At 52.7% G+C, this 44,008-nt stretch carries 44 protein-coding genes and 1 other RNA gene; 42 read left to right on the top strand and 3 right to left on the bottom strand.

Annotated elements, in window-relative coordinates:
- Nucleotides 1-100 precede the first annotated feature (100 nt).
- The 3 genes from FD23_RS02245 (at nt 101) to FD23_RS02235 (ending at nt 2,870) form a co-directional block, all read left to right on the top strand.
- The gene (locus tag FD23_RS02245) at nt 101-373 is read left to right on the top strand and encodes an HU family DNA-binding protein (RefSeq protein WP_025895526.1); all 273 of its coding nucleotides are present in this window, start codon (nt 101-103) and stop codon (nt 371-373) included.
- 157 nt (nt 374-530) lie between these two features.
- On the top strand, nt 531-1,652 hold the full coding sequence (locus FD23_RS02240; protein WP_025895525.1) for a serine hydrolase domain-containing protein: 1,122 nt from the start codon (nt 531-533) through the stop codon (nt 1,650-1,652).
- Nucleotides 1,653-1,751: 99 nt separating this feature from the next.
- A complete protein-coding gene (locus tag FD23_RS02235) occupies nt 1,752-2,870 on the top strand; it encodes a serine hydrolase domain-containing protein (protein ID WP_025895524.1) in 1,119 nt (372 codons plus the stop codon).
- Nucleotides 2,871-2,999: 129 nt separating this feature from the next.
- Here FD23_RS02235 and FD23_RS02230 read toward each other — a convergent pair whose 3' ends face one another.
- Nucleotides 3,000-3,947 (bottom strand): glycoside hydrolase family 3 N-terminal domain-containing protein, encoded by a 948-nt coding sequence (locus FD23_RS02230; RefSeq protein ID WP_025895523.1) that lies wholly within the window; start codon nt 3,945-3,947, stop codon nt 3,000-3,002.
- Between FD23_RS02230 and FD23_RS02225 the strand changes: the two genes are divergently transcribed.
- Entirely contained in the window at nt 3,946-4,137 is a 192-nt protein-coding gene (locus FD23_RS02225; RefSeq protein WP_025895522.1) for a hypothetical protein, read from the top strand. The two genes, FD23_RS02230 and FD23_RS02225, sit on opposite strands and share 2 nt — an antisense overlap.
- A 317-nt stretch (nt 4,138-4,454) precedes the next feature.
- Here FD23_RS02225 and FD23_RS02220 read toward each other — a convergent pair whose 3' ends face one another.
- A complete protein-coding gene (locus FD23_RS02220) occupies nt 4,455-4,790 on the bottom strand; it encodes an SLAP domain-containing protein (RefSeq protein WP_025895521.1) in 336 nt (111 codons plus the stop codon).
- 475 nt (nt 4,791-5,265) lie between these two features.
- Between FD23_RS02220 and FD23_RS02215 the strand changes: the two genes are divergently transcribed.
- From FD23_RS02215 to tsaD, 20 genes are all read left to right on the top strand, one after another.
- A complete protein-coding gene (locus tag FD23_RS02215; RefSeq protein WP_003611058.1) occupies nt 5,266-5,544 on the top strand; it encodes a hypothetical protein in 279 nt (92 codons plus the stop codon).
- A 56-nt stretch (nt 5,545-5,600) separates the two neighbouring features.
- Nucleotides 5,601-8,468 (top strand): hypothetical protein, encoded by a 2,868-nt coding sequence (locus tag FD23_RS02210; protein ID WP_052933732.1) that lies wholly within the window; start codon nt 5,601-5,603, stop codon nt 8,466-8,468.
- 91 nt (nt 8,469-8,559) lie between these two features.
- On the top strand, nt 8,560-9,090 hold the full coding sequence (gene pyrR, locus FD23_RS02205; RefSeq protein ID WP_025895519.1) for a bifunctional pyr operon transcriptional regulator/uracil phosphoribosyltransferase PyrR: 531 nt from the start codon (nt 8,560-8,562) through the stop codon (nt 9,088-9,090).
- A gap of 1 nt (nt 9,091) precedes the next feature.
- Nucleotides 9,092-9,694, top strand: a complete 603-nt coding sequence (locus FD23_RS02200) for a class I SAM-dependent methyltransferase (RefSeq protein ID WP_002876534.1) — start codon at nt 9,092-9,094, stop codon at nt 9,692-9,694.
- Complete coding sequence (gene tadA, locus FD23_RS02195; RefSeq protein WP_013439987.1) at nt 9,694-10,203, top strand: tRNA adenosine(34) deaminase TadA; 510 nt, start codon at nt 9,694-9,696, stop codon at nt 10,201-10,203. The genes FD23_RS02200 and tadA overlap by 1 nt, the downstream gene beginning before the upstream one ends.
- Nucleotides 10,204-10,212: 9 nt before the next feature.
- Nucleotides 10,213-10,309: signal recognition particle sRNA small type (ffs, locus tag FD23_RS09105), an RNA gene on the top strand.
- Between the two features lie 53 nt (nt 10,310-10,362).
- Complete coding sequence (dnaX, locus tag FD23_RS02190; RefSeq protein WP_025895518.1) at nt 10,363-12,186, top strand: DNA polymerase III subunit gamma/tau; 1,824 nt, start codon at nt 10,363-10,365, stop codon at nt 12,184-12,186.
- 71 nt (nt 12,187-12,257) lie between these two features.
- Nucleotides 12,258-12,587: a YbaB/EbfC family nucleoid-associated protein gene (locus FD23_RS02185; protein WP_002876537.1), complete on the top strand. Its 330-nt coding sequence runs from the start codon at nt 12,258-12,260 to the stop codon at nt 12,585-12,587.
- Between the two features lies 1 nt (nt 12,588).
- Nucleotides 12,589-13,188, top strand: coding sequence for a recombination mediator RecR (recR, locus tag FD23_RS02180; protein WP_025895517.1), 600 nt, complete (start codon nt 12,589-12,591; stop codon nt 13,186-13,188).
- Between the two features lies 1 nt (nt 13,189).
- A complete protein-coding gene (locus FD23_RS02175; protein ID WP_025895516.1) occupies nt 13,190-13,426 on the top strand; it encodes a YaaL family protein in 237 nt (78 codons plus the stop codon).
- Nucleotides 13,427-13,555: 129 nt separating this feature from the next.
- Nucleotides 13,556-14,194: a dTMP kinase gene (tmk, locus tag FD23_RS02170; RefSeq protein ID WP_025895515.1), complete on the top strand. Its 639-nt coding sequence runs from the start codon at nt 13,556-13,558 to the stop codon at nt 14,192-14,194.
- Between the two features lie 11 nt (nt 14,195-14,205).
- A complete protein-coding gene (locus FD23_RS02165) occupies nt 14,206-14,532 on the top strand; it encodes a cyclic-di-AMP receptor (protein ID WP_002876541.1) in 327 nt (108 codons plus the stop codon).
- Nucleotides 14,532-15,404 carry a DNA polymerase III subunit delta gene (locus FD23_RS02160; protein WP_025895514.1) on the top strand — a complete coding sequence of 291 codons (873 nt, stop codon included), beginning with the start codon at nt 14,532-14,534 and terminating at the stop codon, nt 15,402-15,404. The genes FD23_RS02165 and FD23_RS02160 overlap by 1 nt, the downstream gene beginning before the upstream one ends.
- 14 nt (nt 15,405-15,418) lie before the next feature.
- Nucleotides 15,419-15,751 carry a DNA replication initiation control protein YabA gene (gene yabA, locus FD23_RS02155; RefSeq protein ID WP_002876544.1) on the top strand — a complete coding sequence of 111 codons (333 nt, stop codon included), beginning with the start codon at nt 15,419-15,421 and terminating at the stop codon, nt 15,749-15,751.
- Nucleotides 15,751-16,614, top strand: coding sequence for a 16S rRNA (cytidine(1402)-2'-O)-methyltransferase (gene rsmI / locus FD23_RS02150; RefSeq protein ID WP_025895513.1), 864 nt, complete (start codon nt 15,751-15,753; stop codon nt 16,612-16,614). The genes yabA and rsmI overlap by 1 nt, the downstream gene beginning before the upstream one ends.
- Nucleotides 16,611-17,360, top strand: coding sequence for an acyl-[acyl-carrier-protein] thioesterase (locus tag FD23_RS02145; RefSeq protein ID WP_052933731.1), 750 nt, complete (start codon nt 16,611-16,613; stop codon nt 17,358-17,360). The genes rsmI and FD23_RS02145 overlap by 4 nt, the downstream gene beginning before the upstream one ends.
- A gap of 41 nt (nt 17,361-17,401) precedes the next feature.
- Nucleotides 17,402-17,932, top strand: coding sequence for a folate family ECF transporter S component (locus tag FD23_RS02140; protein WP_025895511.1), 531 nt, complete (start codon nt 17,402-17,404; stop codon nt 17,930-17,932).
- Between the two features lie 17 nt (nt 17,933-17,949).
- Nucleotides 17,950-18,672 carry a tRNA (adenosine(37)-N6)-threonylcarbamoyltransferase complex dimerization subunit type 1 TsaB gene (gene tsaB / locus FD23_RS02135; RefSeq protein WP_002876548.1) on the top strand — a complete coding sequence of 241 codons (723 nt, stop codon included), beginning with the start codon at nt 17,950-17,952 and terminating at the stop codon, nt 18,670-18,672.
- Nucleotides 18,673-18,676: 4 nt separating this feature from the next.
- Entirely contained in the window at nt 18,677-19,207 is a 531-nt protein-coding gene (rimI, locus tag FD23_RS02130) for a ribosomal protein S18-alanine N-acetyltransferase (RefSeq protein WP_025895510.1), read from the top strand.
- A gap of 2 nt (nt 19,208-19,209) precedes the next feature.
- Nucleotides 19,210-20,250 (top strand): tRNA (adenosine(37)-N6)-threonylcarbamoyltransferase complex transferase subunit TsaD, encoded by a 1,041-nt coding sequence (tsaD, locus tag FD23_RS02125; RefSeq protein WP_025895509.1) that lies wholly within the window; start codon nt 19,210-19,212, stop codon nt 20,248-20,250.
- A gap of 66 nt (nt 20,251-20,316) precedes the next feature.
- On the opposite strand, the gene FD23_RS02120 is transcribed toward tsaD, so the two are convergent.
- Nucleotides 20,317-22,233: an ABC-F family ATP-binding cassette domain-containing protein gene (locus FD23_RS02120; protein ID WP_025895508.1), complete on the bottom strand. Its 1,917-nt coding sequence runs from the start codon at nt 22,231-22,233 to the stop codon at nt 20,317-20,319.
- A 290-nt stretch (nt 22,234-22,523) separates the two neighbouring features.
- Here FD23_RS02120 and FD23_RS02115 point away from each other — a divergent pair, with 290 nt between their 5' ends.
- The 18 genes from FD23_RS02115 (at nt 22,524) to trxA (ending at nt 43,890) form a co-directional block, all read left to right on the top strand.
- Complete coding sequence (locus FD23_RS02115; RefSeq protein WP_025895507.1) at nt 22,524-23,210, top strand: redox-sensing transcriptional repressor Rex; 687 nt, start codon at nt 22,524-22,526, stop codon at nt 23,208-23,210.
- Nucleotides 23,211-23,365: 155 nt separating this feature from the next.
- Nucleotides 23,366-23,650 (top strand): co-chaperone GroES, encoded by a 285-nt coding sequence (gene groES / locus FD23_RS02110; RefSeq protein ID WP_002876557.1) that lies wholly within the window; start codon nt 23,366-23,368, stop codon nt 23,648-23,650.
- 22 nt (nt 23,651-23,672) lie between these two features.
- Nucleotides 23,673-25,286: a chaperonin GroEL gene (gene groL / locus FD23_RS02105; RefSeq protein WP_025895506.1), complete on the top strand. Its 1,614-nt coding sequence runs from the start codon at nt 23,673-23,675 to the stop codon at nt 25,284-25,286.
- A 138-nt stretch (nt 25,287-25,424) separates the two neighbouring features.
- Nucleotides 25,425-27,995 (top strand): DNA mismatch repair protein MutS, encoded by a 2,571-nt coding sequence (gene mutS / locus FD23_RS02100; RefSeq protein ID WP_025895505.1) that lies wholly within the window; start codon nt 25,425-25,427, stop codon nt 27,993-27,995.
- Nucleotides 27,995-29,965, top strand: a complete 1,971-nt coding sequence (mutL, locus tag FD23_RS02095) for a DNA mismatch repair endonuclease MutL (protein WP_025895504.1) — start codon at nt 27,995-27,997, stop codon at nt 29,963-29,965. The genes mutS and mutL overlap by 1 nt, the downstream gene beginning before the upstream one ends.
- 9 nt (nt 29,966-29,974) lie before the next feature.
- A complete protein-coding gene (gene ruvA, locus FD23_RS02090) occupies nt 29,975-30,568 on the top strand; it encodes a Holliday junction branch migration protein RuvA (protein WP_025895503.1) in 594 nt (197 codons plus the stop codon).
- Between the two features lie 14 nt (nt 30,569-30,582).
- Nucleotides 30,583-31,593 carry a Holliday junction branch migration DNA helicase RuvB gene (ruvB, locus tag FD23_RS02085; protein ID WP_025895502.1) on the top strand — a complete coding sequence of 337 codons (1,011 nt, stop codon included), beginning with the start codon at nt 30,583-30,585 and terminating at the stop codon, nt 31,591-31,593.
- An 88-nt stretch (nt 31,594-31,681) separates the two neighbouring features.
- Nucleotides 31,682-32,077: a preprotein translocase subunit YajC gene (gene yajC, locus FD23_RS02080; RefSeq protein ID WP_025895501.1), complete on the top strand. Its 396-nt coding sequence runs from the start codon at nt 31,682-31,684 to the stop codon at nt 32,075-32,077.
- Between the two features lie 92 nt (nt 32,078-32,169).
- The gene (zwf, locus tag FD23_RS02075; protein ID WP_025895500.1) at nt 32,170-33,618 is read left to right on the top strand and encodes a glucose-6-phosphate dehydrogenase; all 1,449 of its coding nucleotides are present in this window, start codon (nt 32,170-32,172) and stop codon (nt 33,616-33,618) included.
- Nucleotides 33,618-34,733: a DNA polymerase IV gene (gene dinB / locus FD23_RS02070; protein ID WP_052933730.1), complete on the top strand. Its 1,116-nt coding sequence runs from the start codon at nt 33,618-33,620 to the stop codon at nt 34,731-34,733. The genes zwf and dinB overlap by 1 nt, the downstream gene beginning before the upstream one ends.
- Nucleotides 34,734-34,795: 62 nt before the next feature.
- Nucleotides 34,796-35,755 (top strand): DHH family phosphoesterase, encoded by a 960-nt coding sequence (locus FD23_RS02065; RefSeq protein ID WP_052933729.1) that lies wholly within the window; start codon nt 34,796-34,798, stop codon nt 35,753-35,755.
- Nucleotides 35,748-37,109, top strand: coding sequence for a DEAD/DEAH box helicase (locus FD23_RS02060; protein WP_025895499.1), 1,362 nt, complete (start codon nt 35,748-35,750; stop codon nt 37,107-37,109). The genes FD23_RS02065 and FD23_RS02060 overlap by 8 nt, the downstream gene beginning before the upstream one ends.
- 238 nt (nt 37,110-37,347) lie before the next feature.
- A complete protein-coding gene (gene alaS, locus FD23_RS02055) occupies nt 37,348-39,981 on the top strand; it encodes an alanine--tRNA ligase (protein ID WP_025895498.1) in 2,634 nt (877 codons plus the stop codon).
- A 65-nt stretch (nt 39,982-40,046) separates the two neighbouring features.
- The gene (locus FD23_RS02050) at nt 40,047-40,304 is read left to right on the top strand and encodes an IreB family regulatory phosphoprotein (RefSeq protein ID WP_003615719.1); all 258 of its coding nucleotides are present in this window, start codon (nt 40,047-40,049) and stop codon (nt 40,302-40,304) included.
- On the top strand, nt 40,304-40,732 hold the full coding sequence (gene ruvX / locus FD23_RS02045) for a Holliday junction resolvase RuvX (protein ID WP_002876575.1): 429 nt from the start codon (nt 40,304-40,306) through the stop codon (nt 40,730-40,732). The genes FD23_RS02050 and ruvX overlap by 1 nt, the downstream gene beginning before the upstream one ends.
- Before the next feature lie 2 nt (nt 40,733-40,734).
- A complete protein-coding gene (locus FD23_RS02040) occupies nt 40,735-41,058 on the top strand; it encodes a DUF1292 domain-containing protein (RefSeq protein WP_016396732.1) in 324 nt (107 codons plus the stop codon).
- Between the two features lie 66 nt (nt 41,059-41,124).
- A complete protein-coding gene (locus FD23_RS02035) occupies nt 41,125-43,485 on the top strand; it encodes an endonuclease MutS2 (RefSeq protein ID WP_025895497.1) in 2,361 nt (786 codons plus the stop codon).
- A gap of 93 nt (nt 43,486-43,578) precedes the next feature.
- Nucleotides 43,579-43,890 carry a thioredoxin gene (trxA, locus tag FD23_RS02030; protein WP_025895496.1) on the top strand — a complete coding sequence of 104 codons (312 nt, stop codon included), beginning with the start codon at nt 43,579-43,581 and terminating at the stop codon, nt 43,888-43,890.
- The last annotated feature ends 118 nt before the right edge of the window (nt 43,891-44,008 follow it).

Here is a 44,008-nt window from a genome sequence, read left to right as displayed (position 1 = left end):
TTGACCGCATTTACCGGCGTAGATAGTCAAAATCTACCAGATGTTATGGTAAGTGTTCAATTTATTCTTGCAATTGGCGATAGAAAGATGAGGAAACAAGATGAACAAGACTGAACTTGTCTCAGTTGTAAGTGAAAAGACTGAATTCAGCAAGAAGGAATCTGCTCAAATCGTTGACGCTTTGTTTGCATCAATCGAAGAAGCACTTGCTAAGGGCGAAAAGGTACAATTGATCGGCTTTGGGACTTTTGAAGTTCGTGAACGCGCTGCTCGGAAGGGCCGCAACCCGCAAACTTGCGCTGAAATCGAAATCCCTGCAAGCAAGTTTCCAGCCTTCAAGCCAGGCAAGGCCCTGAAGGATGCCGTTAAGTAAGCTTGACCACTCCTAAATGACCATCGGTTGATTCCGGTGGTCTTTTTTTGCGGAAAAATCCTGTAATTAAAATGTAACACAGCTTCCCTTGTTTTTAATAAATATTAGGGCTAACATAATTCGTAGTTATGCGTATGATGAGAAAGAGAAGAGCAAATTGAATTTTAAAGATTTCTTTTTGAAAAAATCCGCGAAAACTGCCGGCAAGCTGGCTTTAGCTGCCAGCCTCCTGCTTTCAGCTTTGGCGCCAGCTACGGTCAAGGCGGAAGCGACCAAAAGCGACGTCAACCGGGTAATGAGGGACAACCACCTGGCCGGGTCAGTTCTTTTAGTCCAAAACGGCAGCGTCAAGACCGTCAACTACGGCTATGCCTGGTTTGGCCGGCGGATGAAGAACGGGTCTTATAACGTGACTTATCCGGCTGCTTCTCTGCAAAAGGTGGTAACCGGAGCCATGCTGGTACAGATTATGAACGAAAAGAATCATACCAAGCAGCAATTCAGCCAGTACACCAAGATCTCCCGCTGGTACCCCAAGCTGAAGAATGCCCGCTACGTGACGGTCGGCAACCTCTTGACTCACACTAGCGGCTACCGGGAGGTTGGCTCAGAAAGCAACCAGAATCTGTCGGAAGATAAGGCCATCAACTGGGTGACCCAGAAGATCAACGGCAGCTGGCAGTACCAGATTGGCAGCTTCAACTACAGCGACACTAACTACATCTTGCTGGTCGGCATCATCCGCAAATTGACCGACCACTCCTACGCCTACAACTTTAAGCACCGGATCGTCCAGCCGCTGGGTTTAACCAGCACCAGCCTCAGACATGACATCCCTTGGACCCGGAGCCAGGCGGTATCCTACGCTTATCTTTGGCAGAGAAAGTACCAAAGACCGGTTTCTCTGCCTAAGTCCGTGGCTTCCCAGATCCCAGGTGCTGGCAATATGTGCACCACGCCAATTGAATATTATGAGATCATGCTGGCCTTGCAGAACGGGGCAATTTTGAACCAAAGCGACTTTAAATACCTGACCCACCTCAAGGCCAGAAAGACCACCTATAGCGGCGGCATGTACATGAAGCGGGGCGGCAAGGTCAAGTCTGCCTTTGGCACGATTGGGGATGAGCACTACGGGAATTACGTCCAGCTGACGGCGGACAACAGAAACGGGATCATCATGTTCGTCAATGAGCGCAGCCAGACTGAACAGCAGCTCAAGGGCCTGGCCTTCGGCCTCTTGCAGAAGATCCAGCTGGGAACCTTCAGTTTGAATTAGTGAGTATTTTTTTAATTCTTTAAATTTATAATAACTTTTCCCTTTTCCCTGGAAAAGGACTTATAATGTTTATATGTATTCTAGGAGGGAAAAGCAGACTTGTTCAAAAAAGGTAAGAAATTAATCGTTGCCCTGCTTGTCTTAGTGGCCGCTTTGGCGTTTTGGCCAGAAGAAACCGCCCCTGATCTGGTAACGGCGGCCGATATGCATGTTTTTGTCGAGAAGCTTTTTAAGAAGAAGCATGTGACCGGCAGCGTGGCTATAGTGCAAAACGGGCATGTCCAGGTCGTTAACTACGGCTTGGCTAATGCTAAGCAGAAGGTCAAGAACGGGGCCAGCCAGGTCGTCTACCCGGCCGCTTCCATGCAAAAGGAAGTAACCGGGGCCATGATCATGCAGCTGATGGAAGAAAAGAAGGGGAGTTCAAGTGCTTTTAGCCAAAACACGAAGATCTCCCGCTGGTACCCGGCCTTGCGGAATGCCAAGAAAATCAGCGTGGGCAACTTGCTTTCCCACACTTCAGGCTTGCAGATTCCGGAAGTCGAAGCCGACCGCCATATCAACTACAGTGAAGACCAGGCAGTAAACTGGATTGTGAACCGGGCCAACCAATTGCCGCAGGACAAGGTGGGGAGCTACCACTACAGCGACGTCAATTATGTTTTGCTGGCAGGCATCATCAAGAAGGTGAGCCATAAGTCATACGCCTGGAACTTTAAGAAGCGGGTGGTCCAGCGGCTGGGCCTCAAGTCAACTTATGTAAGCAGCCAGCTGCCTAAGAATAAGATGCTGGCTGTATCTTACGCCTATAAGCATGGCAAGAACTACCAGCAGGCGGCAACTTTGGAAAAGACACGGTTGTCTCAGCTGGTTGGGGCCGGGAACATGCTGACGACAGCCAGCGACTACTATCTTATCCAAGAAGCTTTGGGGACAGGGCAGTTCCTGTCGCCGAGCGCCTTTCACAAGCTGACCCACCTCAAGAGCAAGATCAACCAATATAGCGGCGGGGTTTACCTCAAGAAGGGGGAAAAGGTCAAGCTGGCCTACGGGGCAATTGGCAGCGCCCACTATGCTGCTTACTTTCAGCTGACAGCTGACAACAAGAACGGGATTATCCTGCTTCTCAACCAGCGCAGCTTTGGTGAAGACAAGGTCAAGGATGTTGGCTACCAGATCTTGAAAAAGATCAGGTTTGCTACTTTCTCTAAGAATTAAGCAAAGTAACAAAGAAACAAAGTAAGAAATAGACAATAAATTGCAAGATAAAAAGGCAGATCTCCGGATCTGCCTTTTTTGTCGTTAATTGCTGGTTAATTCTGAAATGTTACAGAGCTTTTTAAAAGCTTAGAGAGAATAATCGTCCTGCAGGGTCTGGACCCGGACCAGGGCGTCTTTGATCCGCTCTTTTGGCAATTCACCGCTCTCTGCGGCTGCTTCCAAAATTGGCAAGTTTTCCAATTTGCCGCCTAAAAGGAGGTCGGCTCCGGCCTTTAGGGCCAAAAGTTCCGGGCAGCTGCTCTCTCTCGCCGCCGCCATAGCTAAGTCGTCGGTGATGGCCACGCCGAAATAATGAAGGTCCTCCTTGAGCAGGCGGTAGATTTCCGGGGAGAGGGAAGCAGGGCCAGGGCTATAGCAGGCAACTTCCAAGTGAGCTACCATGATAGTCGGCACGCCCGCCGCGATCGCAGCTTTAAAAGGTAAAAGATCCAGCTGGGCTTCCTTAAGGCTTCTAAGGTCTTTAGCCGGAGCCTGGTGGGTGTCGCCGGCATCCCCGTAGCCAGGAAAATGCTTGGCGCAGGAGGCGACTCCCAGCTGCCGGTAGAGCTTGATAAAGGCCGCGATTGCCGGCCCGGTTTCCTCAGCTCCTGCTTGCAGGGTCCGGCTGTAGATGAAACTGGCCGGATCAAGCGAAAGATCAGCCACCGGAGCAAAGTTCAAGTTGATGCCTAAATCTTTTAATTCCAGGGCCGTCTTTTGGTTTTCTGCTAAGAAAAAGTCAGCCCCCTTTTTCAAAAGTTCAGCCTGACTGGGGTAAGACCGGTTTGGGTGAAGAGCGGACAAGCGGCTGACTAAGCCGCCTTCCTGGTCAATGGCGAGCAGCAAACCTGGCCGGGCCTGCCGGTAAATCGCCAGCCGCTCTTTAACAGCCTTTTCGCTTAGGCCCGCCAGGTCTTTGGCAAAGAGTAGGAGGCCGGCTGGCTGGTACTGCTCCAAAAGTCGGAGGTTTTCAATAAAATCGCCAGTGCTGTCGATTAGGAAAAGGCTGGCCAGTTTTTGACTAAGTGAAGGCATGATGCACCTGCTTTCTAAAGTTAAAACAAAATGGATATTTTGTGGGTTTTACAAAGTCTCTATAAATGATATTATTGGCTCTTTTTTACCCGCAAGCAAGGCAAAAGGGTTAAAAATATGCAAAAAAGCCCTGGCGATTGCCAGTGCTTCTTGCCATCGAGATGGAGGTTTGTGTGTTGTGAAAAAATAAGAAATTTAATGCAATGTAATGCTGGCTAAAGCGGTAGACCAGCAATTAGATAGAATTCAAATTCAAGGAAAAAAGGGAAGTCACGAATTCTTAATTGTGCCGCTGGTGGGCAGGAACTACTGCCAGTTGGCGGCGGGGCCGTCTGTAGCGGTTAAAGGCAAACAGGGCCAATGAAATCGTGAGTAATTTGGTAAACAGTTTCAGCATAGTTTTTGCCTCCTTTGCTTAGTCGCAAGTTCTTCTGAACTTGTACTGTAAGGATAACCAGCAAGCGTGGCTATTTGATGAACTGCTTGCTAAAAAAGACTGTGGAAAAGCTAAAGAAAAACTAAAATGCAGGTCCGCAAAGGACCTGCATTTCTTACTGCGATCAACTTGTTTGCATTTTGCTTGAAGTCAGACTTGGTCACGTACTTGCCAACACCGATAATGTAGTACTTCTTGCCCTTGATCGATACGGCGCTGCCGTAAGTCTGCTTCAAGGTCCGGGTCATCCCGTCAACGTTGGAAGCAGAGATGAAGGAGTTGTAGTCAGTTTGGTAGTACTTCTTATTCTTTATCGTCGTCCGGCCAAAAGTCAGGATCTTCTTGCCTTCAGCCACAGAATAAGTGGTCTTCTTCAAGTTCTTGCTGTAAACGGCTGAACTGTGCATGACCGTGATGTAGCGGCCGTCGACGTCGGCAGACTAAACATGTTAGCGGTCTTGGAGATCTTGTAGTACTTGACGCTGCCCCGGGCTGCTGTATGTGCTAATGGTCTTATTGCCGTTCCTGTTGTAAACAGCCGCGGTCCGCTTGACGACTTTCTTTGCTGTTTCTGAAGCTTCAGTAACCGTCTCATAGGCTGAACTTGGCAAGTCACCGAAAGTGATATTGCAGTATGACGGATCACCGCTGATATTAATGCTTGCGTTTTGCAGACCGTTCTTGTAGACAGAGTCGTCGAAAGTTTATTATCATCCTTATTTAATTAAAAAACAATAGAGCGCTTACTGAAATCTTGGTAAAAAGTGGCTATTAATTGAGCAGGCAGGCGAATGGTGATAAAATCAAGCTAGAAAGTGAATATTGACATAAGGAATCAGTGATCTGCTGTTTTACTTCTGAAGAAAGTAAGGGGGCATGGCAATGACGAAGAGCAAAGCCAGTAAGGCTTACCGGCGCGCCCGCCGCAGCCGTCTGCTGGCTTGTCCCAGCGGCAAGCGGGCCTTTAAGACGAAGTTTGATGCCGACTTGTTTCTTTACCAGGAAGAGGTGACCGTTCACCTGCGTGAAATCAACCATGAGCACTGGCGGCAGATGCCGATTCGGGCTTACCGGTGTCCTTATTGCAAGAATTATCATGTAACCTCAATGTCGCTGGAGCGCTATGAGCAGCTGCACGGCAGGACAAGGGAGCGGACCTGATGGCCCGCTTTTTTCTTGCTTTTTGCTAAAATGTAAGTAAACGACTGGAGGAAAAAATGAGCCGACTCAATTCTTATTTCTACGATATCGAATCTTTGACCAACGCCTTTACCTTGTCCTGCTACCGGCCAGACGACCAGCGGGTTGACATCTATTACCTAGTTGATGATCCGGCCTTAAATGACAAAGACAGCCTGGACTTTAAGAAGTCTGCTGCCCGGCGGATCCGGGAGAAGAACCAGAACTTTAAAGGGGAGATCTACTACTACAATCTCTGCTCAAGTGCAGCTTCCGCCCGTCTGGCCCAGACCTTTGGGGTTTCAGATGCCCAATACGTCAATGATCCCCAAGCCCCGTCCTCTTTCCCTGGCCAGTTCCGCCCGGTCTGCGACACTGACGCCGGCTACCAGGAAGAAGAAGCGCCCTACCTGATGGGCTACAATTCCAGCAACTACGACTTGACCATGCTGGCCTACTACTTTACTAGAGCCTGGCAGCCTGGCGAAAGCGGCAAGCGGGACCGCTTTTCAGCCGTGACGGCCAGGGAGATGCGGGACTTTAACGATGAGCTCTTCAGCCGCTATATGGGCAACATGCGCCTGCGCCTTTGGCAGGACAAGACCATGGGTTTAGTTGCCAAAAACTTCCAGATGTCCGGCCGCCATATCGACGTGGCCCAGCTCAATGAGCGGCAAAGACGGGTTGGCCTCAAGCGCCTTTTGGGGATGCTGGGCTGGCAGATTCTGGAAAGTGACAAATTAAAGCCTGGCCAGGACTATTTGACCAGTCCTGAAGAACTGGCAGATCTCATCGCCTACAACGTTTCTGACGTGGTCAATTTAAAGGAGCTTTTCTGCCATCCTTACTACCAGGGCCAGTTTATTTTGAAAAAGGGCCTCTTGGGCCAGTACCCGGACTTGATCTATCAAGAAGACGGGGACAGCTACCAGGCGAAAATCGGCCCGGCCTTTGTCAGAAAAGACCGCTTGACCATCGATTCTTCTTCTGCTAATTTTGCCCGCCGGACCATCTGCCCATACGGCCGCTTAAAAGACGACCGGGCTGTTTCCTTCTTGTACCCGGCGGCCAGCGTGGCGGAAAAAACGGGCGAAAAGCAGAGAGACATCCTGGAAGAAAGCCGGGACTTTTTCTACAAGCTCTTTGAGGACGAAAACTTACGCAAGAAGTTCGACCGGGTTTATGACTACTACAAGCAGTTTGCCGGCAAGAACTTCAATCCTTCAAAAGAATACCGGGAAGATTACGGCGACCAGGCCCTGCCGGTCAGCGACTTAAGTGATGTCGAAAACGAAGATACCAACCTTTTCTACTACCAAAAGGACGGCCAGCCATCGACTTGCTACATTACTTTTTCCGTCGGCGGCCTGCATGGGTCAGAATATAACCGTGACCTTTATTTAAAAGACCATGCCCTTTGGGAGAAAAAGCAGGCTGACCTGGCTTATGTGCAAAAGCTTTATCCAGACCCTTTGGACTTGCGTAAGGCCAGGGAAGTTACCCTGCCAGACGGCCGGGTGGAAAAGTACCAGACTTTTCTGACTGCCAAAGCAACGATCAAGCTGATGGAGCAGACGGATCCAGCCGACCGGGGGCAGTTTTGGCGGGACTTCAGTCAAGATGAACCAACCGTTTTCAAAAAGCAGGGGAGCCGGGTCCGACTGGATGACCGCTATGCCTTTACTTCAAGCGACCTGACCAACCACGAGGACTTTACTTCCTACTATCCAAACATGCTCCGGCGCTTGAATGCTTTTTACAATGACCGCTTAGGTGAAGACCGGTATACGGCGATCTTTGAAAGAAAGCAGGAATTGGACAAAAAGCGGACTGATCCCCAATACAGCGACGAAGAGCGGCGGATGTTCAACATTGAAAGAGAAGGGACCAAGCTGATCTTAAACTCAGCTACCGGGGCTGCTGACCCAAGAGAGGGGCAAGTGCCGTCCTCTATTAGAATGAACAACCGGATCCGGTCCATGCGGATCATCGGACAGCTCTTCACTTATATGATCGGCCAGGCCCAGACCTATGCCGGAGCCCGGATCGTGTCAACCAACACTGATGGCCTTTACTCAGTTTTGGACGCGGACTTAAACCGGAAGATCTTGGCTAAAGAAGCTGCTGAAATCGGGGTGGAAATCGTCCCGGAAGAACTCTACCTGGTTTCAAAAGACTCCAACAACCGCCTGGAAGCCAGCCCGGACTTGACCAAGATCCTGTCTGCCTCAGGCAGCCTGGCCTGCCGGAAGGACACCAGCCCGACCAAGTCCCTGGCCCACCCGGCCATCATCGACTGGGCCCTAAGCCGCTACCTGCTGGAAAAAAGAACAGACCTGGCAGCGCCTTTTGACCGGGATCTGGGCCGGCAGATTCTGGCGGAAGCTGAGGAAGCCTTCCCAGACCCGGCCCACCGGCTCAGAATGTTCCAAAACGTCCTCTCAGCCAACCACAGCAAGGAGCGGGCTAACTGCATTTTCGGCCGGGGGGATGCCGGCCAGCTCTTAATCTTGCAGCGCTACAACCGGGTCTTTATCTATCAAGACGGCCTGCCGAAGACGGTTCACCTTTATTCCGCCGCGGCTAAAAAGCTGACCCCGGCCATGCTGAACAAGCGCAAGAAAAGCGGGGAGGCCGTGATCCAGCATGACCAAGAAGCCTTGTCCGTCCTTAAGGCTAACGGCCTGGGCAACTTGGCAAAAGGCCGGGAGGCTACGGTCCAGAAAATTCCTAATCTGTCACCTGACTGGTTCATGCACGTGGAAAACCGGGCCGTCAACTTACTTCAAGCTGAAGAGCAGGAAGCAATTTTGCATTCGCTTGACTATGACAAGTACCTGGACCTGGTGGCCAGCGCTTATGAAAATAACTGGCGGAATTTGACTACAACCGGGCCAGTCTTATAAAATGGTTAGCGATGCTTTTTTACCAGAATAAAAAATAGAAACAGAAAAGAACAATAGAATAGAAAAAGACTACCATACGGAGAGAAGAAAAATGAGCAAACAAATCATGGATGAAGCGGGGATCCGCCGGGCTCTGACCAGAATGAGCTACGAAATCGTGGAAAGAAACCAGGGGACGGAAAACCTGGTCTTAATCGGGATCAAGACCCGGGGCTGGTACCTGGCCAAGAGAATCGGTGATCGCCTGGCCAAGATTGAAGACAGCCAGCTGCCAGTCTTGTCTTTAGACATCTCCGCCTACCGGGACGACCTCAGCCAGGAGGAAAAGGCCAAGGCCATTGCCAGCTTTGACACTTCCTTTGACTTGACTGGCAAGACGGTCATCCTGGTTGACGACGTCCTTTACACTGGCCGGACCATCCGGGCAGCTCTTGACGCCATCATGGACCAGGGCCGGCCAGACAAGATCGCTCTGGCGGTCTTGATCGACCGGGGCCACCGGGAACTGCCGATCCGGCCGGACTTTATCGGTAAGAACATCCCAACCGCGGCCAGCGAGGACGTCCAGGTCCAGGTCAGCGAAATCGACGGTACTGACGCCGTAAAGATCAGCGAGGCATAAGATGGCTGAACAATACTTTACTGAAAATCCCACGGTTGACCATGATGAGCACCATGTCAACTACCACCTTAATGGCATTAACTTAAACCTGACCACGGACGCCGGCGTTTTTTCCAAAAACCGGGTCGACTACGGCAGCGGGGTCTTGATTGAGCAGATGCTGGACCAGGAGCTGCCAGGCGGCAATATTCTGGATGTCGGCTGCGGCTATGGCCCGATCGGTCTTTTCGCCGCTAAAAAGTGGCCCGGCCGCCAGGTCGACATGGTTGACGTTAATGAACGGGCCATGGACCTGGCCAGAAGAAACGCGGCGGCCAACGGGGCAGGCAACGTTAATATTTTTGCCTCAGACCGCTATCAAGAAGTTTCCGGCCAATATGCCATGATCGTGACCAATCCGCCGATCCGGGCCGGCAAAGCCATCTGGTCCAGCATTTTGTCAGAAGCTAAGGACCACTTAATTGATGGCGGGATTTTGCTGGTCGTCATCCAGAAAAAGCAGGGGGCACCGAGCGCGAAGAAGCTGATGGCAGCCAGCCTGGGCAACTGCGAAATCTTGACCCGGGACAAGGGCTACTACATTTTAAAGAGCGTGAAGAAATAATGTATTCAAGCGAAGAAAAAAAGACCTACATGGAGGCCGCCTTTGCGGAAGCAGAAAAGGCCCGCCGGCAAGACGAGGTTCCCATCGGGGCCGTTGTCGTGGGGCCAGACGGGCAGATTATCGGCCGGGGCTACAACCGGCGGGAGCTGGATGAAGACGGGACAGCCCATGCCGAAATTCTGGCTATTAAAGAAGCCTGCCAAAAGCTAGACTCCTGGCGCCTGATCGACTGCAGCCTGTTTGTCACCCTGGAGCCTTGCGCCATGTGTGCCGGAGCCATTATCAACTCCCGGATCAAGGAAGTCTACTTTGCGGCCATGGACCCCAAAGCTGGCGCCGCCGGCAGCGTGGTCGACCTCTTCAGCGTGGAAAAATTCAACCACCATCCCGAGGTCATCCGGGGTCTTTACAAGGAGCAAGGGGCCCTGCTTTTGAAAGATTTCTTCCGGGAAATCCGCCGCAAGCAAAAATTAGCAAAAAAAGCCCAGGAAAATTGCCAAAAGGATTAGTTTAGGTTACAATATGTATTGGGCAATGTTCGACCTCCGAAGCGTGTCAGGACCGGAAGGTAGCAGCACTAAGGTCGCTTGGACATGTGCCCTTTATTTAGCAATTAACAGGCTCTTAGCTCTTCGGGGCTAGGAGCTTTTTCATTACGGGGAGAATGTATGGCTTATCAAGCTTTGTATCGCAAATGGCGCCCGCGCACCTTTGATGATGTGGTCGGGCAGGAAGCCATTACCGATACCCTCAAGAATTCACTTATCCGGGGCAAGGTCTCGCATGCCTTTCTTTTTGCCGGCCCGCGGGGGACGGGGAAGACCTCATGCGCCAAGATTTTTGCCAAGGCCTTGAACTGTTTAAACCTGCAAGAGGGCGAACCTTGCAACGAATGCAGCAACTGCCTGGCCGCCGACCAGGGGGCAATGCCGGACATAATTGAAATGGACGCGGCCTCAAACAACAGCGTTGACGAAATCCGCGACCTTTTAGACAAGGTCCACTACGCCCCAACTGAAGGCAAGTACAAGGTTTACATCATCGACGAAGTACACATGCTGTCGATTTCAGCCTTCAATGCCCTTTTAAAGACTTTGGAAGAACCGCCGGCCAGCGTCGTCTTTATTTTGGCGACGACTGAACTGCAGAAGGTGCCGGCCACCATCATTTCCAGAACCCAGCGCTACAACTTCAAGCGCTTCTCAAATGAGGCCATGGTCCAGCGGATGGAATACATCCTGGGCCAGGAAGGGGTCGAATATGAGGACAAGGCCTTAAAGGTCATCGCGCAAGTCGCTGACGGGGGGATGCGGGATGCCTTGAGTATTTTGGACCAGCTCCTTTCTTTTGAAAAAAGCAGTGTCCGCTACGAGGACGCCCTGGAAGTCACCGGCTTCGCCGCCCAGGAGCAAGTGGAAAAGCTTCTTTTGGCCCTCTTAAACGGGGACAGCCAGACGGCCCTGGATTTAGCTAAGTCTGCCATCCAGGACGGGGCCAGCGCCCAAAACATCTTAAATGAAATTATCAGCTTGACCGTCCAGGCCATGCTTTTTACCAAAACAGGGCAGGGGGAATTCCTGACGGATGACTTTGCCCAGGAAATTGCCCAGCAAAGCCCGGACCGCTTCAGCCAGATCATTGACCAGGCTAATGACGCCTTGGGCAGTCTCCGCTTTACCAACCAGCAGCAGATTCCCTTGGAAGTCTTTTTAGTCCAGGCCAGCCAGAAGCGGCAAAACGGCCAGGCAGGCCCGCAAGTTGCTTCCGCGGCCAGCAACCCGGCCATAGAGCGGCAGATTAAGGCCTTGAAAGAACAAGTCCACCAGCTGACCCAGCAGGTTCAGCAGCTGAGTCAGCGGCCAAGCCAGGCCTTCAGCCCCCGCCATGTCTTCCAGCTCAACCAGCAGCTGTACACGCAAAAGGGCGGGGCAACCGAAGTGGCCCAGCAGGCGGCGGAAAAGCAGCAGCAAGCCGAAAGACTGCAGGCTGAAATCACCAGCAGCCAGGAAGAGATCTACGCGGTCTTAAGCCAGGCCACCAAGTCCGGCTTAGCTGAGGCCCGCAACCTTTGGGACCGCGACTTGCCAAGCATGCTGGAAGAGCCGGCCAAGACGGTCTTGGGCTTCTTGCAGCCGATCGCGGCCAGCGACCGGGCGGTTCTTTTGTCCAGCCAGTCCCGGGCCTGGCAGCTGGCCACAAATCCTCAAGAATTTTTAGCAACTCTCAAAGCTGACCTGGATCAATTGACCAAGGAGAGCTGGACCATCGCCATCGTTGACGAAAAGGCCTGGCCAAAGATCCGCCAGGAATTCATTAAAGAACATGCCAGTCAGCTCCGGGCCAAGGCCCAGCCAGCAGAAGCCCAGCCGGCAGAAGAAGCAGCTCCTGAGCCGCCTTTGCCGGACCAGGCGCCGCCGGAAGAAGCGGCAGATGATGCGATTGTGACCAAGGCAGAAGAGCTTTTCGGCCCTTTGGCCCAGGTTAAGGACTAATATTCGCCAAAAAACTTTTTTCGCGTTAAAATTAAGCAGATAAAAACGAAGTAGTAAAAGGAGATTTTTTCATGAGCAAGAGACCAGCTTTCCCAGGAATGGGCGGCATGAACATGCAGCAGATGATGAAGCAAGCCAAGAAGCTGCAGGAGCAAATGGCCCAGGAACAGGAAAACATCACGACCCAGGAATTCACCGGCAAGGCAGCTGACGACATGGTAGTGGCTACTTTTACCGGCGACCGGACTTTAAAGAGCTTGTTCATCAAGCCGGAAGCCATTGATCCGGATGACCCGGACATGCTGGAAGACCTGGTTATTGATGCTGTTAACAAGGGCTTGAAGCAGATCGACCAGGCAACCCAGCAGAGCCTGGGCAAGTACACGAAAGGCCTGATGTAATTTGCAATACCCATTACCAATTGCCCGCTTGATCGATTCCTTCATGAAACTGCCGGGCATCGGTGAAAAGACGGCGACCCGCCTGGCCTTTTATGCCATGGACATGCCTAAAGAAGACGTGGGCGAATTCGCCCAGGCTCTGGTCGACGTTAAGGAAAAGCTGCGCCAGTGCTCGGTCTGCGGCAACATTACCGAACAAGACCCTTGCGCCATTTGCAGCAATCCAGCCCGGGATCGGTCAACCATCATGGTGGTTGAGGAAGCCAAGGACGTGATGGCCTTTGAAAATATGGGCGAATATGACGGCCTCTACCATGTCCTGCACGGGGTCTTGTCACCGATGGACGGGATCGGGCCGGAGCAGATCAACATCAAGTCCTTGATCGTCCGCCTGCAGAAAAATGATGCTGCCAAAGAAGTCATCCTGGCCCTTAATTCCACCCCGGAAGGGGAGTCAACGGCCATGTACATTTCCCGCTTGATCAAGCCGGCCGGCCTCAAGGTTACCCGGCTGGCCGCGGGCCTGGCGGTCGGCTCAGACATTGAGTATGCCAACTTGATCACTTTGAAGCGGGCAGTTCAAGGTAGAACGGAGCTATAGCATGAGTAAGCACAGCGACAAAATCAAGCAAGCAGAAGATGAGAAGCTGATGGCTTTGGTAGAAAAGCTGCAGCAGGAAATCAGCCTTAGCAATGGTTTAGACAACATAACCCTGGACATGTCCGATGACAATATCGTGGCGGACAAGATTTTAAGAGCTGAGTATGCCTTTTTGTACGATGAGGCCCGCTACCGCCATGCTTCTTACACCGGCGTGACCAATGCCATTTCCCAATAAAAAACTGATAATCTCCCGGTTTCGGGGGATTATTTTTTTACGATTTTTACCTACTAGATTTAGTGGGAAGATAAGTCTGTAAATACTAGCCTTAGTTCTGTAAAATAGATAGATAGGAGGCAAGTTCAAATGCAAGGTTACTTTATCACTTTTGAAGGTCCCGACGGCGCCGGCAAAACGACAGTGATCAATGAAGTCGTCAAGGCCATCCAGGGCCAGTGCAAGCGGGAAATTTTAGTAACGCGGGAGCCAGGCGGGTCAAAAATCGCGGAAAAAATCCGCGACATCATCCTGGACCCGGCCAATACGGAAATGAATGCCAAGACCGAGGCCCTGCTCTACGCGGCCAGCCGGTCCCAGCATGTCAGCGAGATCATCAATCCGGCTTTAAAGCGGGGGGACCTGGTCATCTCCGACCGCTTTGTCGACTCTTCTTTGGCCTACCAGGGCCAGGGGAGGGGACTGGGAATTGATGAAGTAGCCCAGATCAACGCTTTCGCTACCGGCCACTTGGAGCCGGACCTGACCATCTTTTTGGATTTAGACCCGGCCCAGGGCCTGGCCAGAATCGCCAAGGTCCGGTCAGGCAGCGAAGACCGGCTGGAACAAGAGAAGCTGGCCTTCCATGAAGAGGTCTATCGGGGCTACCAAAAGGTCAACCAGGCTCATCCGGACCGGGTAAAAGTGGTTGACGCGAGTCAAGATTTGCCGCAAGTTGTGGCCGCAAGTGTTAAACTGGTGAAAAGCACATTTCCAGAATTGTTTTAGGGGGGATCAAGATGAAACTGATCATTGCCATTGTCCAGTCTGAAGACGCCAAGCGCCTGCAGGCGGCTTTTGTTGACAACAATGTAGGCGCCACTAAACTGGCGTCAACGGGCGGCTTTTTGCGCGAAGGCAACACCACCTTCTTGATTGGGGTGGAAGATGAAGACGTTGACGGCGTTTTGAAGCTGATCGAAGAGCATTCCCAAACCAGAGAAGAAACAATCAACCCTGGCATTCACCCTGGCATTTCCTTCGAGCAGCCGATTGAACCGGTCAACATCACGGTCGGCGGCGCGACGGTCTTTGTCTTGCCGGTTGACCAGTTCCTACACTTTTAATGCTGGATTTAAAGCAAATTGGCGCTTCTGAATCCCGGCAGCTCAAGCAAGCCCAGGACCGGGGTCAGCTGTCGCATGCCTACCTGCTCTTGTCAAGTGATGAAGCAGAAGCCTTAAACACGGCCTACTGGCTGATCTGCTACGTGAACTGCACGGGCGAAAAGAAGCCGGACGGGACCTGCCCGGCTTGCCGGCGGATTCTGGCCTGCAACCACCCGGACGTCTTTTTGATCGACACGGAAGAAAACAAGCAGTCGATCGCGATTGACCAGATCCGGCCGCTTAAGCAGGAATTAGCCAAGAGCCCTCTGGAAGGCGACCGGCGCTACTTCGTGGTCAACCATGCCCAGAAATTGACCCTGCCGGCTGCAAACGCCATGCTCAACCTGCTGGAAGAGCCAGCGGCGCCGGTAGTCACCTTCTTGATTGCCAATAACGGCGGGCAGATTCTGCCGACGATCAAGTCCAGAACCCAGATCATCAATTTCAGCCAGCAAGCTGCTTCCAGCAAGGACAGGCTCCTTTTGGCCAACGGGATGAGCCAGGAAGAAGTTGACCAGGTGAAAAGCAGCCAGGAAGTCGACCAGGCGGTAAAATATTTTTACCAGGAGCTCCGCGAGCATGACTCATTGGCTATCGTGTCCGCCCACCAGCTAGCGGACCTGGTTAAAAAGCAAAAGCAGGGGACCAAGGCCTGGGAGAAGTATGTCTGGATTTTGCTCAAGAAGTGGGGCGAAAAGGACCTGGAGAAGGGTGACTACCAGGAAGCGGCCAACTTTTTGGCGGACCTCATACGGGTTGACCAGATGCGGCAGAGTAATGTCGGCTTTTTGAACAATTTGGACTATTTGGCCTTAAAGTGGCAGCAGTAAAGGCGGTAAGGAAAGTGGACCCATATACTAAGTTGCAGCAGCTGCAGCAGCAGATGGAGCGCATGCTCAAAAGCATGGACTCACTGCAGCAGGAGATGCTGGAGAGCTTGAAGGAAAATACCGAGCTCAAGGTTGAAAACCAGCTTTTGCGCGAGAAGCTGGACAAATTGACGGTTAAAGAACACGAAGGCAAGAGCCAGAGCGGGATGGCCATGCTCAAGCAGATCTACCAGTCTGGCTACCATATTTGCAACATGTACTACGGAACCCACCGGGATCCCAGCGCGGACTGCATGTTTTGCCTGGATATTTTGGATAATTTTGGAAAGAAGGCGGTGCACAAATAATGCAAACGCAACACAGCTACGCGAATGACCAGCGGGGCAAGCTCTACTTGGTGCCTACCCCGATCGGCAACCTGGAAGACATTACGATCCGGGCCAAGCGGATTCTGGAAGAGGCTGACTACATTGCCGCTGAAGATACCAGAACCAGCGGGATCATGCTGGACCGGCTGGGCATTCACAACAAGATGGTTGCCTTTCACAAGTTCAACTCTAAAGAAAAGGCGCCGGAACTGGTCAAGTTGATGCAGGAGGGGGCGACAATCGCTGAGATCAGCGATGCTGGCATGCCGGTGATTTCTGATCCCGGCTATATTTTGGTCCAGGAATGCATCAAAAGCAATGTTCCAGTCGTTCCCCTGCCGGGCCCGTCGGCTTTTGCCACGGCCTTGATCGCTTCCGGCTTTGACGGACAGCCCTTTACCTACTACGGCTTTTTGCCCCGCAAAGCCAGCCAGCAGCGGCCTTTTTTAGAAGAAATCAATGCTTCAAGAGCTACCTCGATCTTTTATGAGGCACCCCACCGGCTATTGAAGACTTTAGAGCAAATGTTGGAAGTTTTGCCAGACGGCCGGCAGGTCGTCTGTGCCAGAGAACTGACCAAGATTCATGAAGAATTCATCCGCGGCAGCCTGGAAGAAGTCATCCAGCACTTTAAAGAAGTCGACCCCCGGGGCGAGTTCGTCGTTTTGGTGTCGCCAAACACGGAAGAAAAGCCCCTGGACTGGGCTGACCTGGTCAAGCTGGTCAAAGAGCAAGTTGCCCAAGGCGTTTCTAAAAAGGATGCCATCAAGCAGGTGGCCAAGAGCCAGGGCGTTTCCAAAAACGAACTCTATGACCGCTACCACCAGGAGGGGGCAAAATGAGATACTACAAGGATTACCAGCTGGAATACGCTGACTGCGGGGAAAGCGGCCAGCTGAAATTGCCCAGAATGATCGACCTGATGATGGAAAGCTCTGAAAGGCAGCTGGCGCCAACTTTAGGCGGGGCTAGCGCCATGAAAGAGCAAGGCAGGGGCTGGGTAGTCACTCAGTACGAGTTTGAATTTACTAGCCTTCCCCGGGCCGGCCAAAAGGTTAGGGTCTGGACTGAAGCGGTTGGCTACAACCGCTTTTTGTCCTACCGGGACTTCGGCATTGAGGACGAAGCAGGCAAAGACCTGGTAATTGCCCACAGCCAGTGGGTTTTGTTTGATTTAAAGAGCCGGAAGCTTTTGCCCAGCGATGATAAAATCGCTGAGGAATTGGGAGCACCCCTTTTGGCTAAAATGCCCCGCTTTAAGAAATTGCGGCCAAAAGACGATTACAAAGACGAGAAGGTCTACCGGGCCTACTACTATGACCTGGACTCCAACCACCACGTCAACAACGCCCACTACCTGGACTGGATCGTCGACAGCCTTCCCCGGGACTTCATCAACAGCCATGAGCCGAAAGACCTGGCCATCAAGTTTGAGAAGGAAATTAAATACGGCGATGAGGTTGCCTGCCAGGTTATGCGGGAAACGGAAGACAGCGCTGTCAAGACCTGCCACGCCATTACCCGGCAAGGTGAACTTATGGCACTTTGTGAGGTAAACTGGCAAAAAATGTGCTTTAATAGAGACTGATTCAGTTGTTTTTGTTAAGCCATTTTTAGGAGGACAGTCTTGTGAAAAGTGAATCAAAAGTCAGCAGCAAGCTGGAGCTGCGGGAGCTGGTCTTATTGGCCATGGTTATCGCCATCAAGGTGGTTTTGAGACAGTTTAAGGTCGGGGATGCCACCCTGCAGGTGGGCCTGGACTTTATCGGCAGCGTCATGCTGGGCTACTTGTTCGGGCCTTGGTGGGGCTTTGCCGGCGGTGCCTTAAGCGACCTGGTTTCATCCGCAATTTTTGGTAACCTGGGCGGCTTCTTTATCGGTTACACCTTGACCGCGGCCTTGGAGCCGATGATCTACGGCTTCTTCTTGTACAAGAAGCCCATCCAGATTTGGCGGGTTATCGCGTCCGTAATCTGCGTCACGGTAATCTGCTACATCGGCTTGAACACCCTTTGGTTCAGCATGATGTACGGGACCAACTTTATGGTCGCCCTGTCCAGCCGGATCCTCAAGGAAATGATCACTCCATGGATTCAGATGGTCGTGGTTTGGTTTATCCTGGAAGGCCTGTCCCGGGTCAAGCTGAGTAGAAAATTTTAGGAAATAAAAGTTAGAGCATGAAGATTTTAAGCATTTCGACGGCAACGAGCGATTTGAGCGTTGCCTTGAATGAAGCTGACCACTTGGTCAGCGAAAAGATCGAGGAAAACCAGCGCAACCACAGCGTTGACCTTGATCCGGATATTGCCAGCCTGCTGGCAGAAAACGGTCTGTCTTTAAAAGACATCGACCGCTTCGCGGTGGCGATCGGGCCTGGTTCATATACCGGCCTCAGAGTCGGTTTGACCACGGCTAAGATGTTTGCCAGCATTTTGAATAAAGAGCTGGTTGGGGTCTCAACTTTACAGGCCCTGGCCCAGAACTTTGCCGGTGAAGATGCCTTGATCGTGGCGGCATTAGACGCCAGAAACAAGAACTTCTTTGCCGGTGCTTACCGGGGCAAGGAAGCCGTGATTGCAGACGGTCACTACCACTTAAGCGAGCTCTTAGAGCAAGTAGGGGCCCTGCCTGACCAGAAGGTGATTTTTGCAGGCAGCGACTTCAGCAAGTACCAGGAAGAAATCGCGGCAGGGCTGGCTGACAAGGACCTGCGCCTGGCTGAAGGGGAAGAGAACCTTTTGCACGCCGGTGCAATTGGCCGCTTGGCGGTAAGTGCTCCCGTCCTTGATCCGGACCAGGCCGTGCCGAACTATCTGCGCCGGACTCAGGCCGAGTATGACTGGGCAAAGAAGACCGGCCAGGAATTTGCAGCAGACAGTGCATATGTAGAAGAAGTTTAGACTTATGGGACTATTCTTTAAAGTTGACCTGGTGCAGTTTGCCCCCCGGGCAATCAGCATCAGCGGCCATGAATACTGCTTAAAGAAGGCGGAGGCAGGCGAGCTTGCCCGCCTCCTTTTGCTGGAAAAGGAAGTTTATGCCGGCCGCCTGCCCTGGGACGGGGAAGTCTTTGCCGAAGAATTGCGTCGCCGGGATTCCTTATACTTGCTCTTGCTTGAGAGGGATTTTTTGGTCGGAGCCATCGGCTGCCGCTTCAGTCTCTCTAAAGCCCACATCACCTTTTTGGCGGTGATGCCGAAAGAGCAGGGGCAGGGGATCGGGAGCTACCTGGTTCAGACGGTTTTAGACTTGGCCAAGTCGGCTGACCTTAAAGCGGTCACCTTGGAAGTGCGGGTCGAAAACAAGAAGGCCCAAGAGCTCTACCGGCAGCTTGGCTTTGAAGACAATTTTGTCCGCAAGAACTACTACGATAATGATGACCGTCCGGACAGCGACGGTTTGAACATGATCTGCCATCTAAGAAAGAAGAACTGACTGTGAAGGAAAAGAAAGACATTCGCATTTTAGCTTTTGAAAGCTCCTGTGACGAGACTTCGACTGCCGTGGTCAAGAACGGGTCAGAGATCGAAAGCCTGGTCGTGGCTACCCAAATCAAGAGCCATGCCCGCTTTGGCGGGGTTGTGCCGGAAGTGGCCAGCCGCCACCATATCGAAGTGATTACCCAGATTACCCGGGAAGCCCTGGAAGAAGCCAAGGTCAGCTGGGAAGATCTGGATGCCATCGCCGTAACCCACGGGCCAGGCCTGGTCGGAGCCCTTTTGATCGGGATCAACGCGGCCAAGGCGGCCTCCATGGCGACCGGCCTGCCTTTGATTGGGGTGGACCATATCATGGGCCACATTTCAGCTGCCCAGCTGGTTGAACCGGTTGAGTATCCGGCCTTGGCCCTGCAGGTTTCCGGCGGCCACACCGAAATTGTTTTGCTGAAAGACCCGACCCACTTTGAAATCGTGGGCGACACCCGCGATGACGCGGCCGGAGAAGCTTACGACAAGATTGGCCGGGTCCTGGGGGTCAACTACCCGGCCGGCAAGACGATCGACCAGTGGGCCCACCAGGGTAAGGATACTTTCGGCTTCCCTAGAGCCATGATCGATGAAGATAATTACGACTTCTCCTTCTCAGGCCTCAAGAGTGCCTTCATCAACACCTGCCACCATGCTGACCAATTGGGGCAGGAATTAGACAAGTATGACCTGGCGGCCAGCTTCCAGGCGGCCGTGGTGGACGTTTTGGCTGAAAAGACCATGCGGGCCATCCGGCAGTACCAGCCCAAGACCTTCATCATGGGGGGCGGGGTTGCCGCCAACCTAGGCTTAAGAGAGCGGATGAACAAGGAGATCGCTGCTTTGGAAAAGGCACCGAAGGTTATCCTGCCGCCGCTTAAGCTCTGCGGGGACAACGCGGCTATGATCGCGGCTGCCGCTTACAACCAGTACCTGGCCGGTAATTTTGCCGACTTGACCTTGGACGCGGACCCGTCAATGGAACTGCCTTACGCTGAGGATTACAAGTAAAAAGCAAGACGAAAATGCAACAAAAAAGCAAGTCCAGTAACGGACTTGCTTTTCCTTTGCCTAAAATCAAAATTCTTCCAAGGCCAAGGAGGCATCTTCCCAAGCCTGGCTAACTTGGCTGATCTTTTCCTGGACAGCGGTCAATTCTTCCTGGAGAGGCCCCAGCTTGCTGAAGTCGGCGGCGATTGCCGGGTCAGCCATTGCTTCCTGGATCTCTTGTTCTTTTGCTTCCAGCTCTTCCAGGTCCTTTTCTGCCTGGGCGACCTGCCGCTCCAGTTTCCGCTTTTCCGAGTCCCGCTTTTTCTGCTCCTGGTAGGAGAACTTGCTTTCGCTGACTGCCTTGACGACTGGCGCTTCCTGCGCGGCTGTTTCTTGAGCAGCGGCTTCTTCCTTGGCCTTTTCGTTCAAGTAGTAAGTGTAGTTGCCTTCATAGATTTTGGCCTGGCCGTCTTTAGCGACGACGATCTTGTTGGCCAGTTTGTTGATGAAGTAGCGGTCGTGGGAAACGAAGAGGAGGGTGCCGTCGTAATCGGCCAAAGCTTTTTCCAAAACTTCCTTGGCGTCCAGGTCCAAGTGGTTGGTCGGTTCGTCCATCAAAAGGAAGTTGTTGTGTTCCATGGACAAGACGGTCAGGGTCAAGCGGGCTCTTTGCCCGCCGGACAGCTGGCTGACCTGCTTGTCAATGTCCTTGGCCGTGAACAAAAAGCTGGCTAGGATGGACCGGATGTCCTTTTCGTTCATGTCCTTGTGCCGGTCCCAGATGGTATCGATCACGGTCTTAGAATAGTCTAATCCCTGCAGTTCCTGGTCATAGTAGCCGATGTCCAGGCTGGCCCCGTACTTGATGGCCCCACTCTTAACCGGCAGCTGCTTCATGACGGTCTTTAAAAGGGTGGACTTGCCGATCCCGTTTTGGCCAATGATGGCCACCCGGTCACCCTTATTGATCTGGAAGGAGATGTCCTTAAGCATGGTCTTGTCTGGATAGCCAACGGCCAGGTCCTTCAAGATCAAGACTTCCTTGCCTGACGGCCGGGCGCTGTCAAACTTGATCCGGACTTTTGACTTGTGCTTTGGCGGGTCGATCAGTTCCATCTTCTCCAGGGCCTTGCGCCGGCTTTGTGCCTGCTTGGTGGTGGAGGCGCGGACGATGTTCTTTTGGATGAACTCTTCTTCTCGCTTGATCTCTTCCTGCTGCTTTTCATAAGCGGCTTCTTGCTGCTGGTCGCGCAGTTCTCTTTGCGCCAGGTACTGGCTGTAGTTGCCCTTAAAGACAGTCAGTTCCCCATGCTGGAGTTCAAAAATCTGCGTAGCCAGGTGGTCTAAGAAGTACTGGTCGTGGGAAACCGTCAGGATGGCGCCAGGGTAGTTCTTAAGAAAGGCTTCCAGCCAGTCCAAAGTATCCAGGTCCAGGTAGTTGGTCGGTTCGTCCAAAAGCAGGAGCGGGGGCTTCTTTAAAAGGAGCTTGACGAAGCTGAGCCGGGTCTTTTCCCCGCCGGACAGGCTGGCAATCTGCTTGTTCCAGGTCACTTCCGGGAAGTTGAAGCCGTTGAGCATGCTCTTGATTTCGGCCTGGTAGGTATAGCCGCCGGCTTGTTCAAAATTATACTGGGCCTGGTCCAGGCGGCGCAGAAGCTCTTCGTCTTCCGGATGGTCGGCGATGGCGTACTGCAGCTTCTCCAGCTGCTGGCCCTGGTCGATCAAGGGCTGGAAGACCGTCAGCATCTCTTCCCAGATCGACTTCTCTTCGTCAAAGTCGTGCTCCTGGGCGATGTAGCCAAGCTCGATCCCCTTGTTGACGGTAAATTCCCCCTGGCTGGCTTCCTGGCGGCCGGTCATGATCTTTAAAAGGGTCGTTTTCCCGGCCCCATTTGGCCCGACCAGGCCGATCCGGGCATTGTTCTCAATTGAAAAGTTTACCTTGCTGAATATAGGAGCAGCCCCGAAGCGTTGCTCCAAATTGTGTCCTTGTGCTATTATCATATTTTTTCACCTTGAAACATTGTACCATGCAAAAGGCTTGCCTGCCGCCAGCCAGGCTGATTTTCCCTTTCTTTTCCGCTTCTTTTTCCCTCCTTTTATTTTTCCTTTTTCTTTAAAGAAAATGCCGGAAGCGCTGATCTCTTAATCAATTTGTGAAAAAGTTCAATAAAAAGGATTTTACGGCAAATATTGTGAAAATACGACTTGCCAAGGACTGGTAAAAATGGGTATCATAGTAGAAGATTGATTAGAGATTCACATCACAAAATAAAAACTGGAGGCATCTTTTTATGAACAACAAATTTAGAATTCCCAAGGCTACTGCCAAAAGATTGCCGCTATATTACCGCTACTTGCTGCTTTTGAATGATGAAGGAAAAGACAAGGTTTCTTCAACTGAACTGGCGGAAGCCGTTCAAGTCGACAGCGCTTCAATCCGCCGGGACTTTTCTTACTTCGGTGCCCTGGGCAAGCGGGGCTACGGCTACGACGTCAAGAACCTGCTCAGCTTCTTTAAGAAGATCCTCAACCAGGACACTTTGACCAATGTTGCCCTGATCGGGGTCGGCAACCTGGGCCATGCCCTTTTGAACTACAACTTCAAGCGCAGCAACAATATCAGAATTTCCTGCGCCTTCGACATCAACCCGGAAATCACCGGCAAGATCACCCAGGGGGTCCCGGTTTACTCAATGGATGAAATGAAGCAGCAGATCGCTGACCAGCAGATCCGGATCGCTATCTTGACCGTTCCCCAGGCGACGGACCAGAAGACGGCTGATGAAATGATCGAAGCCGGGATCAAGGGGATCATGAACTTTACCCCGATCCGCCTGTCCGCCCCAAACGGGGTCCGGATTCAAAACGTCGACCTGGCTACCGAATTGCAGACCTTGATCTACTTCCTTGACTCTGACGAAATGATCAAAAAGCAGCTGGAAGAGCGGAAAAAGGCCATGAACAACACGAATAAATAAGGAAAACAGCACTTTTTAGCACTCTCGACTAAAAAGTGCTATTTTTCTCTTGCATTTTTGGAAAAAAGGTATTATTATCATAGTTGTAAGTTAGCACTTGATTAAGATGAGTGCTAAAGAATTTCTAAAGACAATTAATTTTAGGAGGGAATAACGTGTTACAGCCAATTGGTGATCGCGTGATCGTTGAAGTTAAAGAAGTTGAAGAACAAACTGTTGGTGGTATCGTACTTGCTTCCAACGCTAAGGAAAAGCCAACCCAAGGCAAGGTTGTTGCCGTAGGCGGCGGCCTGTACGCGGAAGATGGTAGCAAGCTTCCTATGACCGTCCAAGAGGGCGATGAAGTTTTATACGATAAGTATTCTGGCACCAAGGTCAAGTACGAAGGCAAGGAATACTTAGTCCTTCATGAAAAAGACATTTTGGCAATTATTAAGTAATTTAAGGAGGGTGAATTAAAAAATGGCAAAAGACATCAAGTTTTCAGAAGAAGCAAGACGTTCACTTTTAAACGGGGTTAACAAGCTGGCCAACACGGTCAAGACGACCTTGGGGCCTAAGGGCAGAAACGTTGTTTTGGAACAAAGCTACGGCGCCCCAACGATTACCAACGACGGCGTGACTATCGCCAAGGCAATTGAACTGGAAGACCACTACGAAAACATGGGGGCCAAGCTGGTTGCTGAAGCTGCTTCAAAGACCAACGACATCGCTGGTGATGGTACGACCACGGCCACTGTTTTGACCCAAGCCATCGTGCAAGAAGGGATGAAGAACGTGGTTGCCGGGGCTAACCCAGTTGGCATTCGCCGCGGGATTGAAAAGGCCACCCAAGCAGCCGTTGACCAATTGCACAAGAACAGCCACGAAGTTTCCAGCCGGGACCAAATTGCCCAAGTTGCTTCAATCTCAAGTGCTTCAAAGGAAATCGGCGACTTGATCGCTGAAGCCATGGAAAAGGTCGGCAAAGACGGTGTTATCACCATTGAAGACTCCCGCGGGATCGAAACTGAACTGAGCGTGGTTGAAGGGATGCAATTCGACCGCGGCTACCTGTCCCAATACATGGTAACGGACAACGACAAGATGGAAGCTGACTTGGAAAACCCATACATCTTGATCACTGACAAGAAGATTTCCAACATCCAGGACATTTTGCCAATGTTGCAGGAAATCGTGAAGGAAGGCCGCTCACTCCTAATCATCGCTGATGACGTGACTGGCGAAGCTTTGCCAACTCTTGTTTTGAACAAGATCCGCGGTACCTTCAACGTTGTTGCTGTTAAGGCTCCTGGCTTTGGTGACCGCCGCAAGGAACAACTGGCTGACATCGCTGCTTTGACTGGCGGTACGGTAATCTCTGAAGACCTGGGCCTGGAACTCAAGGACACCCAGCTCAGCCAATTGGGTCAAGCCCGCCGGGTAACTATCACCAAGGACTCAACTACTATCGTTGACGGCTCTGGCGCTAAGGAAGCCATCCAAGAACGGGTTGACACCATCAGAAAGCAAATCGAAGACACTTCTTCTGACTTCGACAAGAAGAAGCTGCAAGAACGTCTGGCCAAGCTGACTGGCGGCGTAGCCGTAATCCACGTCGGTGCTGCTACTGAAACTGAACTCAAGGAACGCCGCTACCGGGTAGAAGACGCCTTGAACGCTACCCGTGCCGCTGTTGAAGAAGGCTACGTAGCTGGTGGTGGTACTGCTTTGGTTAACGTTGAAGAAGCTGTTAAGGCAATCAAGGGTGACACTGCTGACGAACAAACCGGGATCAACATCGTGGCCCGTGCCTTGACTGCCCCAGTTCGCCAAATCGCTGAAAACGCCGGCCAAGACGGCTCAGTCGTTGTTGACCACCTGCGCAAGGTTGACCCGGAAGTCGGCTACAACGCTGCTGAAGACAAGTATATCAACATGATTGATGAAGGGATCATCGACCCAACTAAGGTGACCCGGTCAGCCTTGCAAAATGCCGCTTCAATCGCCGGCCTCTTGCTGACCACTGAAGCAGTTGTGGCAGAAATTCCGGAAGACAAGCCAGAAGCTGCTCCAGCTCAACCAGGCATGATGTAAAATACTGAAAATTAACACACACAAGAATTACTGTAAGAAGGGTCCAGCTTTGGCTGGGCTCTTTTTGCGTGCAGACAAGGCAAGCAGGCCGGCGAAATGCTGTATAATTGAAAGCATACGATAAGCGAGGGAGTTTTTATGCCAAGAAAAGCCACGACTCCAATGATGGAGCAATATTACCAGATTAAAGACCAGTACCCGGATGCCTTTCTCTTCTACCGGGTGGGAGATTTTTACGAACTCTATGAAGACGATGCCATCAAGGGATCACAGATTTTAGAGTTGACCCTGACTCACCGGTCAAATAAGTCGGAAAACCCGATTCCCATGGCCGGGGTGCCCCACATGGCGGTTGATTCTTATGTCAACACTTTAGTGGAAAAAGGCTACAAGGTGGCCATCTGCGAGCAATTGGAAGACCCGAAGAAGGCCAAGGGGATGGTCAAGCGGGGGATCATCCAGCTGGTTACTCCCGGCACCAAGATGGCCCAGGGGCCAGACGACAGCCAGGAAAGCAACTACCTGACCAGCGTGGTTGAAAAGGCCGGCGGCTATGGCCTGGCTTACAGCGACCTGTCGACCGGGGAGATTTTTGTCACCCACGTCAAGCGCTACGCCGAGGTGGTCAACGAGCTCCTGTCTTTGAGAACCCGGGAAGTCGTTTTTGCTGGCAACCTTAGCGCCAGCGACCGGGACAGACTGCAAAAGGCCAACATCACCGTGTCTGAACCGGCAGAACTGGAAGGCGAGCACGCGGAAATTTCCTATGTCCAGCAGAAACTGACTGACTCTATGGAAAAAGCCGCCGTCCGCCAGCTGGTCGTTTACCTTTTGGCCACGCAGAAGCGGAGCCTAGCTCACCTGCAAGTGGCGGAAAGCTTTGAAATCGGCCAGTATTTACAGATGGCCAACACTGTCCAGCGGAATCTGGAACTGACCCAGTCAGCCACGACTGGCAGGAAGCAGGGCTCTTTATTCTGGGTTTTGGACAAGACCACCACGGCTATGGGGGGCCGGCTTTTAAAGCAGTGGCTGAGCCGGCCGCTCTTGTCTTTAGACCGGATTAAGCAGCGCCAGCAGATGGTGCAAGCCCTGTTGGACGACTACTTTACCAGGGAAAATATCGTTGACTCCTTGAAGGGAGTCTACGACCTGGAACGGTTGAGCGGCCGGGTGGCTTTTGGCAATGTCAACCCCCGTGAGCTCTTGCAACTGGCGAAAAGCCTAGAGGCGACCAAGTTGATCATCCAGGCCCTGGCCGAATCGGGCAATCCAGACCTGGAAAAATACGGGCAGGGGATCGACCCGCAAAGTGAACTTGCTGAGAGCATCACTAACTGCTTAGTTGACCAGCCGCCGATTTCGGCTAAAGAAGGCGGCATTATCCGGGCCGGGGTCAGCGAGGACCTGGACAAGTACAGAGAAGCCATGAATGGCGGGAAAAAGTGGCTGGCCCAGATGGAAATGGAAGAGCGGCAGAGAACCGGGATCGATAATCTGAAGATCGGCTACAACCGGGTCTTTGGCTACTTCATCCAAGTCAGCAAGGGGAATGTCGCTAAAGTGCCCCAGGACCGCTACACCAGAAAGCAGACCCTGACCAATGCTGAGCGCTACATTACCCCGGAATTAAAGGAACACGAAAACTTGATTCTGGAAGCTGAGAGCCGGTCAACTGACCTGGAATACGAGCTCTTCAGCCAGCTGAGAGAGGCTGTCAAGGCCCATATCCCGGCCTTGCAGGAACTGGGCCGGCAATTGGCGGCCCTGGACGTCTTCGTGGCCTTTGCCCAGGATGCTGAAGAGAAAAATTACTGCCGGCCAAGTTTTTCCAGCAAAAACGAAATCGCCGTTAAGAACGGCCGCCACCCGGTTGTTGAGGCAGTTTTACCAGCTGGCTCCTATATCCCTAACGACCTGGTCATGGATGAAGACACCAGTATCTACCTCATCACGGGGCCAAACATGTCTGGTAAGAGCACCTACATGAGGCAGCTGGCCTTAATCGCCATCATGGCCCAGATCGGCTCCTTCGTCCCGGCAGACAGCGCCAAGCTGCCAGTTTTTGACCAGGTCTTCACCCGGATCGGGGCCGCTGACGACCTCTACTCCGGCAAGTCCACCTTCATGGTGGAAATGAGCGAGGCCAATGAGGCTCTCCAGCACGCTTCCAGCCGGTCTTTGGTCCTGTTTGACGAAATCGGCCGGGGGACGGCCACTTACGACGGGATGGCCTTGGCCGGGGCGATTATCAAGTACCTGCATGACAAGGTTGGCGCCAAGACCCTTTTTGCCACCCACTACCATGAACTGACTGAACTGGACGAAACCTTGCCGCACTTAAAGAACATCCACGTCGGAGCAACGGAAGAAAACGGCCAGCTGATCTTCCTGCACAAGATTTTGCCAGGACCAGCCGACCAGTCTTACGGGATCCACGTGGCCAAATTGGCTGGCCTGCCGCGGGCCGTTTTAAGAGAAGCCTCCAGCATGCTCAAGCGCCTGGAAGCAGAAGGAGCCCGGGAGATCAACCCAAGCCGCCAGCAGCTGGACCTCTTCAGTCCGGTGGAAGTAGTGGAAGAGAACCCGCTCAAGGCAGAGCAGGAGGAACTGTTAGACGAGATCAGCCAGGTCAACTTGAATGAAAAGACGCCGCTGGAAGTCATGCAGCTGGTAGCTGACTGGCAGCAGGCCTTGAAGGAAGAATAATGGCGAAAATTCATGAACTTTCAGAAAATCTGACCAACCAGATCGCGGCCGGGGAAGTTATCGAGCGGCCGGCCAGCGTGGTCAAGGAACTGGTCGAAAACGCGATCGATGCCCAGGCCAGCCGGATCAGGGTTGAAGTCCAGCATTCGGGCTTAAAGCAGATTTCTGTCCAAGACAACGGCAGCGGGATTGCCCCGGACCAGGTTGACCTGGCTTTTATGCGGCACGCGACCAGCAAGATTCAAGATGAGCATGACTTGTTCAATATCGCGACCTTGGGCTTTAGAGGGGAAGCCCTAGCTTCCATCGCGGCCGTAGCCCATGTGGAAATTTTGACTTCAACTGACGGGCAGACGGCCACCCGGGCAGCTTTTGCCGGCGGGGTGAAAAAGTTCCAGGAAGATGCCGGCAGCGCTAAGGGAACCAAGATCACGGTCGGGGATATTTTTTACAATACTCCGGCCCGGCTGAAGTATCTGAAGAGCCCGAAGACTGAACTCTTGAAGATTGTGGATATTGTCAACCGGATTGCCCTGGGGCACCCGGAAATCAGCCTGACTTTGGCCAGCGACGGGAAAGTCTTGCTCAGAACGCCCGGTAACGGCAACTTAAAGCAAGACGTGGCCAATATTTATGGCCGCAAAGTCGCCGAAAAAATGCTGACGGTGGAAAATGAGGACCCGGACTTTACCCTCTATGGCCTGGTGTCAGGAGCAAACTTGACCCGGTCATCCCGCAACTTTATCTCGATTTTGCTCAATGGCCGCTACATCAAGAACTACCAGCTCTCCAGTGCCCTTTTGGACGGCTACGGCAACAAATTGGGGGGCAAGTACCCGATCGCGGTCTTGGCGATTGAGGCTGATCCCCTCTTAGTCGACGTCAATGTCCACCCGACTAAGGAAGAAGTCCGCCTGTCCAAGGAAAAAGAGCTCAGCCGCTTGATCACCAGTGCCGTGACTGAGGCTTTAATGGATGAGGACGAGGCCAGCCCGCTTTTTCAGCTGACTCCTTTTAAAGACAAGACCCAGTTGGACCAATTGGAATTCAACTTAAAACCAAACGTGGTCGACACCCGCCGGCCAGATGACTTCCAGCTGGAAGTCTCCCAGGTGGCTGAGCCGGAAGGCAAAACAGATATAACTAATAAAAAAGAAACAGAGACAAAAGAAACAAAAGAAACAGCAGAGAAGAAAGAAATTAAACAAGAAGAGAAAGAAGAAAAAACTTCTGCTCCGGAATACGTGGACTTAAACCAGGTCAGAGAAGATGACCAATATGTCTTAACCAAGAGCTGGGACCAACATGTCAAGGAACAGACGGCCCTGCCGCCTTTTGCGGGCGGAGAGAAAGCCACTAGCCCGGTCACGTCAAAGGCTGACCAGCTGCTAAGGCAACACCTGCCGGCCCTGCGCCTTTTGGGCCAGATGGGGGGATATCTCCTGGCTGAACACGGGGGCGACCTTTACCTGCTTGACCAGGTGGCGGCCAGAAGACGGCTGGAGTACGACCAGATTTTAGCCAGCCTGGAAAAAGACGAGAACTACCAGCAAGGCTTGCTTGAGCCTTTGGTCTTTGATTTCAGCGTCTATGACTACCAGAAATTAAAAGACCAGCTGCCCCTTTTGCGCCAGCTGGGCCTGGAGATGGAAGACTTTGGCCAGAACACCCTCTTGATGCACTCTTACCCAACCTGGCTGAAAGGGGAAGTCACCGTGCAGGTCAGGGAGCTCTTGGACCAGCTCTTGTCCAGCCGGGAAAACGATGGAAAAAGTCTCTTGAAGCTGGTGGCCGCTAAGGCGGCGGAAAGCAATGTTTCCCGCCGGGTCAATTTAACCGGCGCTGAAGCCGCCGATCTGCTGCTCCGTTTGCAGACGGCCAGCGACCCTTACCGGGATGCCAGCGGCCAGGTCGCCGTCGTCCGCTTGAGCCAGAATGATTTAAGCAAGCTTTTTAAGAAAGGGAAGTGACAAAACTAGATGTACGAGTATTTTGAGGGCACCATTACCGTGGTTAATCCGGCCTATGTCGTGATTGAAGTGGCTGGGATCGGCTACCGGATCCTGACCCCGACCCCTTATGCCTATAAAGATGGGGACAAGGCCCGGATCTACGTTGAACAGGTCGTCCGAGAAAACGGGATTACCCTCTACGGCTTCAAGAGCCAGCAAGACAAGGTCCTCTTCAACAAGCTTAATGAAGTTTCCGGGATCGGTCCTAAGTCTGCCCTGGCCATCATGGCCGCTGAAGACAACGGAGCCCTGGCTTCCGCCATTGAGAGCGGCGAAGTTTCCTACTTGACCCGTTTCCCGGGGATCGGCAAGAAGACGGCATCCCAGATCGTCCTGGACTTGCGGGGGAAGATGGGCAACTATGTGGCGGAAAACCTCTTTACCGAAGATGAACCGGTTAAGTCTGTTTTCCCAGCCCTGGAAGACGCTCTCCTGGCCCTTGGGGCTTTGGGCTACAGTCAAAAGGAAGTTGACCGGATCAAGCCGAAACTGAAGAAATTGCCGGAAATGTCCGCTGACGAATACATCAAGCAGGGGCTGGGCCTTTTGCTGAAGAAATAAGGGGGTAAAGGGAAATGACGGAAGAACATTTGACCAGCCAGGAAGCCGCCGAAGGCGAGGAAGCGGTGGAACTGTCCTTACGGCCCCAGCTGCTCAGCCAGTATATCGGGCAAGGGCATGTCAAAAAGGACATGGAAGTCTACATCCAGGCCGCCCGCCAGCGTGACGAGGCCCTGGACCATGTCCTTCTTTATGGCCCGCCAGGTTTAGGTAAAACCACCCTGGCCTTTGTTATTGCCAATGAATTGGGGGTCAACTTAAAAAGCACCAGCGGTCCGGCCATCGAGCGGGCCGGGGACCTGGTGGCCCTCTTAACTGACCTTGAGCCGGGGGATGTCTTGTTTATCGACGAAATCCACCGCCTGGCCAAGCCGGTTGAAGAAGTCCTCTATTCAGCCATGGAAGACTTTTACATCGATATCGTGGTTGGGGAAGGGCAGACGACTCATGCCATCCACTTGCCTCTGCCGCCTTTTACCTTGATTGGGGCAACCACCCTGGCCGGGCAGTTGTCGGCGCCTCTGCGCGACCGCTTCGGGATCGTTGAGCACATGCAGTACTACCAGGTCGAAGACTTGAAAAAAATCATCCTCCGCTCAAGCGAGGTCTTTCACACCAAGATTTCCCCGCAAGCTGCCCATGAACTGGCCCGCCGGTCCCGGGGAACGCCCCGGGTGGCCAACCGCCTTTTAAAGCGGGTGCGGGACTTTGCGGAAGTCAAGGGAGAAAAAGAAATCTCCCTGGAAACCACGGCCATGGCCTTAAAGCAGCTGCAAGTCGACAGTGCCGGCTTGGACCAGACTGACCGCAAGCTGCTGAGAACCATGATCTTAAGCTATGGGGGCGGACCGGTCGGGATCCGGACCCTGGCTTCCAATATCGGGGAAGACCGGGAGACGATCGAGTCCCTGTATGAGCCATATCTTTTGCAAAACGGCTTTATCGTCATGACCCCAAGGGGGCGGGTAGTGACCCAGAAGGCCTACCAGCAGCTGAATTTGCCCCTGCCGGGCGAGGAAGAATAGCAAAAAAATCTGTTTTACAGTATAATGTTCGTTAAAGCCTTTTGGCATCTGCCAAAAAGCGGCAAATAAATTTTATGAGGTGGATAATTTGAATACTTTTGCATTAGCCGCAGCCAACAGCGGTGCTGGCAGCAGCATCTTCATGCTGGTTATGCTGGCCGTTTTGTTTGGTTTTACTTACTTTACGATGATCAAGCCGCAAAAGAAGCAGCAACAGCAGCGCCAGGAAATGATGAATCAGCTCAAGAAGGGCGACAGCGTGGAAATGGTCGACGGCCTGCGCGGCAAGATCGACTCAATCAACGATGCTGACAAGACTATCGTCTTGGACGCTGACGGCATTTACCTAACCTTCTCCAGACTGGCAGTCAGAACTGTTTTGAAGCAAGCTGACGCAAGTGAAGCTGAAGCAGCCAAGCCAGCAGAAGAAAAGGCTGAAGCAGCCAAGACTGAAGAAGCAGAAGACAAAGACAGTCAAGAATAAACGAACAAAACGTTCCTTCGGGGACGTTTTTGCTTTGCCTGCGCCGATAAATGGCTAAAATAGTTAGTAGTTGATTTTTTTGAGGTACTATAATGAACAATATTCCAACAGTAATGATCCTTTTCGGCGGCAGCGGCGACCTGGCCCACCGCAAGATCTATCCGGCCCTCTTCAATCTCTACCGCCGGAATGTCATTCACGACAATTTTGCCGTTATCGGCACTGCCCGGCGGCCATGGTCGCATGAATACCTGCGCGAGCAGGTGGCCCAAGCTGTTCATGAAAGCTGGGAAGAGGTCGACGAAGTGCAGCTGACGGAATTTGCCAGCCACTTTTACTACCAGTCCCACGACGTAACCAACGTTGAACACTACGTAACTTTGAAGCAATTGGCCCAGGAACTGGATGAGCGCTATGAATGCGGCGGCAACCGCATCTTCTACATGGCCATGGCCCCAAGCTTCTTTGGGACGATTGCCGAACACATTGCCGACCAGCATTTGACCGGGACCGGTTTCAACCGCCTGGTGGTTGAGAAGCCATTCGGGACTGACCTGGCCAGTGCGGAAGTCTTGAACCAGCAGATCCGCAATTCTTTTGCTGAAGACCAGGTCTTCCGAATCGACCACTACCTGGGTAAGGAAATGGTGCAGAATATCCTGCCTCTGCGCTTTGGCAACTCCTTGTTTAAGCGGATTTGGAACGCCGACGCGGTTAAAAATGTCCAGGTTACCCTGGCTGAACGGCTGGGCGTTGAAGGCCGGGGCGGCTACTATAACAACTCCGGTGCCCTGCGGGACATGGTTCAGAACCACATCATGCAGATCATCACCCTTTTGGCCATGCCGGAGCCAAAAGACTTGTCTGACAAGGCCATCCACGCGGCTAAAGAAGACCTTTTGGCATCTTTAGTTATCCCAGATGAAAAAGCCGTCAGCGAAAACATCATCCGCGGCCAGTATCTGGGGACGGAAACCACTTTTGAATATGTCAAAGAGCCGAACGTGGCAGAAGACTCCAAGACGGAAACTTACGTGGCTGGCCGTTTGGAATTTAGCAAGGGGCCTTTGGCTGGCGTGCCGATTTACTTCCGAACTGGCAAGGAAATGCGGGAAAAGAAGACCCGGGTGGACGTGGTCTTTAAGGATGAAGCTGGCCTGTATGGCGATAAGGCTAAGACCAACGTACTGACTATTGAGATTGACCCGGTCAACCAGGTATACTTCCGCTTAAACGGCAAGATTGTTGCTGGCGGTGACCTCCGTCTTGAAAGATTCCGCTACCGCTACAGCGAAGATGAACAAGCTGAGGTGCCAGACGGCTATGAACGTTTGATCCACGACGTCTTTGTCAACGACTCCACCAACTTTACCAAGTGGGAAGAACTGAAGCAGTATTGGAGATTCGTGGACGCGGTTGAAGCTGCCTGGCAAAAGCAAAACGCTGCCGGCGAAAAGCCGGTCAAGTACCGTCCTTACGGCATGGGGCCGGATACAAGCAAGATCTTTGCGGATCCTGAGGATGGCTGGATCTACAAGTAATGGCCGATATTGACCTTTTGCCCAGGAACGATTTTTCCCGCCGGATCATCCACTTGGACATGGACGCTTTCTATGCTTCAGTTGAAATGCGGGACCGGCCGGAATTGGCGAATAAGGCAGTCGTGATTGCCCGGGACCCCCGGAAAACTGGCGGCCATGGCGTGATCGCCACCGCCAACTACCGGGCCAGAAAGTACGGGGTCGGGTCAGCCATGGCGGCCGCCCAAGCCGTCAAGCTGATTCCAGCTGAAGAACTGGTTTTCGTTGAACCCGATTTCGCGAAATACCACCGGGTTTCCGGGCAAGTGCACGGCTTAATGCACGAACTGACCGACCAGATCGAAAGCGTGGCGCTGGACGAAGCATATATGGACGTGACCCGGAGCAAGATCCCCGGCAAAAGCGCCCTGGAGCTGGCCAGCTATTTGCAAGAGCAGATCTTCCGTCAACTGCATTTGACCTCATCTTTTGGGGTCAGCTACAACAAGTTTTTGGCCAAGATGGGGTCAGAATACGCCAAGCCTTTTGGCCGCACTTATCTTGCCCCGGACCGGGCCCAGGACTTTTTAGACAGGCAGGAGATCAAGAGATTCCCCGGCATCGGCAAGAAGACCCAGGAGCGGCTAAAGGAAGCCGGAGTTTTGACCGGCCGCGACATCAGAAATTACGGGCTCAGCCGCCTTTTAAAAGACTATAAGAAGTCCGGCTACTACATGGCCCTGCATGCTTATGGCATTGACTTAAGCCCCGTCCAAGCCTCCAGGCAGCGCAAGTCCCTGGGCAAGGAGCGGACTTTTGAACTGGTAATCTATGACCCGGACCGAGCTGATGCCTACTTAAAGGACTTCAGCCAGACGGTGGCGGCTGAACTAAAGGAGAGAAATCTTTTAGCCCGGGTGGTCGTTTTAAAGGTCCGCGACCGCAATTTTAAAACTATCACCCGCCGGCAGCAGATCCAGCCGACCAGTGACCCGGAAGTCTTTTACCAGCTGGCCAAGGAGCTCCTGGCCCGGGAACCGGAATTCCTGGCTGAAGGCATCCGCCTCTTGGGCCTGTCAGCCGGCGAACTTGAAGAAAAACATTACCAGGAAATCAGTCTTTTTGCAGATGAATAGCTAAAAGGCTGATTTTTTGCTAAAATGAAATTTTGAACTCATAAGGCAGAAAGGACCCCGCGATGAACACTTTTGACGAAATATTTAGTAAGATTAAGCAGTATCCAACCATTATCCTCCACCGGCACACCAATCCCGACCCGGACGCTATCGGCTCCCAGGCCGCTTTAGCCAAGAGCCTGCGCCTGCAGTTCCCGGACAAGAAGATTCTCTGCACCGGGGAAAATGACGTCGGTGACCTGGACTGGATCAACACCATGGACGAAGTCAAGGATGAAGACTACCAAGGCGCCCTGGTGATCACGACTGACACGGCCAACACGCCGCGGATCTCTGACCAGCGCTACCGGCTGGGGGACTACCTGATCAAGATTGACCACCACCCGGACGTTGACCCATATGCTGACATGTCTTACGTTGACTCAAAAGCCGCTGCTTCCTGTGAAATCATCGCTGACTTTATCGAAGCAGAAGGCCTGCCCCTTAACCAGGAAATCGCCCTGGCCCTCTACGCCGGTATTATCGGTGACACTGGCCGCTTTATGTATGACGCGACCAGCGCCCACACTTTCGAAGTAGTATCCCGCTTGATGGAGACGGGGATCGACATCTCCCAAATTGCCAGAAACGAAAGTGAAGTTACCTTCCAGCAAGCCAAGCTGCAGAGCCTGGCCCTGGAGAAAATGCAGCTGGACGAAAGCGGGCTGGTCGCTATCGCCGTAATTAGCCAGGCTGACTTAAAGGCCCTGGGCGTTACCCAGCCGCAAGCTTCAGTCACTGTTTCAACCCCGGGCCGGATCAAGGGGATTCTGACCTGGCTGGTCATCGTGGAAAAAGAAGACGGTACTTACCGGGTCCACTACCGGTCAAAGGGGCCGCACATCCACAAGCTGGCTGAAGCCCACGACGGGGGAGGCCATGAATTAGCCTCTGGGGCAACGGCCCATGACCAGGTGGAAATCGACCAGATTTTTCAGGAATTAGTTGAAGTAACCAAGAAATACAAGGAAGACCATGAATAGCATTTTTACTGATACCCGCTTAAGAAGCGAAATCCGCCAGGGCCTGGCCAAGATCGGCTTTGCTAAACCGACTCCGGTGCAGGAAAAAGTCATCCCGGCCATGCTGAAAGGCGAAAGCGTGATCGTCCAGGCGGCTACGGGGAGCGGGAAGACCCACGCCTACTTGATCCCGATTTTAAACGCCATTGATGAAGACGCCCGCTATGTCCAGGCCATCGTCACGGCTCCCAGCCGGGAACTGGCTGACCAGCTCTACCGGGTGGCCCGCCAGCTGCGGGATAATTCCGGCTTAAACATCGCCATTGCCCACCTGGCCGGGGGCAGCGACCGGGACCGGCAGATCGCCAGACTTGAACAGAACAAGCCCCAGTTGGTTATCGCTACGCCGGGCCGGCTTTTGGACTTTGCTGACAAGAAGATCCTGCTTTTGGACCAGGTCAAGAACTTTGTCATCGACGAAGCCGATATGACCCTGGACTTGGGCTTCCTGGCCGATGTGGACAAGATTGCCGCCCGCCTGCCAAAGGACGTGGTCATGTCCGCCTTTTCAGCCACGATTCCGGTCAAGCTGACCAACTTTTTACGCAAGTACATGGCCAAGCCGGAAGAAATCGTGATCGACAATCCGGCAGTTATTGCCCCAACCATCAAAAACGATCTCTTGGACATTGGCAGCAAGGACAGAAAGAAGATCGTCTACAAGCTTTTGACCATGGGCCAGCCTTACCTGGCCCTGGTTTTCGCCAATACCAAGCAGATGGTTGACGAACTGGCTGACTACCTGACTAAGCAAGGGCTTAAGGTGGCCAAGATCCACGGCGGCATTACCGAACGGGAAAGAAAGCGGACCCTGCGGGAAGTCCGGGCCGGCCAGTACCAGTATGTCGTCGCCAGCGACCTGGCTGCCCGGGGGATCGACCTGCCTGGCGTCAGCCTGGTGATCAACTATGAGATTCCCAAGGAGCTGGAATTCATTATCCACCGGATCGGCCGGACTGGCCGGAACGGCCTGCCGGGCCACGCCGTGACTTTGGTCAGGGAAGAAGAGATGAACCGGGTGGGGGCCTTGGAGCACATGGGCGTTCACTTTGACTTCGTTGAAATCAAGGACGGGTCACTCGCTCCGCGGACTCACTACCGCCGCCGGGACAACCGGACGGCTGCAAACCGCCAGCTTGACCCCCACATGAGGGGCGTGGTCAAGAAGGTCAAGTCCAAGCGCAAGCCTGGCTATAAGAAGAAGATCAAGCAGGCGATTCAAGAAAATAACCGCAAGAAGCGGAAGATTGAAGCCCGCCACGAAATGCGCCACCAAAAGCGCCTCCGTAAGCGCAAGCGCGAGCAAAACCGTTGACATTTTTTCTATAAGTAGTAAAATTAGGGACGTTTAAGATATGTTTTCTGTCTGGGCGATTCAAAGAGAGAACCGGCAGCTGGGAAGGGTTTATCACCAGGCAGGAAATGCTCCTTAAAGTGATTAATTTAAGATAACCAAGAGGTAACAAGCATTGTTGCAATCAAGGTGGTACCGCGTCTAGAGCGTCCTTGAAGAAGGCAAACATGCTTGTTTTTTGTGTTTTTAGGAGATTTTGATGAAAAAGTTAAACAGTTCAGAATTTCGGCAAATGTTCCTCGACTTTTTTGCTGAACACGGCCACATGGTCATGCAGTCAGCCAGCTTGATTCCAAAGGATGACCCGACTTTGCTCTGGATCAACTCCGGGGTGGCAACCATGAAGAAGTACTTCGACGGCTCAGTTGTGCCAAAGAACCGCCGGATTACCAGCTCACAAAAGTCAATCAGAACCAACGACATTGAAAACGTCGGTAAGACTGCCCGCCACCAAACCTTGTTTGAAATGCTGGGCAACTTCTCAGTTGGTGACTACTTCAAGGAAGAAGCGATTCCTTGGGCCTGGGAATTTTTGACCAGTCCTGACTGGCTGGACCTGGACAAGGACAAGCTTTACGTAACTGTTTACCCTAAGGATACTGAAGCTCACCGGATCTGGCATGAAGTCGTCGGCTTGCCGGAAAGCCACATCGTGCAATTGGAAGACAACTTCTGGGACATCGGTGAAGGCCCATGTGGTCCTGACTCAGAAATCTTCTACGACCGTGGCCAGGAAAACAATGACGTGCCAGAAGACGACCCGGAAAACTACCCAGGCGGGGAAAACGCCCGTTACCTGGAAATCTGGAACATCGTCTTTTCAGAATTCAACCACCTGCCAGACGGCAGCTACGTTGAACAGCCACACAAGAACATCGATACCGGGATGGGTCTGGAACGTGTCCTGTCTATCCTGCAAGATGCCCCGACCAACTTTGAAACCGACCTCTTCCTGCCAATCATCCACGCTACTGAAGAAATGAGCGCGGGCAAGAAGTACGGCGCAAACAAGGCTGACGACACTTCCTTCAAGATTATCGCTGACCACATCCGGGCTATCTCCTTTGCCATCGGTGACGGGGCTCTGCCAGGCAACACTGGCCGCGGCTACGTTTTGCGCCGGCTTTTGCGGCGGGCAGCCTTGAACGGCCGCAAGCTGGGCATCGACGGCGCCTTTCTTTACAAGCTGGTGCCAGTTGTCGGCGACATCATGAGGAGTCACTACCCAGAAGTCAGCGACCAGGCTGAATTCATCAGCAAGGTCATCAAGAACGAAGAAGACCGCTTCGATGTAACTTTGGAAGCCGGCTTGACTTTGCTGGACGACTTGATCGACAAGGCCGAAAAAAGCGAAGACAAGACCATCTCCGGCAAGGACGCCTTCAAGATGTTCGACACTTACGGCTTCCCATACGAATTGACGGTTGAAGCTGCTGAAGACAAGGGCTTGAAGGTTGACAAGGATGGCTTTGACGCCGAAATGGAAGCGCAGAAGGAACGTGCCCGCAAGGCCCGGGGTAACCTGCAATCCATGGGTTCACAAGACGAAACCTTGATGAAAATCAAGGACAAGAGCGTCTTTGAATACGGGGTCTATGAAGAAGAAAGCCAGCTGGTTGACATCATCGTTGACGACAAGCTGGTGGACAAGGCTGACGGTGAAAAGGCAACCTTGATCTTCGATAAGACGCCATTTTACGCTGAACGGGGCGGCCAGGTGGCTGACCACGGTGACATCTACGACCAGGAAGGCAACTTAGTTGCCCGGGTAGTTGACGTTCAGCACGCGCCTAACGACCAGAACCTGCACTTTGTCGACGTGATCCTGCCACTTGTAAAGGGGCAGACCTACAAGCTGAAGATTGACCGGGCGCGCCGGGAAGGCCTCCGCCACTCTCACTCAGCTACCCACCTCTTGCACGCCGCCTTGCGGCAAGTATTGGGTGAACACACCCACCAGGCCGGGTCAGTTGTTGAACCAGACTACTTGAGATTCGACTTCACTTCCCTTGACCCAATCACGCCAAGAGAATTGAAGAACGTTGAAAAGATCGTCAACGAAAAGATCTGGGAAGCAATTCAAGTCAAGACCACGGAAACTGATCCGGAAACCGGTAAGAAGATGGGGGCCTTGGCTCTGTTTGACGACAAGTACACTGATAAGGTCAGAGTCGTGCAAATGGATGACTTCTCCATCGAATTCTGCGGGGGTACTCACTGTGACAACACCTCCCAAATCGGCGTCTTCAAGATTATTTCTGAACAAGCCATCGGTGCCGGGGTCAGAAGAATTGAAGCCGTAACTTCCAAGCTGGCTTACGAATACTTAGCTGGCCGCTCAGACATCCTGGACCAGATCCAGGCTCAAGTTAAGGCCACTAAGGCTGACGACATCCAAAGCAAGATTGCCAGCCTGCAAGAAGAACTCAGAAGCGCTGAAAAGCAAAACGCCGCTTACAAAGCCCAAATCAACGCTTCCAAGGCCGGCAAGATCTTTGATCAGGTCAAGACGGTTGGTGACTTGACGGTTATCGCTACGATCGCTGACGTCAAGGGGATGAACGACTTGCGGGAAATCGCTGACCAATGGAAGAGCGAAGGCAAGTCTGACGTCTTGATCCTGGGCGCTAAGTCTGAAGACAAGGCCAACATGCTGATCAGCCTGGGCCAAAAGGCCCTGGACAAGGGTCTGAAGGCCGGCGACTTGATCAAGAGCGTGGCTGCTATCTTTGGCGGTGGCGGCGGCGGCCGGCCAAACATGGCCCAAGCCGGCGGCAAGAAGCCAGAAGGCCTGCAGGATGCCATCGATGCTGCAGTTAGCCAGCTGGACTAATTAAGCTAAAATAATTGAGTTAAGGAAAATTTTTAAGTAGAATAGACAAAAGAGGGGGAATAACAATGAGTTCGCTTGATAAGACGATGCACTTTGATTTTAATCAGAATAAGGGAAAGAACATCCGCGACACTCTGGAAGACGTATACAAGGCCCTGGAAGAAAAGGGCTACAGCCCGATCAACCAAATCGTGGGTTACCTGCTTTCAGGCGACCCAGCGTACATCCCACGCCACAACGACGCCCGGAACCTGATCTTGAAGCACGAACGCGATGAAATAATCGAAGAACTGGTCAAGAGCTACCTGGACAAGGACAAGTAATGCGCCTGCTGGGTTTGGACGTCGGCTCCAAGACCATCGGGGTGGCCGTCAGTGATCCCTTGGGCATCACCGCCCAGGCAGTGATGACGATCCCGATTGATGAAGACCGGCACAATTTCGGCATGCGGTCTTTAAAGAAGCTGGTCCGCGAATATGAAGCGGACGGCTTTGTCCTGGGCCTGCCTAAGAACATGGACGGAACGGCCGGCCGGTCGGTCAGCCGGAGCAAGGCCATGGGCGAGCGCCTGGAGCAGAAGTTCGGCTTGCCAGTCTACTATGACGATGAACGCTTGACGACCGTGGCCTCAGAGAGGATTTTGGTTGAAGAGGCGGGAATGCATGATCGCCGGCAGCGCAAGGAGGTCGTTGACCAAATGGCAGCTGTGTTGATTTTGCAGAACTATTTGGATTTACAGCGAAAGGAATAACTATGGCTTTTGAAGTTAGCGCCGAAGATCAAGACAGACAATTGACCTTGATCGATGAAGACGGCAACGAAGAATTATTTGAAGTATTGTTTACTTTTCATTCTGACGACAATGACAAGTCCTACATCCTGCTTTACCCGGCAGCTGTAGAAGATGACGACGAAATTGAAGTCCAGGCTTTCAGCTACGACGCCGATGAAGATGGCGACGTAACCAGCAGCGACCTGCACGAAATCACTTCTGACGCTGAATGGGACATGGTTCAAGGGGTGCTCAACACCTTCCTTGAAGATGACCGTTTGAGCGGTGAGGATTCTGCAGAATAAGAAAGAAGCGGGTGCTTAGCCCGCTTTTTTTGTTAGGAAAATTTTTTAGATAAAATTACTGAGATGATGAATCATAAAATTTTAGACATTCTGGAATACCAGGAAATTAGCAGCCGCCTGGCTGAACAAGCGGTAACGGCTCCGGCCAAGAGCAAGGCCTTGAACCTCCAGCCCGCCAGCGACCGGGAGACGGTCAGCCGGGCCTTAAGCGAAACCAAGGCCCTGGTTGACTTGGACCGGATCAAGGGCCAGCTGCCTTTGACCGACTTTCAAGATGTTGCGCCCAGCCTCAAGCGTTTGAAGGTCAAGGCCGACTTGAACGCCCTGGAATTAGGCAATATCCTGCTGATTTTCACCCTGGCCCAGGAAAGCAGCCGCTTTGTAGAAGACGCGGAAGAAAATAAGACCTTGGACCTGGCGGCGATTGAAACTTTGCTGGATGACCTGGAATTGCCGGATGACCTTTACCGGCGCCTGCGGACTTCGCTGACTTATGACGGGGAAGTCCTGGATACCGCTTCAGCTGACCTGGCTCGCCTACGCCACGGCCGCCTGGCCACGGAAGCGGAAATCAAGGAAAAGATGACCGCCTACACCAAGGGCAAGAACGGCCAGTACCTGTCTGAGCAGATCGTGACCATCCGGGACGACCGCTACGTTATCCCGGTCAAGCAGGAATACCGCTACAAGTTCGGCGGGGTGGTCCACGACCAAAGTGCCTCTGGCCAGACCTTGTTTGTTGAACCGGCTGCCATCCTGCCGTTAAACAACCGCCTGCAAAACTTGCTGGCTGAAGAGCGGCAGGAAATCCACCGGGTTCTGCATGAACTGTCTCTGGACGCCAGAGAAGAAATGGAAGCTATCAAGCGGGTGGCCGGGGCTTTAAGCGAATTGGACTTCCTCCAGGCCAAGGCCAAGCTGGCCAAGCAGATGCGGGCCAGCCAGCCGGCTTTGTCTGCTGACCAGTCCTTTAAGCTTCTGGGGGCCCGTCACCCCTTGATTGATCCAGACAAGGTCGTGGCCAATGACATTGCTTTAGGCCAGGACTTTGACACGATTTTGATCACCGGGCCCAACACTGGTGGTAAAACGATCACTTTGAAGACGGCAGGCTTGCTCCAGCTGATGGCCCAGTCCGGTCTCTTTATTCCGGCTAATGAGGGCTCCAGCGTGGCGGTTTTTGACCAGATTTTTGCTGATATTGGGGACGAACAGTCAATCGAGCAGTCGCTGAGTACTTTTTCATCCCATATCAACGATATCGTGGCGATCATGAAGCGTGTCAGCGACCAAAGCCTGGTCCTGATCGACGAAATCGGGGCCGGGACCGACCCGGAAGAAGGGGCCCGCCTGGCCATCTCAATTTTGGACTTCTTCAGAAAGAAGGGGGCCAAGATCATCGTCACGACCCACTACCCGGAACTCAAGCTCTATGGCTATAACAGAGAGCGGACCACCAACGCCTCCATGGAATTTGACATCAAGACCCTGTCGCCGACCTACCGCCTGCAGATGGGGATCCCGGGTCACAGTAATGCCTTTGCCATTGCCCGCCGGCTGGGCATGCGGGAAGACGTGGTGGCCGGGGCTGAGAAGCTGATGAGCAGCGATGATTCTGACATCAACCACATGATCGACGAATTAAACAAGCAGACCAAACTGGTCACGGAAAACAAGCAGAAGCTGCAGACCAGCCTGGACCGGGCCAAGCAGCTGGAAAAGAAGCTGCAGGATGCCCTGGATATCTACAACCAGCGGGTCCAAAAGCAGCTGGACTTTGCCTTGGACCGGGCCAATGAAATCGTGGCCAAGAAGCGCAAGAAGGCCGACAAGATCATCGCCGAGCTGGAGGAAGCCCGCAAGGAAGGGATGCAGGTCAAGACCAACCAGCTGATGGACGCCAAGGGCAAATTCAACCAGCTGGCCAAGCAGGAGGACAATCTGGCCAAAAACAAGGTCCTGCAAAAGGAAAAGAAACGCCACCACGTCCAGGTAGGTGACAAGGTCAAGGTCCTGTCTTACGGGCAGACCGGGACGGTGACCAAGCAGTTGGGTGAGCATGACTATGAGGTTTCCTTGGGCCGGATCAAGCTCAAGGTGACCGACAGGGACATCGACAAGCTGGCCGCCGGGCAGAAGCAGCAGGCCCAAAGACGGGCCACTTCTGCCTCCCGGTCCAGCCGGGCCCGCAGTTCCTTGGATCTTAGAGGGCAGCGCTATGAAGAGGCCATGGTCAATTTGGACCGGTACTTTGACACCATCCTTTTGTCCGGCCTTAGCACGGTCACGATCATCCACGGGATCGGGACCGGGGCCATCCGGCAGGGGGTCCAGCAGTATCTCAAGCGCAACAAGCATGTCAAGAACTACAGCTACGCGCCAGCCAATGAAGGCGGGACTGGGGCCACGATCGTGACCTTAAAGTAGGCAATCTACTTGCAAAAAGTAAGTAAGTCTAGTAAACTTAAAGCAGTAAGTAGATAATAATGTTTTTCAGATTAACGAATTTGAGGTATTTATATGGTAGATGAAATTACTGACGCAACTTTTGAAGAAGAAACCAAGGATGGCTTAGTTCTGGTTGACTTTTGGGCAACCTGGTGCGGTCCTTGCCGGATGCAGTCACCAGTCATCGAAGCTTTGGCTGAAGAAAGACAAGACGTGCACTTCACTAAGATGGACGTTGACGACAACCCGGAAACGCCCAAGAACTTTGGCATCATGGCCATCCCAACCCTCTTGATCAAGAAGGACGGGCAAGTGGTTGACCGCTTGACTGGCTACACTCCAAAGGAAAAGCTGAACGAAATTCTTGACCAGTACGCTGACTAAGAAATAAGCATGTAAAAAGACCAGAGCCAATGGCTCTGTGATGTGACCCCCAAAATTGGGACAATTTAGTATTACGCCGTTAAGGTTGTTAAAACATGATTCCGATATTCAATCGGGG

Origin of the sequence: Lactobacillus delbrueckii subsp. delbrueckii DSM 20074 = JCM 1012 (assembly GCF_001433875.1) — a bacterium.
Lineage (GTDB): Bacteria > Bacillota > Bacilli > Lactobacillales > Lactobacillaceae > Lactobacillus > Lactobacillus delbrueckii.
The sequence above is the reverse complement of the archived record's forward strand: the minus strand, read 5'-3'. Positions and strand labels throughout refer to the sequence as shown.

Bases quoted from the DNA above. Each gene is read 5' to 3' on its own strand.
- FD23_RS02245 (WP_025895526.1), top strand. From the start codon at position 101: ATGAACAAGACTGAACTTGTCTCAGTTGTAAGTGAAAAGACTGAATTC.
- FD23_RS02225 (WP_025895522.1), top strand. From the start codon at position 3,946: ATGATGCACCTGCTTTCTAAAGTTAAAACAAAATGGATATTTTGTGGG.
- FD23_RS02230 (WP_025895523.1), bottom strand. From the start codon at position 3,947: ATGCCTTCACTTAGTCAAAAACTGGCCAGCCTTTTCCTAATCGACAGC.
- FD23_RS02220 (WP_025895521.1), bottom strand. From the start codon at position 4,790: ATGCACAGTTCAGCCGTTTACAGCAAGAACTTGAAGAAGACCACTTAT.
- FD23_RS02215 (WP_003611058.1), top strand. From the start codon at position 5,266: ATGACGAAGAGCAAAGCCAGTAAGGCTTACCGGCGCGCCCGCCGCAGC.
- FD23_RS02210 (WP_052933732.1), top strand. From the start codon at position 5,601: ATGAGCCGACTCAATTCTTATTTCTACGATATCGAATCTTTGACCAAC.
- pyrR (WP_025895519.1), top strand. From the start codon at position 8,560: ATGAGCAAACAAATCATGGATGAAGCGGGGATCCGCCGGGCTCTGACC.
- FD23_RS02200 (WP_002876534.1), top strand. From the start codon at position 9,092: ATGGCTGAACAATACTTTACTGAAAATCCCACGGTTGACCATGATGAG.
- tadA (WP_013439987.1), top strand. From the start codon at position 9,694: ATGTATTCAAGCGAAGAAAAAAAGACCTACATGGAGGCCGCCTTTGCG.
- dnaX (WP_025895518.1), top strand. From the start codon at position 10,363: ATGGCTTATCAAGCTTTGTATCGCAAATGGCGCCCGCGCACCTTTGAT.
- FD23_RS02185 (WP_002876537.1), top strand. From the start codon at position 12,258: ATGAGCAAGAGACCAGCTTTCCCAGGAATGGGCGGCATGAACATGCAG.
- FD23_RS02175 (WP_025895516.1), top strand. From the start codon at position 13,190: ATGAGTAAGCACAGCGACAAAATCAAGCAAGCAGAAGATGAGAAGCTG.
- tmk (WP_025895515.1), top strand. From the start codon at position 13,556: ATGCAAGGTTACTTTATCACTTTTGAAGGTCCCGACGGCGCCGGCAAA.
- FD23_RS02165 (WP_002876541.1), top strand. From the start codon at position 14,206: ATGAAACTGATCATTGCCATTGTCCAGTCTGAAGACGCCAAGCGCCTG.
- FD23_RS02160 (WP_025895514.1), top strand. From the start codon at position 14,532: ATGCTGGATTTAAAGCAAATTGGCGCTTCTGAATCCCGGCAGCTCAAG.
- rsmI (WP_025895513.1), top strand. From the start codon at position 15,751: ATGCAAACGCAACACAGCTACGCGAATGACCAGCGGGGCAAGCTCTAC.
- FD23_RS02145 (WP_052933731.1), top strand. From the start codon at position 16,611: ATGAGATACTACAAGGATTACCAGCTGGAATACGCTGACTGCGGGGAA.
- tsaB (WP_002876548.1), top strand. From the start codon at position 17,950: ATGAAGATTTTAAGCATTTCGACGGCAACGAGCGATTTGAGCGTTGCC.
- rimI (WP_025895510.1), top strand. From the start codon at position 18,677: ATGGGACTATTCTTTAAAGTTGACCTGGTGCAGTTTGCCCCCCGGGCA.
- FD23_RS02120 (WP_025895508.1), bottom strand. From the start codon at position 22,233: ATGATAATAGCACAAGGACACAATTTGGAGCAACGCTTCGGGGCTGCT.
- FD23_RS02115 (WP_025895507.1), top strand. From the start codon at position 22,524: ATGAACAACAAATTTAGAATTCCCAAGGCTACTGCCAAAAGATTGCCG.
- groL (WP_025895506.1), top strand. From the start codon at position 23,673: ATGGCAAAAGACATCAAGTTTTCAGAAGAAGCAAGACGTTCACTTTTA.
- mutS (WP_025895505.1), top strand. From the start codon at position 25,425: ATGCCAAGAAAAGCCACGACTCCAATGATGGAGCAATATTACCAGATT.
- mutL (WP_025895504.1), top strand. From the start codon at position 27,995: ATGGCGAAAATTCATGAACTTTCAGAAAATCTGACCAACCAGATCGCG.
- ruvA (WP_025895503.1), top strand. From the start codon at position 29,975: ATGTACGAGTATTTTGAGGGCACCATTACCGTGGTTAATCCGGCCTAT.
- ruvB (WP_025895502.1), top strand. From the start codon at position 30,583: ATGACGGAAGAACATTTGACCAGCCAGGAAGCCGCCGAAGGCGAGGAA.
- zwf (WP_025895500.1), top strand. From the start codon at position 32,170: ATGAACAATATTCCAACAGTAATGATCCTTTTCGGCGGCAGCGGCGAC.
- dinB (WP_052933730.1), top strand. From the start codon at position 33,618: ATGGCCGATATTGACCTTTTGCCCAGGAACGATTTTTCCCGCCGGATC.
- FD23_RS02065 (WP_052933729.1), top strand. From the start codon at position 34,796: ATGAACACTTTTGACGAAATATTTAGTAAGATTAAGCAGTATCCAACC.
- FD23_RS02060 (WP_025895499.1), top strand. From the start codon at position 35,748: ATGAATAGCATTTTTACTGATACCCGCTTAAGAAGCGAAATCCGCCAG.
- alaS (WP_025895498.1), top strand. From the start codon at position 37,348: ATGAAAAAGTTAAACAGTTCAGAATTTCGGCAAATGTTCCTCGACTTT.
- FD23_RS02050 (WP_003615719.1), top strand. From the start codon at position 40,047: ATGAGTTCGCTTGATAAGACGATGCACTTTGATTTTAATCAGAATAAG.
- ruvX (WP_002876575.1), top strand. From the start codon at position 40,304: ATGCGCCTGCTGGGTTTGGACGTCGGCTCCAAGACCATCGGGGTGGCC.
- FD23_RS02040 (WP_016396732.1), top strand. From the start codon at position 40,735: ATGGCTTTTGAAGTTAGCGCCGAAGATCAAGACAGACAATTGACCTTG.
- FD23_RS02035 (WP_025895497.1), top strand. From the start codon at position 41,125: ATGAATCATAAAATTTTAGACATTCTGGAATACCAGGAAATTAGCAGC.
- trxA (WP_025895496.1), top strand. From the start codon at position 43,579: ATGGTAGATGAAATTACTGACGCAACTTTTGAAGAAGAAACCAAGGAT.